Annotated in this window: 59 protein-coding genes, 1 other RNA gene and 2 riboswitches (1 of these 62 only partly in view); of the genes, 58 read left to right on the forward strand and 2 right to left on the reverse strand. The window is 51.1% G+C overall.

All coding sequences use genetic code 11. From position 1 onward, the window contains the following. The 16 genes from C508_RS0110030 to C508_RS0110105 all read left to right on the forward strand — a co-directional run. Window positions 1-196, forward strand: the 3' portion of a protein-coding gene (locus tag C508_RS0110030) for a shikimate kinase (RefSeq protein ID WP_018703431.1). Its footprint begins 353 nt before the window's first position; the window shows 196 of its 549 coding nt (coding positions 354-549); the start codon falls outside the window, past its left edge; its stop codon occupies window positions 194-196. After that, complete coding sequence (aroB, locus tag C508_RS18275; protein ID WP_039797233.1) at window positions 168-1,259, forward strand: 3-dehydroquinate synthase; 1,092 nt, start codon at window positions 168-170, stop codon at window positions 1,257-1,259. The genes C508_RS0110030 and aroB overlap by 29 nt, the downstream gene beginning before the upstream one ends. Window positions 1,260-1,414: 155 nt before the next feature. Then, window positions 1,415-2,548 (forward strand): efflux RND transporter periplasmic adaptor subunit, encoded by a 1,134-nt coding sequence (locus C508_RS0110040; RefSeq protein WP_018703433.1) that lies wholly within the window; start codon window positions 1,415-1,417, stop codon window positions 2,546-2,548. Continuing rightward, a complete protein-coding gene (locus C508_RS0110045) occupies window positions 2,545-5,607 on the forward strand; it encodes an efflux RND transporter permease subunit (protein WP_018703434.1) in 3,063 nt (1,020 codons plus the stop codon). The genes C508_RS0110040 and C508_RS0110045 overlap by 4 nt, the downstream gene beginning before the upstream one ends. 148 nt (window positions 5,608-5,755) lie before the next feature. Next, complete coding sequence (locus C508_RS0110050) at window positions 5,756-6,811, forward strand: HD-GYP domain-containing protein (RefSeq protein WP_018703435.1); 1,056 nt, start codon at window positions 5,756-5,758, stop codon at window positions 6,809-6,811. A gap of 164 nt (window positions 6,812-6,975) precedes the next feature. Then, window positions 6,976-7,731, forward strand: coding sequence for a nickel pincer cofactor biosynthesis protein LarB (gene larB / locus C508_RS0110055; RefSeq protein WP_018703436.1), 756 nt, complete (start codon window positions 6,976-6,978; stop codon window positions 7,729-7,731). A gap of 38 nt (window positions 7,732-7,769) precedes the next feature. Then, entirely contained in the window at window positions 7,770-9,035 is a 1,266-nt protein-coding gene (larC, locus tag C508_RS0110060) for a nickel pincer cofactor biosynthesis protein LarC (protein ID WP_018703437.1), read from the forward strand. A gap of 155 nt (window positions 9,036-9,190) precedes the next feature. After that, window positions 9,191-10,267 (forward strand): HD-GYP domain-containing protein, encoded by a 1,077-nt coding sequence (locus tag C508_RS0110065; protein WP_018703438.1) that lies wholly within the window; start codon window positions 9,191-9,193, stop codon window positions 10,265-10,267. A gap of 69 nt (window positions 10,268-10,336) precedes the next feature. Then, window positions 10,337-11,326, forward strand: a complete 990-nt coding sequence (locus tag C508_RS0110070; RefSeq protein WP_018703439.1) for a lysylphosphatidylglycerol synthase transmembrane domain-containing protein — start codon at window positions 10,337-10,339, stop codon at window positions 11,324-11,326. A gap of 41 nt (window positions 11,327-11,367) precedes the next feature. Further along, window positions 11,368-12,288: an NAD-dependent epimerase/dehydratase family protein gene (locus tag C508_RS0110075; RefSeq protein WP_018703440.1), complete on the forward strand. Its 921-nt coding sequence runs from the start codon at window positions 11,368-11,370 to the stop codon at window positions 12,286-12,288. Window positions 12,289-12,325: 37 nt separating this feature from the next. After that, window positions 12,326-13,885, forward strand: coding sequence for an ArnT family glycosyltransferase (locus C508_RS0110080; RefSeq protein ID WP_018703441.1), 1,560 nt, complete (start codon window positions 12,326-12,328; stop codon window positions 13,883-13,885). Further along, window positions 13,882-15,486, forward strand: coding sequence for an ArnT family glycosyltransferase (locus C508_RS18280; RefSeq protein WP_018703442.1), 1,605 nt, complete (start codon window positions 13,882-13,884; stop codon window positions 15,484-15,486). The genes C508_RS0110080 and C508_RS18280 overlap by 4 nt, the downstream gene beginning before the upstream one ends. 121 nt (window positions 15,487-15,607) lie before the next feature. Continuing rightward, window positions 15,608-15,805 carry a 4Fe-4S dicluster domain-containing protein gene (locus tag C508_RS0110090; RefSeq protein ID WP_018703443.1) on the forward strand — a complete coding sequence of 66 codons (198 nt, stop codon included), beginning with the start codon at window positions 15,608-15,610 and terminating at the stop codon, window positions 15,803-15,805. Window position 15,806: 1 nt separating this feature from the next. After that, window positions 15,807-16,946, forward strand: a complete 1,140-nt coding sequence (locus tag C508_RS0110095) for a 2-oxoacid:acceptor oxidoreductase subunit alpha (RefSeq protein WP_018703444.1) — start codon at window positions 15,807-15,809, stop codon at window positions 16,944-16,946. Next, window positions 16,946-17,764: a 2-oxoacid:ferredoxin oxidoreductase subunit beta gene (locus C508_RS0110100; RefSeq protein WP_018703445.1), complete on the forward strand. Its 819-nt coding sequence runs from the start codon at window positions 16,946-16,948 to the stop codon at window positions 17,762-17,764. Before C508_RS0110095 ends, C508_RS0110100 begins: the two co-directional genes overlap by 1 nt. Beyond that, window positions 17,764-18,300, forward strand: coding sequence for a 2-oxoacid:acceptor oxidoreductase family protein (locus tag C508_RS0110105; RefSeq protein ID WP_018703446.1), 537 nt, complete (start codon window positions 17,764-17,766; stop codon window positions 18,298-18,300). Before C508_RS0110100 ends, C508_RS0110105 begins: the two co-directional genes overlap by 1 nt. Window positions 18,301-18,568: 268 nt before the next feature. Here the strand turns inward: C508_RS0110105 and ldhH are convergent, their stop codons facing one another. Both ldhH and C508_RS0110115 read right to left on the reverse strand, forming a co-directional pair. Beyond that, the gene (gene ldhH, locus C508_RS0110110; protein ID WP_018703447.1) at window positions 18,569-20,749 is read right to left on the reverse strand and encodes an L-lactate dehydrogenase (quinone) large subunit LdhH; all 2,181 of its coding nucleotides are present in this window, start codon (window positions 20,747-20,749) and stop codon (window positions 18,569-18,571) included. Further along, window positions 20,749-21,360, reverse strand: coding sequence for a LutC/YkgG family protein (locus tag C508_RS0110115; RefSeq protein WP_018703448.1), 612 nt, complete (start codon window positions 21,358-21,360; stop codon window positions 20,749-20,751). The genes ldhH and C508_RS0110115 overlap by 1 nt, the downstream gene beginning before the upstream one ends. Window positions 21,361-21,633: 273 nt before the next feature. Next, window positions 21,634-21,818: riboswitch (cobalamin riboswitch) on the forward strand. Window positions 21,819-21,921: 103 nt separating this feature from the next. Here C508_RS0110115 and cbiD point away from each other — a divergent pair. The 42 genes from cbiD to C508_RS0110320 all read left to right on the forward strand — a co-directional run. Next, the gene (gene cbiD / locus C508_RS0110120; protein WP_026319472.1) at window positions 21,922-23,031 is read left to right on the forward strand and encodes a cobalt-precorrin-5B (C(1))-methyltransferase CbiD; all 1,110 of its coding nucleotides are present in this window, start codon (window positions 21,922-21,924) and stop codon (window positions 23,029-23,031) included. Next, window positions 23,010-23,663 carry a precorrin-6y C5,15-methyltransferase (decarboxylating) subunit CbiE gene (gene cbiE / locus C508_RS0110125; protein WP_018703450.1) on the forward strand — a complete coding sequence of 218 codons (654 nt, stop codon included), beginning with the start codon at window positions 23,010-23,012 and terminating at the stop codon, window positions 23,661-23,663. The genes cbiD and cbiE overlap by 22 nt, the downstream gene beginning before the upstream one ends. Next, window positions 23,660-24,247, forward strand: a complete 588-nt coding sequence (gene cbiT / locus C508_RS0110130; protein WP_018703451.1) for a precorrin-6Y C5,15-methyltransferase (decarboxylating) subunit CbiT — start codon at window positions 23,660-23,662, stop codon at window positions 24,245-24,247. Before cbiE ends, cbiT begins: the two co-directional genes overlap by 4 nt. A gap of 2 nt (window positions 24,248-24,249) precedes the next feature. After that, complete coding sequence (gene cobI, locus C508_RS0110135) at window positions 24,250-24,987, forward strand: precorrin-2 C(20)-methyltransferase (RefSeq protein WP_018703452.1); 738 nt, start codon at window positions 24,250-24,252, stop codon at window positions 24,985-24,987. Next, window positions 24,975-25,739 carry a precorrin-4 C(11)-methyltransferase gene (gene cobM, locus C508_RS0110140; protein ID WP_018703453.1) on the forward strand — a complete coding sequence of 255 codons (765 nt, stop codon included), beginning with the start codon at window positions 24,975-24,977 and terminating at the stop codon, window positions 25,737-25,739. The genes cobI and cobM overlap by 13 nt, the downstream gene beginning before the upstream one ends. Further along, window positions 25,736-26,821, forward strand: coding sequence for a cobalt-precorrin 5A hydrolase (locus tag C508_RS0110145; RefSeq protein WP_018703454.1), 1,086 nt, complete (start codon window positions 25,736-25,738; stop codon window positions 26,819-26,821). Before cobM ends, C508_RS0110145 begins: the two co-directional genes overlap by 4 nt. A 26-nt stretch (window positions 26,822-26,847) precedes the next feature. Next, window positions 26,848-27,537, forward strand: a complete 690-nt coding sequence (gene cobJ / locus C508_RS0110150) for a precorrin-3B C(17)-methyltransferase (RefSeq protein WP_018703455.1) — start codon at window positions 26,848-26,850, stop codon at window positions 27,535-27,537. Continuing rightward, on the forward strand, window positions 27,534-28,307 hold the full coding sequence (gene cobK / locus C508_RS0110155; RefSeq protein WP_018703456.1) for a precorrin-6A reductase: 774 nt from the start codon (window positions 27,534-27,536) through the stop codon (window positions 28,305-28,307). Before cobJ ends, cobK begins: the two co-directional genes overlap by 4 nt. Window positions 28,308-28,309: 2 nt before the next feature. Next, complete coding sequence (locus C508_RS0110160; RefSeq protein ID WP_018703457.1) at window positions 28,310-28,936, forward strand: precorrin-8X methylmutase; 627 nt, start codon at window positions 28,310-28,312, stop codon at window positions 28,934-28,936. Between the two features lie 30 nt (window positions 28,937-28,966). After that, window positions 28,967-30,364 (forward strand): cobyrinic acid a,c-diamide synthase CobB, encoded by a 1,398-nt coding sequence (locus tag C508_RS0110165; protein WP_018703458.1) that lies wholly within the window; start codon window positions 28,967-28,969, stop codon window positions 30,362-30,364. Continuing rightward, the gene (cobU, locus tag C508_RS0110170) at window positions 30,351-30,914 is read left to right on the forward strand and encodes a bifunctional adenosylcobinamide kinase/adenosylcobinamide-phosphate guanylyltransferase (RefSeq protein ID WP_422664643.1); all 564 of its coding nucleotides are present in this window, start codon (window positions 30,351-30,353) and stop codon (window positions 30,912-30,914) included. Before C508_RS0110165 ends, cobU begins: the two co-directional genes overlap by 14 nt. A gap of 39 nt (window positions 30,915-30,953) precedes the next feature. Next, window positions 30,954-32,474, forward strand: coding sequence for a cobyric acid synthase (locus C508_RS0110175; RefSeq protein WP_018703460.1), 1,521 nt, complete (start codon window positions 30,954-30,956; stop codon window positions 32,472-32,474). Continuing rightward, the gene (cbiB, locus tag C508_RS0110180; RefSeq protein WP_018703461.1) at window positions 32,475-33,440 is read left to right on the forward strand and encodes an adenosylcobinamide-phosphate synthase CbiB; all 966 of its coding nucleotides are present in this window, start codon (window positions 32,475-32,477) and stop codon (window positions 33,438-33,440) included. 33 nt (window positions 33,441-33,473) lie between these two features. Beyond that, complete coding sequence (gene cobS, locus C508_RS0110185; RefSeq protein ID WP_018703462.1) at window positions 33,474-34,223, forward strand: adenosylcobinamide-GDP ribazoletransferase; 750 nt, start codon at window positions 33,474-33,476, stop codon at window positions 34,221-34,223. Window positions 34,224-34,247: 24 nt separating this feature from the next. Next, a complete protein-coding gene (locus C508_RS0110190) occupies window positions 34,248-35,213 on the forward strand; it encodes a GHMP family kinase ATP-binding protein (RefSeq protein WP_018703463.1) in 966 nt (321 codons plus the stop codon). Continuing rightward, entirely contained in the window at window positions 35,191-36,285 is a 1,095-nt protein-coding gene (gene cobD / locus C508_RS0110195; protein ID WP_018703464.1) for a threonine-phosphate decarboxylase CobD, read from the forward strand. The genes C508_RS0110190 and cobD overlap by 23 nt, the downstream gene beginning before the upstream one ends. Window positions 36,286-36,326: 41 nt before the next feature. Continuing rightward, on the forward strand, window positions 36,327-36,932 hold the full coding sequence (locus tag C508_RS0110200) for a histidine phosphatase family protein (RefSeq protein WP_018703465.1): 606 nt from the start codon (window positions 36,327-36,329) through the stop codon (window positions 36,930-36,932). A 58-nt stretch (window positions 36,933-36,990) separates the two neighbouring features. Continuing rightward, window positions 36,991-38,739: a TIGR03960 family B12-binding radical SAM protein gene (locus C508_RS0110205; protein WP_018703466.1), complete on the forward strand. Its 1,749-nt coding sequence runs from the start codon at window positions 36,991-36,993 to the stop codon at window positions 38,737-38,739. Further along, a complete protein-coding gene (pgeF, locus tag C508_RS0110210) occupies window positions 38,733-39,548 on the forward strand; it encodes a peptidoglycan editing factor PgeF (protein ID WP_018703467.1) in 816 nt (271 codons plus the stop codon). Before C508_RS0110205 ends, pgeF begins: the two co-directional genes overlap by 7 nt. Window positions 39,549-39,581: 33 nt before the next feature. After that, window positions 39,582-39,770 carry a hypothetical protein gene (locus tag C508_RS0110215; RefSeq protein WP_018703468.1) on the forward strand — a complete coding sequence of 63 codons (189 nt, stop codon included), beginning with the start codon at window positions 39,582-39,584 and terminating at the stop codon, window positions 39,768-39,770. Window positions 39,771-40,213: 443 nt separating this feature from the next. Further along, window positions 40,214-40,795, forward strand: a complete 582-nt coding sequence (locus C508_RS0110220) for a hypothetical protein (protein WP_018703469.1) — start codon at window positions 40,214-40,216, stop codon at window positions 40,793-40,795. Window positions 40,796-40,838: 43 nt separating this feature from the next. Then, window positions 40,839-42,083, forward strand: coding sequence for a DNA recombination protein RmuC (locus tag C508_RS0110225; protein WP_018703470.1), 1,245 nt, complete (start codon window positions 40,839-40,841; stop codon window positions 42,081-42,083). A gap of 20 nt (window positions 42,084-42,103) precedes the next feature. Then, window positions 42,104-42,456, forward strand: an RNA gene (gene rnpB, locus C508_RS19465) — RNase P RNA component class A. A 336-nt stretch (window positions 42,457-42,792) separates the two neighbouring features. Next, complete coding sequence (locus C508_RS0110230; RefSeq protein WP_018703471.1) at window positions 42,793-43,464, forward strand: TMEM165/GDT1 family protein; 672 nt, start codon at window positions 42,793-42,795, stop codon at window positions 43,462-43,464. Window positions 43,465-43,551: 87 nt separating this feature from the next. After that, window positions 43,552-43,875, forward strand: coding sequence for a thioredoxin (trxA, locus tag C508_RS0110235; RefSeq protein ID WP_018703472.1), 324 nt, complete (start codon window positions 43,552-43,554; stop codon window positions 43,873-43,875). A 115-nt stretch (window positions 43,876-43,990) separates the two neighbouring features. Continuing rightward, the gene (locus C508_RS0110240) at window positions 43,991-44,680 is read left to right on the forward strand and encodes a response regulator transcription factor (protein WP_018703473.1); all 690 of its coding nucleotides are present in this window, start codon (window positions 43,991-43,993) and stop codon (window positions 44,678-44,680) included. 2 nt (window positions 44,681-44,682) lie between these two features. Then, the gene (locus C508_RS0110245; protein WP_018703474.1) at window positions 44,683-46,239 is read left to right on the forward strand and encodes a sensor histidine kinase; all 1,557 of its coding nucleotides are present in this window, start codon (window positions 44,683-44,685) and stop codon (window positions 46,237-46,239) included. 82 nt (window positions 46,240-46,321) lie between these two features. Next, window positions 46,322-46,519 (forward strand): twin-arginine translocase TatA/TatE family subunit, encoded by a 198-nt coding sequence (locus C508_RS0110250; protein WP_018703475.1) that lies wholly within the window; start codon window positions 46,322-46,324, stop codon window positions 46,517-46,519. A gap of 86 nt (window positions 46,520-46,605) precedes the next feature. Further along, window positions 46,606-47,781 (forward strand): radical SAM/SPASM domain-containing protein, encoded by a 1,176-nt coding sequence (locus tag C508_RS0110255; RefSeq protein WP_018703476.1) that lies wholly within the window; start codon window positions 46,606-46,608, stop codon window positions 47,779-47,781. A gap of 4 nt (window positions 47,782-47,785) precedes the next feature. Then, window positions 47,786-48,769, forward strand: coding sequence for a putative heme d1 biosynthesis radical SAM protein NirJ2 (nirJ2, locus tag C508_RS0110260; protein WP_018703477.1), 984 nt, complete (start codon window positions 47,786-47,788; stop codon window positions 48,767-48,769). A gap of 33 nt (window positions 48,770-48,802) precedes the next feature. Then, complete coding sequence (cybH, locus tag C508_RS0110265) at window positions 48,803-49,510, forward strand: Ni/Fe-hydrogenase, b-type cytochrome subunit (protein ID WP_018703478.1); 708 nt, start codon at window positions 48,803-48,805, stop codon at window positions 49,508-49,510. Beyond that, window positions 49,488-50,000 (forward strand): HyaD/HybD family hydrogenase maturation endopeptidase, encoded by a 513-nt coding sequence (locus C508_RS0110270; RefSeq protein WP_018703479.1) that lies wholly within the window; start codon window positions 49,488-49,490, stop codon window positions 49,998-50,000. The genes cybH and C508_RS0110270 overlap by 23 nt, the downstream gene beginning before the upstream one ends. Beyond that, a complete protein-coding gene (locus C508_RS0110275) occupies window positions 49,993-50,391 on the forward strand; it encodes a hydrogenase expression/formation C-terminal domain-containing protein (protein WP_018703480.1) in 399 nt (132 codons plus the stop codon). The genes C508_RS0110270 and C508_RS0110275 overlap by 8 nt, the downstream gene beginning before the upstream one ends. A gap of 38 nt (window positions 50,392-50,429) precedes the next feature. After that, window positions 50,430-50,804, forward strand: a complete 375-nt coding sequence (gene aroH, locus C508_RS0110280; RefSeq protein ID WP_018703481.1) for a chorismate mutase — start codon at window positions 50,430-50,432, stop codon at window positions 50,802-50,804. Further along, complete coding sequence (locus C508_RS0110285; protein WP_018703482.1) at window positions 50,801-51,739, forward strand: glycosyltransferase family 2 protein; 939 nt, start codon at window positions 50,801-50,803, stop codon at window positions 51,737-51,739. The genes aroH and C508_RS0110285 overlap by 4 nt, the downstream gene beginning before the upstream one ends. A gap of 63 nt (window positions 51,740-51,802) precedes the next feature. Then, window positions 51,803-51,932, forward strand: a riboswitch (cyclic di-AMP (ydaO/yuaA leader). A gap of 1 nt (window position 51,933) precedes the next feature. Then, on the forward strand, window positions 51,934-52,602 hold the full coding sequence (locus C508_RS0110290; RefSeq protein WP_018703483.1) for a C40 family peptidase: 669 nt from the start codon (window positions 51,934-51,936) through the stop codon (window positions 52,600-52,602). 131 nt (window positions 52,603-52,733) lie between these two features. Further along, window positions 52,734-53,681: a metal ABC transporter substrate-binding protein gene (locus C508_RS18285; protein WP_018703484.1), complete on the forward strand. Its 948-nt coding sequence runs from the start codon at window positions 52,734-52,736 to the stop codon at window positions 53,679-53,681. A gap of 33 nt (window positions 53,682-53,714) precedes the next feature. Continuing rightward, window positions 53,715-54,167, forward strand: a complete 453-nt coding sequence (locus tag C508_RS18290; protein WP_018703485.1) for a Fur family transcriptional regulator — start codon at window positions 53,715-53,717, stop codon at window positions 54,165-54,167. Continuing rightward, a complete protein-coding gene (locus C508_RS0110305; protein ID WP_018703486.1) occupies window positions 54,164-54,847 on the forward strand; it encodes a metal ABC transporter ATP-binding protein in 684 nt (227 codons plus the stop codon). Before C508_RS18290 ends, C508_RS0110305 begins: the two co-directional genes overlap by 4 nt. Before the next feature lie 14 nt (window positions 54,848-54,861). Beyond that, window positions 54,862-55,668, forward strand: a complete 807-nt coding sequence (locus tag C508_RS0110310) for a metal ABC transporter permease (protein ID WP_083928077.1) — start codon at window positions 54,862-54,864, stop codon at window positions 55,666-55,668. 107 nt (window positions 55,669-55,775) lie between these two features. After that, window positions 55,776-56,615 carry a methyl-accepting chemotaxis protein gene (locus C508_RS20835; protein ID WP_018703488.1) on the forward strand — a complete coding sequence of 280 codons (840 nt, stop codon included), beginning with the start codon at window positions 55,776-55,778 and terminating at the stop codon, window positions 56,613-56,615. A 97-nt stretch (window positions 56,616-56,712) separates the two neighbouring features. Next, window positions 56,713-56,900 (forward strand): helix-turn-helix domain-containing protein (locus tag C508_RS0110320; protein WP_018703489.1); only part of this gene is annotated, 188 nt, incomplete at its 3' end.

Genomic DNA, 56,900 nt, shown 5'->3' on the forward strand with positions numbered 1-56,900 from the left:
TCCGCTGCTGGCGGTGGAGGAACGGGAAGAGCGAGTGAGGTCTCTTTTGTCTCAGCGTGAAGAGGTATATACGCAAGCAGCAGACGTAGTTATTGATACAAGCGAATGCGGACCGCAGGAAATTGCGGAAAAAATAGTGGAATTTGTAAGGCAAGGAGGCTGGTTGCGTGGACATCGTCGAAGTAGCCACCGGTGAACGCACCTACGAGATTCATATTGCAGCTGACGTATTGGGACAATTACCGGCCTTGTGTTCGCAGGCCGCTTTAAAAGCAGGAAATACGCTAGTGGTGACTGACGAAAATGTGCGGCCTTTATATGGGGGAGCTGTGAAAAATGCATTAGAGGCGGCGGGCTGGCAAGTACGAATGGCTGTGGTTCCGGCCGGTGAAAGCGCTAAAACCTTTAACTGGGCGCAGCGGCTGTATGATGAAGCGCTGCTAGCGGGGATTGATCGAAAGAGACCTATCATTGCTTTAGGCGGCGGGGTTGTAGGGGATTTGGCTGGATTTGTGGCGGCTACCTTTTTGCGGGGCGTTCCTTTTGTGCAACTGCCTACGACCTTGTTGGCGCAGGTGGATTCCAGCGTGGGCGGCAAAGTAGCGGTGAACCATCCGCAGGGAAAAAATCTAATCGGCGCCTTTTATCAGCCTCATTTAGTAGCGGCGGATGTGACGACACTGGACACTTTACCAGAGCGCGAATGGGCTGGCGGGCTGGCGGAGGTTGTGAAATACGGAGCGATTTTTGACGCGTCTTTTCTAGCATGGCTGGAGAAGCATGCAGTGGCTTTGCGTCAAAAGAGCCGGGCAGAAATAGAGTATGTTATTGGCGTTTGTTGTCGCCATAAAGCGGCGATCGTAGCGGAAGACGAGAAGGAAACAGGACGGAGAGCGCTTTTGAATTTTGGTCATACGATGGGACACGCTTTAGAAAGCGCTACTTCCTTTGCGCATTATATTCACGGGGAAGCAGTGGCTATTGGCATGGTCGGAGCGGCTTATCTGGGAGAACTTTGCGGCGTGACGGCTCCAGGAACTTGTGAGAGACTGGAGCGTATTTTAAAAACATTTGGGCTTCCCATACGGAGCACGGTATGTTCTGCTGGACAATTGGAGCCGCTTTTAATGCATGATAAAAAAGTGGCTGAAGGCGCACTGCATTGGGTGTTGTTACAGGAAGCCGGGGCGGCTTTTGTAACTAAGGAAGCGACGAATACGGATATAAGGGCGGCATTATGTTATATTTGCGGTAATTAAAACACAAAAGTACTCTTGATTGGAGAATTTTTCAATCAAGAGTATTTTTTATTGCAATTATGGGAGGAATTTTTCTTTATTAGTGGAATCATTCTAAATGTTTGCATTTATAGTTGTATAAACAACGTAAATTAGAGGTAGGAGTTGAAGCAAGGGTGACACGGAAGAAAAAAATACTCACAGTTACGGTTCTTGTTGTAGTTGTACTGTCTGCGATTATTGGCTTTCGCATCTACAGCAATATTTCAGCGAATAAAGAGCGGGCGGCCCGTATGGCGCAGGGAAAGATACCCAATGTTACGACCGCAGTAGTTGGACGTCAGAATTTGCAGCCGGTACTGATTTTTTCAGGTAGTCTGGAGCCTGTTTGGAATGCTGATGTATCCGCAAAGGTGGATGGCCGCCTTGATCGCGTGCTTGTAGAAGAAGGCGACCAGGTAGCTGCGGGAACGTTGCTGGCGCAAATGGATACGGCGGAACTGGAAGCGCAGGTTATTCAGGCGGAGGGAAACTTGTTGTCGAAAAAAGCCGATTTAGAACAGGCGCAGTTAGATTTGCAGCGCATGGAATCTTTATCTGAACAAGGCGCTGTTTCGGTCGCCTCTTTGGATACGGCTAGGACGAAGAGAGATCTTGCTATCGGCCAGGTACGTTCGTATGAGGGCAGTTTGGCTTTGGCCAAAGCTAAACTGGATTATACCCAGGTGCGGTCTCCGAAAGCGGGTGTAATTACCAAGCGCTTTTTGCAGTCTGGGGGCTACACTAAATTGGGAACCGCTATTGTAACGGTGGCTGATTTAACCTCGTTGCTGGCGAAAGTAACGGTCGGTGAAGCGCAGGTGAGCGATGTAGCTGTGGGTAAGAAAGTGTCTGTGCGCATAGAAGCCTTGGGGAATCAAATTTTCGAGGGCGTTATTGTGCGTGTGTCTCCGTCTGCGGCGACGGCTTCTCGCGCCTTTATGGCGGAAATTGAAATTTCCAATCCGACAGGGATATTGAAACCGGGCATGTTTGCTAAAGCGGAAGTGACTGGTGCGGCGCACCACAATGCCTTGGTAGTGCCTGAAAGCGCCTTAGTAATGAGGGAAGACCAAAAAACTGTCTACGTGGTCAATGCCGAAAGAAGGGTGCAGCAACGTTTGCTGAAAACCGGTTATATCGGCGGCGGTTGGGCTGAGATTTTGGAAGGATTGCAAGAAGGAGAGCAAATTGTAACTTCCGGTCAAAACAAACTGCGTGACGGAGCAAAAATTGACGCAGGCGACAGTGAAGCGGAGGCCGCAAAATGATCGAAACATTTATCAGGCGGCCGGTTTTTACCACTATGTTGGTGTTGTTGCTGGTGGTATTTGGCCTGAGTTCCTATTCCGGCATTGGCTTGGATTTGTATCCGGATGTGGAATTTCCTATTGTTAATGTAACGGTGACCTACACGGGCGCTTCACCGGAGGAAATGGAAACACTGGTCACTAAACCGATTGAGGATGCGGTCAGTTCGGTATCCGGCATAAAGACCTTGTCTTCTATTTCTAAAACAGGCACCTCGCAAATTACCTTGGAATTTGAATTTGGCACCGACCCCAAAATGGCGGCCAATGAAGTGCGTGAAAAAGTTGCAGGGGTGCGCAAAAAGCTGCCGGATCAGATTGACGAGCCGGTAGTGCAGCGCTTTGATATCAGTGCGCAATCTATTATTTATTTCAGTTTGGCATCGGATGAACGGCCGCGTCAAGAAATCCGCAAATTGGCTGTAGATATTGTTAAAGATGAGCTGCAGCGGCTGGATGGAGTAGGCGATGTCAATGTATTTGGTTCGACGCTGCGGGAAATTCAACTGCGCATCGATCCGGCCAAAATGGAAGCCTACAATATTACCTATCAGCAATTGGAAGACGCAGTAAATGCGCAAAATATAGATACTCCGGGCGGGCAGGTCAGCGCTAAAAGTTTGGAACTGACGGTGCGTACCTTGGGGAAATATACGTCGGTAGAGGAATTGCGCAACCTGGTGCTGGCTAACCGCGACGGGCGTCTTATACGTGTTGGCGACGTTGTCGAAGTTGTGGACAGCTATGCTGAGGAACGGGGATTTGCTCATACCAACGGTAAACCCAGCGTCATGGTGGCGGTGCAAAAGCAGTCAGGCTCTAATACGGTTGATGTAGCCGAGCGTGCGAAAAAAGCGATGAAGAGCATGCAGGAAAGGGTGCTTCCGAAGGACATTAACGTCACCATTGTGCGAGACAGTTCTACCTACATTAGAGACAATGTGGAAGACGTCATGGTCTCGCTCCTTTTCGGCGGCTTTTTGGCGGTTGTTATTACCTTTTTGTTTTTGCAGAATGTGCGGGCTACGCTTATTTCTGCTATTGCCATTCCAACATCCATTATTGCTACCTTCTTTTTGATGAAGGTGATGAACTTTACCCTTAACAATATGTCTTTGATGGGGTTGAGTTTGGCCGTGGGCATTTTGATAGATGATGCCATTGTGGTTATTGAAAATATCTTCCGCCATATGGAAGAGGGGAAGCCGCCCTTACAGGCGGCTAAAGAAGGAACGCAGGAAATTTCCTTGGCGGTGCTGGCAACGACGCTGTCCATTTTAGCTGTGTTTGTGCCTGTAGGCAGTATGGGCGAAGTGGTTGGACAGTTTTTCAAGCAATTTGGTCTGACTGTTGCTTTTGCGGTTACTTTTTCTCTCTTTGTGGCGTTTACGCTGACGCCGATGCTTTCTGCTTACTGGCTGAAAGGTCATGGAGGCAGAGAGTCGCTGCCTTTTATTCAGAAGGTGTTAGATGTTTGGGAGCAGTCTTTTTTATGGCTGCGCGACATTTATCGGGAAGTGCTGCGCTGGGCGCTGCGGCGTCCCAAAAAATTGGTGGCAATCGCCTTTTTATCTTTGTTTATTAACGGTTTGCTGTTGCCTTTTGTAGGGGTTGAGTTTCAGCCCAGCTATGACTCAGGCGAGTTTTCTATTAATTTTTCCGCTCCCGCCGGTACGTCTCAGGATCAAATGATTGAGCTGGCGCAGCCTTTGGAGAAAATGGTGCTGGAGCTGCCAGAATTGAAATCAGCGTTTGTTGTGACGGCGGCTAGGCGTGATCCCATTTATAAAGGCACAATTGGAGTTCGCTTGACCCCTGGCTCAGAGCGTAATCGCACGATGGACGATATTATGAACGAGCTGCGGGTTAAAACCAGGAAGATCAAGGGACTCAAAGTAGCTGTAGTGACCAATCAGGGGATTGGCCGCGGCGACAGCCGCCCGGTACAGCTGGGGTTGCGCGGTCCCGAGCTGGAGGTGCTGAATCAAAAGGCGCAGGAACTGGCTGATATGATTCGGCAACTGCCGGGAACGGCGGACGTTGATATTTCCAGTGAGCAGTACGAGCCTCAGATCCATGTGAAGCTGGACCCAGCTAAGGCAGGAAGCGTAGGAATTACCGCTGCTACAGCCGGTGATATTATTCAAACCGCTTTTTTGGGGGTTGTGACCAAAAATCAATATAATGTAGGCGGCAATGATTATGACATCCGTTTGCGGTTGCAGGAAAAGCGGCGCGTCAGTTATGACGATGTAGCGAACTTGCGAGTTAGCACAGCCGCTAATGGATCCTTTGTGCGGTTAGCGGATATTGCCACCGTAAAAGTCAGCGCAGGGCCCACCCAGATTGACCGCGAATCAAGGCAACGGCAGGTTATTGTCTATGCGAACGCAGTCGGGGTTTCCGCCGGTGAGATTCTCAATCAGGTTAAGGCGTTGATTCCGGATTTGAATCTGCCTTTAGGTTATAGTTATAAATTTGTTGGTCAGGCTGACAGCATGAATAGCGCGTTTGGACAAATCAGTAAAGCCATTCTCTTAGCGGTTATTTTGATCTACATGGTGCTGGCGGCTGAGTTTGAAAGTTTTGTACATCCCATGACCATCATGTTGTCGCTGCCATTTTCGCTGGTAGGCGCTATTTTGTCCTTAATGATGACAGGCAAAACCATCAATATGATTTCCTTGATTGGCGCAATCATGCTTATGGGCTTGGTGACGAAAAATGCTATTTTGCTCATTGACTATACCAATCAACTGCGCCGGGAAGGCTGGGAGATTCGGGAAGCATTGGTTGAGGCGGGCTCAGTGCGTTTGCGTCCGATTCTGATGACAACCATGGCTATGATTTTTGGCATGCTTCCCGTAGCCATGGGAATAGGGGCCGGGGCGGAGATGCGCTCCTCTATGGGGGTTGTTCTTGTTGGCGGCTTGATTACTTCAACGGTGCTTACGTTAGTAGTAGTCCCATTGGTATATATGCTGTTGGAAGGCCTTCGTTCCAAGAAAAATCAAATGTGACTTTGGGAATTCTTTGTAAAATTTCGGCGTCCTTGGCAGGAATGTCTCCAAGGGCGTCGAATTTTTTCTCAACAATGTTATAAGACTATAGCATTTTTAATTTCTCCATACGCCCGAAGAATAATCGTAGAACGTAGGAGATGTGATTGTGAGAATCAAAGAAATTGCGGTTGAATCCTTGCAGTCTTCCATGGTGGCGGCAAAGGATGTGTTGGATCCCAACGGAAGGGTGCTTTTGGCGGCTGGTCGCCTGATCACGCCGGATTTGCGTTTGGCGTTGCAGCGGTATGGCGTTTCCAAGGTGTATGTGCAGCACCAAGGTCGGGAGAACCAGCGATTGGCTAGAGTGGAGCCGTTGATCTCTGGGGCGGCGCGCATACGGCTAATGCGCAAAGTGCGCAGAGTGTTCCGGGCGTTTGCTGCGGAGAGCTCTGAGCTTGACATGGAACAGTTGCAAGAGTTGTCGTATGCCGTGGCGGATGAACTGGCCAGACGGTCTCACTTGCTTTTGGCCTTGAATGACTTGTCTTATGTGACAAATTATCTGTATGCTCATAGTGTGCAGGTGGGCTTGATTTCCATCGCCCTGGGGATGACGATGGGCCTTTCGCGGCAGGAAATGGCTATTTTGGGCATGGGCGGATTTTTACATGATTTGGGAAAGTTGACGGTTCCCGTTCACATTTTGAACAAAGAAGGAAAGTTCAACCGAGAAGAATTTATTCAAATACAAGGACATGCTGCAGCAGGCTATCGATTGTTGCGTAAGGAACCGAACTTGGATGCTCGTGTGATGCTAATCGCGCTGCAGCATCATGAACGTTATGACGGCAGTGGTTATCCTTGGGCAATTACCGGAGGAAATATGCATCGTTTGGCTGCCATTGTTGCTGTGGCTGATGTTTATGATGCGTTAACTACTGACAGGATTTATCGGAAACGTCTAAGCGTTCGTGATGCTATGGCGATTATTGGCAGTGGTGAAGGCAGGCTCTTTGCTCCAGAGGCGGTGCAGGCCCTGAAGAAGCTGGTTGTTCCCTATGGATTGGGAGAAATTGTGAATTTGAGTGATGGTCGTAGGGGAGTAGTGGCTATGCTCAATAGCACGAACTGGGCGTTGCCTGTAGTTCGCTTGGCGGATGGCTGGTTGGATTTGCTGGAGGAAACGCAGGTGCGCATTGTACATACAGAGCAGGGGTGTTAAAAGAGATTCTCCTTAGAACGCAGAGCTAGAACGTAAGCTCTGCGTTTTTTAACTATATGCAGACAGGATTTTATCAGTATGTGTACAATATAATACATAATAACCTTTTTCGGAAACTATCGGTTTCAGTGAAAGGCCGACTAGCGGGATATAGGAGAAGGAACATGGATAAGCAGCAAAATTTGGAAGAAACATTGCAGGCGTTTCGCCAAGGAGACGTGTCCCTAGAAGAAATGTTGACGGTGTGTCGTCAACTTCCGTATGAAGATTTGGGATTTGCTAAGCTGGATCATCATCGCTCGGTTCGGCAAGGATTTCCAGAAGTTGTTTTTTGCGAAGGGAAAACGGTGGCGCAGGTGCGTCGCATCATGGAGCGCTTGGCCGCTAAAAATGCTAATATTCTCGGAACTAGGGCTAATTGGGAGATGTATGAGGCTGTCAGGGAACTTTTGCCGCAAGCGGTTTATTACGAAGAGCCTCGACTGATTTGCTTGGAACGGGCGGCTCTGCCGAAAGATGAGAAGCGGCGCATTGCAGTTCTCAGCGCCGGTACCAGCGATATTCCCGTAGCGGAAGAAGCCGCTTTGACTGCGGAAATCATGGGGAATCGCGTAGAACGTGTTTTTGATGTCGGCGTGGCTGGAATACATCGACTTTTGGCGCAGCAACAGATATTGCAGGACGCTAATGTGCTGGTAGTCGTAGCCGGGATGGAAGGGGCCTTAGCCAGTGTGGTGGGAGGCTTAGTAAACAAGCCGGTTGTTGCTGTGCCTACAAGCGTAGGATATGGCGCCAATTTTGGCGGCTTATCGGCGTTGTTATGCATGCTGAACAGCTGTGCTGCCGGTGTGGCTGTCGTCAATATTGATAATGGTTTTGGAGCGGGTCGTTTGGCCAGTATGATTAATCACATGCGATGAATACATATAGAAGCGTATGCAGTGCGGGAGGAATAGGAATGAAAGTTTTATATTTGGATTGTTTTTCCGGGATTAGCGGGAATATGTTTCTAGGAGGCTTGGTGGCATTGGGGCTGCCGGAAGCAGAGCTGCGCAGCATGCTGGCTTCTTTGAAGGTAGAAGGATTTAACCTGGAGGTAGAAGCGGTCCAAAAAAAGGGAATTGCAGCAACTCATTTAGACGTACGGCTTCATCATCATGAGCATGAGCACCATCATCACCAGCAGGAGCAGAGCGCCCATGGACATGCTGGCGGACATAACCATCATGGTCATGCTGCTTCGGAGCCACAACACCATCATCACCATCATGAACATCGCCATTTGCCGGAAATTGCGGCATTGCTGCAAGCTGCGCCTCTGCCGGAGGTAGTGAGAGAACGCAGTTTGGCGGTGTTTCATAGGTTAGCCGAGGCGGAAGCCAAGGTGCATGGGACAACGCCGGACAAGGTGCATTTTCATGAAGTAGGGGCTGTGGATGCCATTGTAGACATTGTAGGTACGGTATATGGCTTACATTATTTGGGGATTGAAAAAATATATGCATCCAAAGTTTATACAGGAAGTGGCTTTGTAGACTGCGCCCATGGCCGTATGCCGGTGCCAGCGCCGGCGACGGCGGAGCTGCTTTGCGGTATTCCTCAGGCGCAAGGAGTTATAGAACGAGAGCTGACAACCCCTACAGGCGCTGCGTTGTTGGCGGCCTTAAGTGATGGCTTTGGCGCACAGCCGGAGGACTTTCTTTGTGAACGTATAGCTTATGGCGCGGGAGGTTGGGATTTGCCGCAGCCCAATGTACTGCGTCTTTGCCTTGGGACGCTGGACGAGAAACCGGAGAGAGAAGCCGTTGTTTTGCTGGAAGCCAATCTTGATGATTTAAGCCCGCAAATTACGGCTTACAGTGCAGAAAGACTGCTGAAAAGCGGCGCTTTAGATGTATGGACGACTCCGGTCTTTATGAAAAAAGGCCGCAGCGGCGTGGTTTTATCGGCTCTATGCTTGCCTGACAAGCAAGGCGACTTGGAAGAGGTTTTCTTTCAAGAAACTTCTACACTAGGAGTACGGGCGACTCCCCTGAAACGGCGCATTCAGGAAAGAGCGTTTCAAGAAGTGGAAACTCCTTGGGGCAAGGTGCGCATGAAATTAGGCGAAGATAATGCCATGCCTGAGTACGAAGACTGCAAAAAATTGGCGCAAGAGCAGGGGATCCCTTTGAAAAAAGTGCAAATGGCGGCTTGGCGGGCTTTTGGTTTGCTGGAACGTTGAAAAAAATGCTTTTGCGGCCTGGTGAGACCCGGGGAGCAGGATTGTAAGGAAGGTGCAACGAATTTTAATATAAAGCGTAGTGCTAAGGAAAGCGCAAGGCGCACAATTATGATACGCAACACTTTGGATGAGTGTTTTGCAGAAGGGGAAGAAAGATGGCTTCGAAAAATAGCCGGTATTATGTGCTGGAAGATTTACGGCCAGGAATGGTTGTCGCCAAAGAGGTGCTGAGTCCGACGGATCAGATTATTTTATCGGAAGGAACGGAACTGACGGATAAATTGATTGCGGGCCTGCGTTTTTGGGAGATAAAGATGGTAGCGATTCGGACAGCCTCTGACTCGCTTTCTCATGAAAAAACAGTTCAGCCTAAGGGTGCAGTGCAGAAACAATTTTTTGGCGAATATGAGGCTGTGTCAGAAGAAATAGCGCAGCAATTTGATCAGATTCGGCAGACACAGGAAGTACCGTTGCCAGAATTAAAGGCGTTTGTGCAAAACCATTTGTTACAGATGGTCAATGCGGTTGGCGTTGTTAACCATCTACATATGTTGCAGCAAGCAGGGGGACCTCTTTTTCAGCATGCTATGAATGTAGCTATGATCTGCGGCGTGATTGGACGCTGGCTTGATTTAGGATACAAGGAGCTGCAGGAATTGGTGTTGGCGGGGTTGTTGCATGATATCGGCAAGGTGCAACTGCCGGAAGAATATCAAGATATGGCGGAACCGAGCGACCCGGCTCAGGCGGCATTATACCGGCGACATACTTTTTATGGCTACCAATTATTAAAGAAATGTCCGGGGATTCCTGAAAACGTGAAGTTTGCTGTTTTTCAACATCATGAGAAAATGGATGGCTCCGGTTATCCTTTAGGTTTATACGGCCCGCAAATTCATCCGGTGGCGCGTATTGTGTCTGTGGCCAATCTTTATGATCGGCGTACGGCTGGACAAGATGAAAAAAGCCGAATGTCGCCGTTTGCGGTGGCGGAAATGATGTTGGAGGAAATGTTTGGAACCTTGGATCCGGCAACTTGTTTGGTTTTTTTGAATAATGTTAGAGACTATTTTACAGGCAATGTCGTAGAACTGAGCGATGGCAGAGTGGCGGAGGTAGTTCATCCCGGACGTTTTATGGCGACAAGGCCTATGGTGAGAACTATGGATGGGCTGTTCATCGATCTGGAGAAGGAACGCGGCTTGCGCATTTTGAATTTCGTACAAGCCTAGAAAGCAATCTTGTCAGTATTTGCCGATGATGGTAAGATTAGATGACATTAATCATTGGAGAGTTAGAGTATGCGAACTATGTATCGGCGCGTTGGGCTGCTACTGTTTTTGGTAGCAGCCATATCTGCGTTTGTGCTCTATTGGACCGTAGACGCCAATACGCTGCAGTCTTTGGGGCAATTTCGTCCAGCTTCGCTTTTGTTGGTGGTAGTTCTTTCCGTCGGCGGACTTTATTTTGATGCAGCCAGATTGGTACGGCTGACGGCTATTGCTGGCGGCAGAACCGTGACCTTACGCGAAGCCTATCAAGTCGTTTTCGGCAATTATTTTCTGGCTATGCTGACGCCGGGAGCTGCAGGCGGTGCGTTTGCTCAGGTGCTGTTTTTGAGACGCGCCGGGGTGCCGACAGGCAAGGCCACTATTTTGGTTTTAGTAAGGACATTGCTGTCGATTTTAGTACTGTTTTTATTTGCGCCCCTTGTTTTTTTGTTTGACGGTGATGTGTTGCCGGGACTTTCACAAGAAGTGATGTTGGCCGGTTCTCTCGCTTTACTGTTAAGTATGCTGGCGATGCCTGTTTTTTTTCGCACATCCCTGCCAGATGCGTTGGTATTGATTTTGGTCCGACGCTTGCGCCGCGCCAGACGCCGGCGTCTGGTGAATTTGTATAAGGATGTGCGTAATGCTGTGCAGCTATTAGGGGCGGCTCCCGGGCAGATGGCGCTGGTGTTGCTGCAGTCGGCGGCCAGCTTGTTTTTACTATACGCTTTAGTTCCGGCTTTGCTTTGGGGCCTAGGAGGAAACGGCGATTTTTTAACGATTATGGGGCGTATGGTTTTGCTTAATATTTTACTTTACGTGGCGCCCACTCCGGGAGGCGCCGGTATTGCTGAAGGCGGTTTCGTGTTGCTGCTCCAGTCCCTAGCTGCGCCGGGAACGGTAGGAGTGGCGGCTTTGGTTTGGCGTGTGGCGGCTGAATATATACCTTTTGGCTTAGGTGCTATAGCCGTAGTTCAAACATTTGGACGCGATTTTATGAGGAAAATCCAATCTGCTTGAAAAAGAAAGCTTGCTTGGCATTAGACACAGGGGGGTTGAAGATGAAACATGTATTGGTAACCGGCGGAGCTGGTTTTATTGGTTCCCATTTAACGCCACAGCTGCTGGCCGCTGGCTGGAAGGTTACGGTGCTGGATGACTTATCTAGCGGCAATCGTGAGTATGTGCCGCAGGAGGCTGCATTTATAGAGCAAGATGTTCGCGATGCAGATTCGTTGGTTCAAGTCTTTGCAACGAATCAATTTGATGCGGTGGTTCATTTTGCCGCGCAGACGATGGTGCCTGTTTCTTTGGCCAAACCTGTGTATGACTGTGAATTAAATGTGGTGGCAACGGTGGAATTATTGGAACAGTGTCGCATACATGGCGTGCGTAAGGTGGTATTTGCTTCGTCTGCAGCAGTATATGGAGATAATCAGACGCTGCCCTTACGCGAAACGGAACCGACGGCGCCCATGTCTTTCTATGGTCTTAGTAAGCATACGGTGGAACGCTATTTGAATTTGTATCAACAGTTGCATGGTTTGGAATATGCGGCGCTGCGTTTTGCGAATGTGTATGGCGAGCGCCAGGGAGACGGCGGCGAAGGCGGTGTAGTTAGCATTTTTACCCGGTTGTTGCGTCAGGGGAGTTCGTTGCAGCTATTCGGCGATGGCAATCAAACGCGGGATTTTGTTTACGCCGGAGATGTGGCGGCGGCAGTAGTGGCTTCGCTAGATTCGCAAGTGCCTTACGGCACATACAATGTAAGCACCGGCAAACAAACGTCACTATTGAATTTGATTGAAACACTGAGTCGTATCTCAGGCGAAAAACCTCAAGTAGTGCGGGCTCAACCTAGAGCGGGGGATATCTTGCATTCGGCGCTGGATTCAAACCGCTTGCAACAATGCTCTGACTGGCGGCCGCGAATGCTGCTGGAGGAAGGTTTGAGACGTACCTACGGAGCTTTGACTGAATAAAGGTAAATTAGGGAATTGCAGTAGGAGGATGAAATAGTTGCAACAGCGTTGGATGATAGTTACGTTGCTGTGTTTGATTTTATTCTTTTTCCAGCTAGGTTCGTTGCCTTTGCTGGATCCAGATGAGCCAGTGTATGCGCAAACAGCGAAGGAAATGCTGGCGGCGGGGGATTGGCTTTCTCCGCGTATTTTTGGCGAAGTATGGTTCGATAAGCCGCCTATGTACTATTGGCTGGTTGCGTGCGCTACCATGTTACTGGGGCCCACGGAATGGGCGGCGCGCTTGCCAGCGGCCGTTATGGCATTGGGGACGGTTTGGCTTGTTTACTCTTTTATGAAGAACCGTTTTGGAAGCGCTAGTGCGGCAGCTTCTGCGGTGGTGCTGGCTACCAGCTTGGAATTTTTCTATTTGGCGAAAGGCGCTGTAACCGATAGTACACTGACCTTTTTTTTGACGGCGTGCTTATTGGCGTATTGGGAAAAACGAATCGTACTTGCCTATGTTCTGGCGGCGCTGGCCACTTTAACCAAGGGACCGGTTGGATTGTTGTTTCCTGGTACGATTTTGTTGTTGGAGTTACTAAGCCGCGGCGATTGGAGAGGTTTTGTCAAACTGCAACTGCCTAAGGGCTTGCTGGTGTATGCAGCAGTTGCTTTGCCTTGGTATATTGCCATGTATGCAGTTCATGGACAAGTATTTGTTGATACTTTCTTCGGCATGCATAACATGACTCGCTTTACCTCTGCGGAACATGACGTGTCTAATGTATGGACCTATTTCATACCGGTTTTGTTGCTGGGTTTTTTTCCTTGGGTTACCTTGTTACCGCAAACGGCGTGGCTTGCATGGAAGGAAGCGCAGTATGAGCGGCGGACGCTTCGATTTCTGCTCATTTGGGCCGCTTTCATTTTCATTTTTTTTACGATTGCCAAAACGAAATTAGTTTCCTATATTTTGCCTATGTTCCCGCCGTTGGCCATGCTGGTAGGGTGGCGTTTAAGCCGCCTAGGGGTGCAGCCAGTGAGGCAGCGAGCCTGGGCTGTTGCTTGCGCCATTTTGCATGGATTATTGGCGGCAGGATTAATCTACGGTCAGACATTAATGCCGGAATTGGCTTTGGGCGCATTTCTTGCAGCCGGCATCTTACTTGTTAGCGGGGCCGGATCTTGCTGGTTGATTTGGCAACAGAGATATCAAAGAGCTTGGGTGACGCTAGCTGCAGGAGCCAGCGCTTTTTTACTGACATTGGTATTGGTGTTGTTGCCCTTAGCGGCACCGCAGTTTACCGCTAAGGAAATCGCCGAAGATTTTAAGGCAAACTATGACGGCGCATCTGCTGTATATGTCATTAAGTTTTTGCGGCCTGGTTTTGTGTACTATACCGATGTCCTTACGGAGGAAGTCGGCACTACTTTATTCCACAACAAGGTGGATACGCGGGCTGTTTTGCAGCAAATGGTGTCTAGGCAGGAGAGAGCCTATTTTGTATTGCGTCTTTCTGACTATCGCTTGTTATCGGAAGCGGAGCAAAAAAAATTAACTGTTTTGTCGACTCGTTATGAAGTGCTGTTGCTGTTGAAAGAGGGACCGCTATGATGAATCGGAACTGGATGTCCATTTTTGCAGCTGTGTTGGCATTTGGTTTCTTTTTGTTGTACAATCATGTGCTGCCTGTGACGGATCCAGTGGAGGCCAATTATGCGCTGACAGCACGTGAAATGCTGGAAAGCGGTGATTGGCTTTCGCCGCGTATTTATGGAGCTTTTTGGTTTGATAAGCCTGTCATGACGTACTGGCTATTGGCTTCTTCTTTTGCTGTTTTTGGATTAAATGAATGGGCGGCTCGACTGCCGGGGGCTGTTTTCGCGGCTATGGGAGTTGGTTATGCCTGCTGGTTTTCTTTAGAGACGGGGGCGAATAAGAAGAGGGCTCTTTTGACGGCCTTGGTGCTGGCAACTTCTTTGGAATATTGGATCTTGGCGCGACTCGTTTTGACGGATGCTATTCTTTTTTTCTTTTCCGCCGTTACTATGGGACAAGCGTATTTAGGCTTAAGTCGTGACCGTCGCTACTATTGGTTGACGGCGTATGCCGCTTCCGCCGTGGCGGTGTTGACAAAAGGACCTGTAGGACTTGTGCTTCCCGGACTGCTGCTGCTGGCCTATGTGTTGGCATCCAGGGATTGGCGGCTTTTGAAACGTTTTCGTTGGGGTTGGGGGTTGGCTGTTTTCTTGTTGCTTGTCGGTCCCTGGTATGTCTGGATGTTGCAGCAGCATGGAGAACAGTTTGTTAACACCTTCTTGGGCTTGCACAACGTAACGAGAGCGACTGTGTCAGAGCATCCGGACGATAATGTGTTTTATTATTATTTGATTTTGTATCCTGCGAGTTTGCTGCCATGGAGCGGCCTGCTGCTGGCAGCTTTATGGAAGCGGAGAGCAGCGGTGATACTCCATGGAGGGCTGTCTCGGTATTTATGGGTCTGGCTGGGAGGGACCTTGCTGTTTTACACCTTGATGGCTACGAAGTATCCGACCTATGTGTTTCCTGCCTTGTTTCCAGGAGCGATGCTGGCGGCGGGGCAGTTGGAGCAGATGTTACAGGGGCGTTGTTCCTTATGGTGGCTGACGGTCCCGGCGGGACTTTTGTGGCTGCTTTTGGGAGAAACGCTGCGAAGTATTCCTGATGCTGCGCCAACAGCTGTTATTGGACCAGCCGTGGCGATGCTATTGTTAGTCTTGGCATTTTTACAATGGAAACGGCGGCGGCAATGGCTTGTGGCTTGGGTTGTAGCTGGCGTTTTTGCGGGAGCTTGCGGCTTGTTGTCGCAAGGGGCTTCGCTGATTTGCGAACGACGTTCTTTTGTTGATTTGGCAGATGCCATTCCTCAGGCGCCGGCTTTGGTAGGGGCTTATGGAGATTATCCGACTTCTGCTGTTTTTTATAGCGGCCATATCGCTTATCGGCTAGAAGATGGTGAAATAGGGCAGGAACCCTGGCAAGGGAAGTATACCATGCCGCGGCTGAAGACTGAGGAATTTTTGCGGGCAGGTGAAACAGAAGCTATTTATCTCCTTGTAAAACAGAAACATCAGGAAGATATGGCAAAAGATAGTAGATTCAAGGGGTTTCAAATGCTTAAATCCGCTCCGGCGGGAGCTGTATACATGAAGAAACCAGAAAAAGATCCCCGATAATGTTGATTTTTTGTTATAATAAAGAAGATGTGCCTGTGAGAATTTCTGCTGCGCCGAAGGGGAAAGCAGTAGGTCTAAGAGGGCGGGTGGCATCCAAAGAGACTGTTTGGAGGGAAAATTCATGGCGTTACAGATCAACAAACGATACTGCAAAGGCTGTGGTATCTGCGTGGCGTTCTGTCCCAAGCAAGTGCTGGAACTGGACGAACTAGGCAAAGTATACGCAAAGCAGCCGGAAGCTTGTATCAGCTGCGGCCAGTGCGAGCTGCGCTGTCCGGACTATGCCATATTTGTGGTGAAAGAGGAGGCGGGAAAATAAGATGGCCAAAGCAAGACTGATTCAAGGCAACCAGGCCTGCGCCGAAGGCGCTCTCGCCGCCGGCGTCACTTTTTTTGCGGGATATCCCATTACGCCCAGCACGGAAGTAATGGAAATCCTCGCCGAAGAGCTGCCCAAACGGGGCGGTAAATTTCTGCAGATGGAAGACGAAATCGCCAGCATGGGCGCTGTTTGCGGCGCATCCTTGACCGGCGTTAAAGCCATTACCGCGACCAGCGGCCCCGGCTTTTCCTTGAAGCAAGAACTCATCGGCTACGCCGCCATGGCGGAACTGCCGGTAGTGATCGTGAACGTGCAGCGTTCCGGTCCCAGTACCGGTCTGCCCACCTCGCCGGCGCAAGGCGATGTCATGCAGTCCCGCTGGGGCACTCATGGGGATCATGGCATTCTCGTGCTTTCTCCGGCATCGGTTAAAGAATCCTATGAAGTGATGATTAAAGCCGTTAACTTTGCCGAGAAATTCCGCACCCCTGTTATCTTCCTTCTCGACGAAGTCATCGGCCATATGCGCGAGCGCGTCGAATTGCCGGAAGAAGGCAGCTGCGAAATCATTGACCGCAAAGTGCCTACCGGCGCTCCTGCGGACTACCTGGCCTATAAACCGGAAGCCGACGGCGTACCGCCCATGGCTCCCTTTGGCAGCGGCTACCGCTACCATGTAACTGGCTTGATGCATGGCTACAACGGCCTGCCTAACAGCACGGCCGCGATGACGACCGAAGTCATTGATCGCATGCATACCAAGCTGGAACAGGCTAAAGAAGAAATCACCCTTTATGAAGAATACGAAATGGCGGACGCTGAACACGTTATCGTCGCTTACGGCGGTACCGCTAGATCGGCTATCGCTGCAGTGAAAGCGGCCCGCGCCAAAGGCATCAAGGCTGGTCTCTTAAAGCTCATCACCATTTGGCCTTTCCCGGGCGACGTTGTGCAAAAAGCCGCCGCTAAGGCCAAAACCGTGATCGTACCGGAAATGAACTATGGCCAGCTCGTTGGCGAAGTTGAACGCTACGTTGGTCGGGATAAAGTCCGCGGCGTCAATCGCTTCGACGGCACCATCCTGACGCCGGATGATATTCTTACCGCTCTTGAAGAGGCAACTGGAGGTGCGAACTAATGGCAGACATTCAAAAATACTTGCGCCAAACCGCGCTGCCGCACATCTGGTGCCCCGGTTGCGGCCACGGTATTCTGTTAGCATCCATTCTGCGGGCTATTGACGCCCAGGGACTGGATCAGGATAAAACCGTCATCGTTTCCGGTATCGGCTGCTCCTCCCGGGCCTCCGGCTATATGGACTTCAACACCGTCCATACTGCTCACGGCCGAGCATTGCCTTTTGCCACCGGCATCAAGATGGCTAACCCGGAGCTCAACGTCATCGTCATTACCGGCGACGGCGATGCGACCGCCATCGGCGGCAACCACTTCATTCACGCTGCTCGCCGCAATATTGACCTTACCACCATCATTTTCGACAACAACATTTACGGCATGACCGGCGGTCAGTCTTCGCCGCTTACGCCGCAAAGCTGTCGCTCTACGACCGCGCCGTTCGGACACATTGAGCGTTCCTTTGACATTGCCAAGTTGTCCATCGCCGCTGGCGCTACTTATGTGGCGCGAGGCACCTCGTTCCATGCGAAAATGCTCACAGACCTTATTGCCAAAGGCATTGCCAATAAAGGCTTCTCGGTCATTGACGCCATTTCCGGCTGTCCTACCAGCTTCGGACGGAAAAACAAAATGGCGCAGCCTGCGAAAATGCTCGAATGGCAACGCGATCATGCCGTTACCGTGCAGGCGGCGGCCAAGCTTTCGGCGGAACAACTGGCCGATAAATTCCTCATTGGCGAACTGCATCAGGAAGTGGCACCGGAATTTACCGACGAATACGCTAAAGTAGTGGAACGCCTGAAAGGAGGCCGTGCATAATGTGGCAGATTAGCTTAAGCGGCACCGGCGGACAGGGCCTCATCCTCGCCGGCATCATTCTGGCGGAAGCCGCTATTATCGACGGCAAAGAAGCCGTGCAGACCCAGTCCTACGGACCGGAAGCCCGCGGCGGCTCCAGCAAAGCGGAAGTTATCATTGCGGACGCTCCGATTGACTATCCGAAAGTCACCAAGGCGGACCTGATGCTCTCCATGAGCCAGGCAGCCTGCGACAAATACATCTCCGTCCTCAAAGACGGCGGCATGCTCATGCTGGACAGCACCTTTGTGCAGGACGTGCCGAAAGTAGACGCTAAGATTCTTTCGCTGCCCATTACTAAAACAGCGAAAGAAGAGCTGGGCCACGCCATGTTCGCAAACATCATCGCATTAGGGGCGCTGGTGGGCGCAACCAACATGGTTACCGAAGCGGCTTTAACAGAAGCCGTTTTGGATCGCATCCCCAAAGGCACCGAAGAGAAGAACCAGAAGGCTCTTTCTTTGGGCTTGGCCTTGGGCAAAGCGCATCACCAATAAACCGAACTAAAGAAGGAGTCGCTAGAAACAGGCTGAGGCCCGTTTCCGGCGGCTCCTTTTAAATTTCATACTTTAGCGGTTGCACAATAAAGGGGACGTTGTGAACGAACCGCGAAACACACGAAAGACGCGAAACGGTTTATGGGTTCCGTTTCCTCTTGCGTACCCTCCCTTTACTCTTGTTCAAAATTAGTTTTCTTTGCGTTCTCGTCTTCATAAGAAAACAGCCAGGGAGCCCATTAGGGCTTCCTGGCTGTTGAGCGAGGCTTTACTTGCGGTCAATTTCGTCGGCAAGGATTTCCGCTACATGCTTGACTCGAATGTTCGGAGCTTGCTTGTCGAGGCCGCCTTGAATCTGCATCATGCAGGCGGGGCAGCCAACAGCGACAATTTCAGCGCCGCTGTTTTTGATGTTTTCCACTTTGTTTTTGAGGATGGGCATGGAAATTTCCGTGTATTTGACGCCAAAAGCGCCGGCCATGCCGCAACACTTATCGCAGTCTTTCATTTCTACAAAGTCATAATCTTTGGCGGCGTCCAGAAGCTGGCGCTGCTCTTTGTAGATACCCAAACCGCGGCGCATATGGCAAGAATCATGGTAAGTGATCTTGGTAGCGCCGGTTTTCTTGTCGAGGCGGCCTTGGGCGGCATAGAGAGGAGCGACAAACTGAGCAAATTCCTGAACCTTATGAGCTAATTTTTCCGCCCGAGCCAGCCAAGCAGGTTCGTCGGCAAAAATGCTGAGATAGGTTTCGTGCCAGGTTTCGGCGCAAGTGGGGCAGCCGAAGATTAGTACATCGGCATCCACTTTTTCAAAGGCTTCGATATTGCGCTTGGCAATATTTTTGCCTGTGTCGCGGTCGCCCATGCCAAGGACCGGTTTGCCGCAGCAGCTTTGGTCCATGGGGAAGACGACTTCCATATTCAGATCCTGGAGTACTTTGACTATGGCTTCGCCAGTTTCGGGGAAGACAAAGTCAATATTGCAACCAGCGAAGAAGGCAATGCGCTTGACAGGGTTGTCGATTTTCTTGGTGACCTTCGCTACGCGGTCACGGAACGGCGCATCAGCGATAGCTGGCAGGCTGCGATCTTTGGCCATGCCAGAGAGGAAGAGCGGCAAATGCCGGATGACGCGGCCGCTTTGGAACGGTTTTTGACCGATGGAAGCCATGCGCAACATGGTGTGGAACACCTTACGATTGGAAAGAACGTTTTCAAAGACGACTTTAGCGGCGAAGGGAAGACCATGTTCTTTGACCGCCCGCGCGCGCAGTTCGTCAATCAATCCAGGGATGTTGATTTTACCAGGGCAGATTTCTACGCATTTGCGGCAGCCGATGCACATTTCGTTAATGTGTTCGAAATCCTTCATGCCATGCAGGAACGCTGTCAAAATGGCGCCAATGCCGCCGGCGTAAATGTGGCCGAAGACGTGGCCGCCTACGACGGTGTAAACCGGGCAGACATTGAGGCAGGAGGCGCAGCGCAGACAGTTGAAGCTTTCTTTGAGAACCGGATCTTTGGCGGCTTTCAGGCGGCCGTTATCCAGCAGGATGTAGTGTACTTCGCGCTCTTCTTCCACCCATTTGCCATCGGGACCTTTGACCATCAGAGGGGTCACGCCGTCCACCATGGTCATGTAGCTGGTCATCAGCTGGCCAGTGGCGTTACGAGGCAGCATGCGCATAATATAGGATGCATCCTGAATAGAGGGGATCAGCTTTTCATAGCCGATAACAACCACATGGATTTTAGGCAAAGTCGTAACAATGCGGGCATTGCCTTCGTTCGTTACGAGGCCGATAGCGCCGTTTTCGGCAATACCGAAGTTAGCGCCGGAAATACCCATGTCAGCCAGAACGAATTCTTGACGCAGATTTTGCCGAGCTTCCTGTACCATGTAAGGGATATCAACAGGAATTTCCTTGTGCAGCTCTTGGCTGAAATACTCAGCGCATTGTTGGCGGCTTAAATGAATCGCAGGCATAACCATGTGCGAAGGACGGTGTCCGGCAATGCCGATGATCCATTCGCCAAGGTCGGTTTCCTTGACATGCAGGCCCGCTTCTTCCAGGGCATGGTTCAGATGAATTTCTTCAGTAGCCATGGATTTGGACTTGGCGATGCGCTTGACGCCTTTTTTCTGACACAGATCGATCAGATATTTTTTCAGGTCGTCGCCGTCTTTGGCCCGATAAACTTTGACGCCGCGCTTAGTGGCTTCGGCTTCAAATTTGTCGGTAATGGCTTCCAAATTGGCTACGGTGTTGATTTTCATTTGACGGAAGCTTTCACGTAGGGAGTCTAAATCCTCTACGTTTTCATACGCTTTCGCGCGGGCGGTCGGATACGCTTCGGCAAAACGGCCCAAGGCGCCGCGCAGTACTTCGTCATTAAGTTTTTCTTCAATCTCTTTGCGCAGGTTACGATCTTGTGTTGATTCCATTAGTTTGCACCTCCGGGCATTTCATCTACTGCGATGACGACAAAGCGGCTGGGGCCATGGACGCCGATGGTCAAGACGCGTTCAATATCCGATGTACGGCTGGGGCCGGTGATGAAGCCGGTGAAGCCGTGATGGAATACTTTAGAGAGGATTTCAAAAGCTTCCGAAATACCAGGCACTACATGGCTGGCAGGTAAAAATACTACATGCAAAGGAGGGAGCATGGTAACGACGCGGCTTTCGTAAGCATAGCCGTCGTAACAGACGCTGCCGCTTTCGGCAATAGCGAATTCTACCGTGGAAATGCCAAGGTCAGCGGTTTCTACGTGCTCGGCAATGTCGGCAGCTTCTGTGTACACAGTGACATTCTGCTGTTGCAGTTTTTCCAAGGCGCCAGAAGCGTCTACATAGGCGCTAGGAATGGCAACGACTTTTTTAGCATTTACGTCAGCAGCCAGCTTGGCGATGATTTCTTGGGCCTCGGCGACTGTTTTGACGTGAAACATTTCGGTGCCTACATTTTTAGCGCGGGTTTCAAATTCGGCAAAATGTTCTTGGCCCACTTTGCCTGCTGGAAAATGTTCTTTCCAGTTTTCGCATACTCGTTTCATTGTGTCACTCCCTCATAAAATAAATAAAATAAATAAACTACTATGACATGTTTCGCAATAAATACGAAAAATCCTGCTGGTCGTGTAAGAAAAATCTTACAAGATTTTAAAAAAAGCCTGACATGTTAGGAAAAATAACTCTTTATAAAGGAAAATTTAGAATTCCTATCCTGCAAGAGCGCAAAAAAATCCTGTGTATTATAAAGAAAGAGGCAGGATTTTTTTGCGAAACAGGGAATTAATTATAAATATATTTTTTTAGCGGTAAAAGAACATACGGATTTGGGAATAGGTGCGCTTATGCTTAATAGGGAAGTTTGGTGCAATGCCAACGCGGTCCCGCCACTGTAACGGGGAGTTTCTTTTCTGAGCGTGTATACGCGGCCACTGGGAAACCGGGAAGGCGAAGAGAAGCGAAGAACCGGAGTCAGGAGACCTGCCTGTTCTAACACACGCCGTTATGACCTACGGAAGATAGGCAGGTGGGTGAGCTCATTGTTTTTGGTTTTGGGAAAATCAATTAGGATGCTGCAAAACCCCCTGTGCAAGGGGGTTTTCTTGTTGCAAAAACGCATGCGAAGCGGCAGGACTACAGGTACATGTGCTGCAGCAGCTTTAAAAGCGGCTCTTTTGGCCTGGCGAGGAGAAATGCCGGCGCAAGTGAATGTACAGACGCCTCAAGGAAAGTGGCTGCAGGTTCCAGTGGAGGAAACGTCGGCCATAGAGCAAGGCGGACGGGCCGTTGTGCGCAAGGATGCTGGAGACGATCCTGATATTACCCACGGCGCGCTTCTTGTGGCGGAGGTAGTCTTGCAACCGGGAGAGGGATGGACTTTATTTGCTGGAACAGGGGTAGGAACGGTAACCAAGCCAGGCCTAGCTATGGATCCGGGAGAACCGGCCATTAACCCGGGACCGCGGCGCATGCTGGCGTTGGTATTGGAGGAACTGCTGCCGGAAGGCCTGAGAGCGGAAGTCACACTGTCCATTCCCGGCGGCGAGGAGCTGGCGAAACGAACGTTGAATCCGTCTCTGGGCATTTGCGGGGGGCTTTCCATTATTGGAACTACCGGCGTTGTCGAGCCTATGTCGGAAGAAGCCTTTAAAAACTCGCTGGCGCCGCAACTGCGCGTGGCTCAGGCTCAGGGATTTGACAGCGTGGTGCTGGTGCCAGGAAGGATTGGACAGGATGCGGCGATCTTAAAATACGGGCTGCCTGAAGAGAGTGTCGTACAGATGAGTAATTTTGTAGGATTCATGCTTACAAAAGCATCGGAATTCGGGTTAAAGAAAGTGTTGCTTTTCGGTCACCTGGGGAAATTGGCTAAAGTGGCTGCTGGTATTTTTCATACGCATAACCGCATGGCGGACGGACGAATGGAGACGCTGGCAGCTTATGCGGCTTTATTGGGAGCTTCTCAGGAGACGATTAAGGATATTTTGGACGCGACGACAACAGAAGGCGCTATGCCTCATATTGCAGCTGCTGGACTGGGAGAGACGCTGTATCCGCTGCTGGCGGCGAAAGCCAGCGAGCGGGCGCGGCGTCATGTGTTTGGCGATCTGGAGGTGGGCACAGTGATTGTGACGCTGCAAGGAGAGCTTTTGGGTATGGATGAGGATGCAAAGAAGATAGGAGACGCGATGGGATGGAACATCAGATCCTTGTAGTGGGAATTGGTCCAGGAAGCCGCGAGTATATGCTGCCGGTCGCCTGGGAGGCTATTGCTAAGGCTAAGACGCTTGTGGGCGGTAGGCGAGCGCTCCTTACGCTGGCGCCGCCGGGAGCGAAGCAGCGGGTGGTTGATGCCGATATTGAAGGGCTATTGAATTATATTGAAGAAGAAAGCCGCCAAGGGGAAGTGGTGGTCATGGTATCGGGAGATCCTGGCTTTTATAGCTTGCTGCCTGCTTTGCGGCGTCGATTTCCCAGAAAGCGCTTGCAGGTTATTCCGGGGATCAGCTCGGTGCAACTGGCTTTTGCCAGAGTGGCGGAACCTTGGCAGGAGGCAAGCCTGCTTAGCTTTCACGGCAGGGAAGTCGAGGATGAAGCGCTGCAGTATCGCTCCGGTCGGACTCTTTCTTTTCTCACGGATCGTTTGCATCGGCCTAAAGAAATTGCAGCGCGGCTTTTGCAGTTGGGATGGCCGGAAGAGACCTTGTGCTGGCAATGCGAATCCCTGTCGTATACTGCAGAACGTGTGGAACAGTCAACATTAGCGAAAGCGGCGCAGCAAGAAGGCTTTGAACATGCCATTTTTATCGTTAAGGCGGAGACGGGATTCGAGGAGGACTTGATATGAAACGGCATCATTACGGCTTGCCTGATGAAGCGTTTGTGCGCGGCGATATTCCCATGACTAAGAAAGAAGTGCGTATGTTGGCGCTCTTGCAGGCGCGCATTGAAACGAATAGCTGTATTATAGATATTGGCGCAGGTACCGGTTCCTTTGCAGTGGAGGCGGCGTTGGCGGCTCCGGAGGGAGAGGTGTTTGCCATTGAGCGCGTGCCCGAAGGAGTGGCTCTCATTAAGGCAAACCGTCAACGACATGGCCTGCGCAATTTGCAGGTTCTCCAAGGGGAAGCGCCGGAAGCGCTGCAGGAGGTTCCTCCTTGCGACGTGGCATTTATCGGCGGCTCGGGGGGGCGCTTGGCGGAGATTTTGCAAGGCTGCGACAGGCTGCTAAAGCCTGGTGGCAGGCTGGTGCTGACCGCGGTAACAGCGGAAACTCTCCAAGAAGCCCTGGCTTTGTGCGAAGGGCGTCCAGGCTATGGTACGTTGGAAGCCTTTGGCGTACAAACAACAAGATTGCGTAAGGCAGGGCGCAGCCACTTGTTTCAAGCCTTGAACCAAGTGTTTATCATCGCCTGTCAGAAGGAGGAGTAATCTTGCAATCACCGTTAGTGGGAACTTTCTACGGTATCGGCGTCGGTCCCGGCGATCCGGAACTGTTAACATTGAAAGCGGCTCGACTGCTGCGGGAAGCGGATATTATCTGCTTGCCTAAATCCAAAGAAGGTGCAGACAGCGTGGCCAAACAGGTAGCAGGGCCGCATTTGAGCGCGAAAGCGCGTCTGGTTGAAATTTCCATGCCCATGGTTCGCGATGCAGCCCTATTGGAAGAACAGTGGCAAAAAGGAGCCGCAGAGATTGCCGGTTTTTTGCGGCAGGGCTTGTCGGTGGCCTTTATTACCATTGGCGATTCTATGCTGTACAGCACCTATACGTATTTGCTGGCTCGCGTAAGGCGTTTGGTGCCGGAAGCTTCCATTGAATGTGTGCCTGGAGTTACTTCCTTTTCAGCAGCGGCGGCCTATTTGCAGGAAGCGCTGGCAGAAGGCGCGGAAAAGCTGGCCATTGTGCCTGCCATTGAGGATCCGGAGGAAATTCGCGCGGTCCTGGGGCGTTTTCCTAATGCTGTTTTGATGAAAGTAGCCGGAAAATACGATGCTATAGTAACTGTTCTGGAAGAATTACAGCTTTTGGACAAGGCGGTGTTGATCAGCCGCCTAGGGTATCCGGAACAGCGAATTTGTCATAATTTAGCTTCCTTGCGAGGGGTAAAATTGGATTATTTATCTTTGATATTAGTAAAACAGGAGGGCTTTCAAACATGGCCAGTGTGATTCAATTTGTCGGAGCCGGACCGGGAGATCCGGAATTAATTACGGTGAAGGGAAAACGTCTTTTGGAAACGGCGGACGTTATTGTTTATGCCGGTTCTTTGGTTAATCCGGCGCTTCTTAATTATGCTAAGGAAGGCGCGGAGATTTTTAACAGCGCCTCTATGACGCTGCAGGAAGTATTGGATGTCATGGTGCCTGCGGCGCAAGTCGGAAGAGCAGTAGTACGCCTGCACACGGGGGATCCCAGTATTTATGGAGCCATTCAAGAGCAGATGGACGCATTGGATGGCGTAGGCGTATCCTATGAAGTGGTGCCAGGGGTCAGCTCCTTTTTGGCAACCGCGGCGGCGCTGAAACAAGAATATACGCTCCCTGACGTGTCTCAGACCGTTATTGTCACCCGTATGGAGGGGCGCACTCCGGTGCCGGCCAAAGAGAAACTGGCCAGCCTGGCCAGTCATCAGGCGACCATGTGTATTTTCCTCAGCGTCCATATGATCCAAGATGTGGTAGATGAGCTGCTGGCAGGAGGCTATACTCCGGAAACTCCGATTGCTGTTGTACAACGCGCGTCTTGGCCGGATCAGCGCATTCTGCGAGGCCGTCTGAAGGACATTGCCGCCAAGGCGGCGGAAGAAGGCGTGGATCGTACGGCCATGATCGTGGTAGGGCATTGCCTGGATAAGGAGTACGAATTGTCGCGGCTGTATGCGCCGGAATTTGGACATATGTTCCGCGAGGCGAAAAAATGAAACTGGCCTTTTTTGCCGTAACCGCCAAAGGGGCGAAGTTGGCGGTAAAACTGGCGCAAGCCCTGCCAGCGGCACAGGTGGAGGTTTATGCTAAACATGCTGCGCCGGAGGATCGAAAGGCCTGTTTGCCGTTAGATTCTTTGGGGGAGACAGTGAAAATGCGCTTTGCCGACTGCGATGGGCTGGTGTTCTTTATGGCTCTGGGCATTGTAGTGCGCATGGTAGGACCGCTGCTTGCAGATAAGCGGCAAGATCCGGCAGTGGTGGCCGTCGATGACGGCGGCAACTTTGCCATCAGCGTTCTTTCCGGCCATATTGGCGGCGCTAACGAGTTGACTCAGCAGGTAGCTGCGGTTCTTAAAGCGGCGCCGGTCATTACCACGGCTACTGATGTGGCCGGCGCAGTGGCGGCGGATGTGCTGGCGGTGAAGCTGGGCTTGAAGCTGGAGCCGTTTGAGCAAATGAAATATATCAATGCCGCTTTAGCGGCGGGAAAAGATGTATCTTTTTTATTGGACGAGACGCTGCCTCAGGCCGAAATATGGCGCGAGCGGGCGGCGAAATTTGGCGTAGCGTTTCAGCCGCTGAGCGCCTGGCAAGGCGGCGAAGAATGCCTGGTGATTCTCAGTGATCGTTGGCTGCCGGAGTTAGCGGCACATACGGCCCCTGTGCTCTATTTGCGTCCGCCCAGTCTGTTGGTAGGCATGGGGTGCCGCAAGGGAACCTCAAAAGACTTAATTGCGCAGGCGGCGCAAGAGACGCTGGAGGCTAAGGGGTATTCTACCGCTAGTGTAGCAGCTTTGGGCAGTGCCTGGCTGAAAGCGGAAGAACCAGGCTTGCTGGCTTTAGCCGCAGCTTGGCAGATCCCCTTTGTTTGTTATGAACAAGAGTTCTTAGCCCAAGCGGTTAAGGAGTATCAATTGGAGCAATCAAATTTTGTATCTCAACAGATTGGAGTTGGAAATGTATGCGAAGCAGCCGCATGGCTACAGAATCAGTACAAACAGGGGAAACTAATCATCTCAAAAACCAAGCGAGGACCGGTAACGGTGGCGGTGGTGCGGGGCGGGTTATCGTCGTAGGGATTGGCCCCGGCAGCCTCGAGGATATGACGCCGCGAGCGCGGACCGCTATTGAAACAGCGCAAGTGGTAGCAGGCTATGATACGTATATTGAGTTAATTGAACCGCTTTTGGCGGGGAAACCGGTGATTGGCACCGGCATGATGCAGGAAGTGGAGCGCTGCCAGGCGGCGGTGGATGAAGCGAAGGCAGGCAAAGTGGTAGCCGTGGTATCCAGCGGCGATCCCGGCGTATACGGAATGGCTGGCTTGGTGCTGGAGCTGGCTCAAAAGCTGGAGCCAGAACAGCGGCCGGAGGTGGAGATTATTCCGGGCATCAGTGCCGTAAGCGCTGCTGCTGCCGTGTTGGGCGCGCCGTTGATGCACGATTTTGCGGTCATCAGTCTTAGTGACTTGTTGACTCCCTGGGAACTGATTGTGCGGCGCGTTAAAGCCGCGGTGGAAGCCGATTTTGTGATTGCTCTCTACAATCCCAAAAGCAGCCGACGTACCATGCAGATTGAAGAAGTGCGTCGCTTGGCCCTGGAAGTTCGGCCTGGCGCAACGCCTGTAGGTATTGTGCGCCATGCTACGCGCAGCAAGGAAGAATACACGTTGTCTGATTTAGAAAATTTCACCAATGAATTTATCGATATGTTTTCGTTGGTCATTATCGGCAACAGCCAGTCTTATGTGCAAGACGGACGCATGATTACGCCGCGGGGGTATAAGCTGTGATTTTCTGCATTGCCGGCACCGGAGACGGCCGCGCGCTGGCGCTTCGTCTGCGCCAGGAAAACTGGCCGGTGCTGGTGAGCGTTGTCAGTGAATATGGCGAGCGTTTGGTGCAGGAGGCGGATCTTTCTGTGGTGCAGACGGCGCTTGATCAAGCGGGTATGGAAGCGTTTTTGCAAGAACGAGGCATTCGCCTGGTGGTGGATGCCAGCCATCCCTATGCGGTCAATGTGTCGCGCAATGCCATGGCGGCCTGTGAAAAAGTAAAAATTCCTTATGTGCGCTACGAGCGCCCTGCCAGCGACTTGCCTGAGTACAAAAAATTGCATGTGGCTGCAGATTATGAGGAAGCGGCCAGGCTGGCCGCCGGTTTGGGCGAGACCATTTTTTTGACCACAGGGAGTCGCCAGCTTGGCATCTTCCGGGCGGAGCCGCTGCTGCAGGGCAAGCGTCTTGTAGCCAGGGTGCTGCCGGAGGCGTCAGTGCTGGAGCAGTGCCGCAGCCTTGGCTTTTTACCTAAAGATATTGTTGCTATGCAGGGGCCTTTTTCGTTGGAACTCAACCAGGCCTTGTATCGGGCTTTTCAGGCGGAGGTTGTTGTCTTGAAAAACAGCGGCCATGTCGGCGGTTGCGCAGAGAAAATTGCCGCTGCCGCGGCGTTGGGGCTGGAAGTAGTACTGGTTGATAGGCCGCGCCTAGCTTATCCGGTTTGCTGCGCAACAGAGCAGCAGGTATTGGCGCAGGTTGCTAAATTGGTAACAGGAGGAAAGTAATTATGGAATTTATGACCGATCCTCAGGGGATTGAGCGCAAGAGTATGGAAATTATCGCCCCTCACGTAGCGGGTCTATCATTGACGCCGGAAGCAGTAAAGGTATATTCCCGCATGATTCATGCTTCGGGAGATCCGCAGTATGCAGAAGTGATTGAGGTGCATGCCGACGCCGTAGCGGCCGGGCAGAAAGCCATTCGCGAGGGCAAGAATATTTACTGTGATGTGGAAATGGTCCGTACTGGCATTAATAAGAAACGCCTGGCAGAGTTCGGCTGCCAGGTGGAATGTTTGATCGCCGATGAAACGGTGGCGGCTCAGGCTAAAGCGGCAGGAATTACGCGATCCATGGCTGCCATGCGGACTTTTGGAGCTAAACTGGACGGCGCTATTGTGGCTATTGGCAATGCGCCGACCGCTCTTTTTGAAGTGATTCGTCTGATGCAGGAAGAAGGCGTTCGACCTGCGCTGATTATTGGCGTACCTGTTGGTTTTGTGGGCGCTGCCGAATCCAAGGATTTTTTGGCGGAAGTATCGCCAGTTCCTTATATTACCGTACGCGGCAATAAAGGCGGCAGTCCGATCGCGGCTTCGGCGCTGAATGCGATTTTGTACCAAATCGAGGCATAGAACAGGGCTGCCGGGAGGAGGAATTTGCCGATGGAAGAAAAGGAAATCCTTGTGCATCGTCCACGGCTGGTTATTGCCGGCACCCAAAGCGGCGTGGGCAAAACGACCCTTGTAACAGGCTTGTTGGCGGCGCTGCGAAATCAAGGCAAGACAGTGCAATCTTTTAAGATCGGTCCGGATTACATTGATCCCGGGTTTCACGCACTGGCCAGCGGTCGGGCGGCGCATAACCTGGACAGCTGGCTGGTGCCCCAGGAAAAATTGCCGCCTTTATTCGTCAAGGCGGCGGCAGAAGCTGATATTTCCATTATTGAAGGCGTAATGGGGCTCTATGACGGCGGTCGCCAGGGGATTAGTAGTACGGCGTCGTTGGCCAAATTGCTCCAAACGCCGGTAGTATTGGTGCTGGACGTCAAATCCATGGGGGAGAGCGCTGCGGCGATGGCTCTGGGGTTTCGTCAATACGATCCAGAGGTCTGGTTTGCCGGGGTGATCTTAAATCGCGTCGGTTCAGCGTCCCATGAACATATGGTGCGTGAAGCGCTAGCACGGCAAAATATTCCGGTGCTGGGTTGTTTGCATCGGCAAGAAGATTTGCGCCTGCCTGAACGTCACTTAGGGCTGACGCCTGTAACGGAGCAGTCCTTAAATTCGGTTGTGGCGGCGATGGGCCGGTCTGTTGGTCAGGCTTTGGACTTAGATGCTTTATACGCATTGGCTCAACAAGCGCCGGATTTACCGGCTCCTGCGACGATGGGCGATTTACCTGTACGGCGGGCGCGCTTGGGCGTGGCTCAGGATGAAGCGTTTTCCTTTTATTACCCCGAAAGCATGGATGTTTTAACGCGCTGCGGCGCGGAATTGATTCCTTTCAGTCCGCTGGAGGATGCAACCTTGCCTGCGGTGGACGGATTATTTTTCGGCGGCGGTTTTCCAGAAATGTTTGCGCCGCAATTAGCGGCAAAGGCTTCCATGCGTGAGGCTGTAAGAAGTGCGGCGGCAAAGGGCATGCCTATTTACGCCGAGTGCGGCGGCCTGATGTATCTGACGGAAGGTTTAGAGGACTTTTCCGGGAAGCGTTATGAGATGGCGCAAGTGGTGCCGGCGCAGTGCCGGATGGAGAAGAAACTGCAGACCGTCGGCTATGTGACGGCGACATTGCAGCAAAATAGTCTATTGGGGAACGGCGGCGTCCGTTTTCAAGGTCATGAGTTCCATTTTTCCAGCATGGAGCCGTTAGCAGAACCGTTTCCGTGGGCCTTTTCTTTCGAAAAAATGCGTACTGGCGCTGTCTATCCAGGGGGGTATGCTTCGCCAAACGTGCTGGCGTCCTATCTGCATCTGCATTTTGCAGGCAATGAAGAGGCTGCGGAAGCGCTGGTAACGGCCTGCGCAGCGTATGCGGCAAGGAGGGATGGACGTGGCTGAGATTATTTTGGTAACCGGCGGCGCTCGCAGCGGCAAGAGCGCTTTTGCCGAGCGGCGCGTAGCGGCTATGGCGGAGCAAGTGGGTTATATTGCGACAGCGCAAGCCTGGGACGAAGAAATGCGTCTGCGTATTGAGATACATCAACAGCGGCGTCCTGCAGGTTGGCAGACTTATGAAGCGCCGCGTCAGGCGGCGTCGGTGCTGACGAAAGCGGCCTTTGAAACCAAGGCGATTCTGTTTGACTGCCTGACCATGTTTGTTACGAATTGCATGTGCCAAAAGGATTTTCCTTTAGACCCTGAGGATGGGCAACGGTATATTGCCAAGGAGACGGAAGCGTTATTGCGTGCAGCGCAGCAAGCGCCTTGTCCGGTAGTATTTGTTACCAATGAAGTGGGACTGGGGATTGTGCCGGATAATGCGATGTCCCGCGCTTTTCGGGACTATGCGGGCTGGGTGAATCAGCAAGTAGCCTCCCAGGCGCAGCAGGTTTTTTTGGTTGTCAGCGGCTTGGCGGTGGATGTGCGCCGCTTGGCGGAAGCGGAATAAAATAAAGAGAAGCGATAGCAAACAGAGGAGGCGTTGGGCATGGCTAAGACCATCATGCTTCAAGGAACCAGTTCGCATGTGGGCAAGAGCATTTTAACAACCGCGCTTTGCCGGATTTTTTTGCAGGACGGTCTGCGTGTCGTTCCTTTTAAAGCGCAGAATATGGCGCTGAATTCCTATGTAACTAAATATGGCGAGGAAATGGGGCGGGCCCAGGTAGCGCAAGCGGAGGCCGCCGGATTAGAGCCTATGGTGGAGATGAATCCGGTGCTTTTAAAGCCTACTGGGGATTCCCGCTCCCAGGTAGTGCTAATGGGACGCCCCATTGGCAATATGACGGCCAAAGAGTATCATCAGGGTTATAGTCTGCAGGCGCTCGATACGGTGAAAGCTTGTCTTCAGAAGCTGCATGATAAATTTGACCGTATTGTTATTGAAGGCGCCGGCAGCCCGGCGGAAGTGAATCTCAGAGCTAATGACATCGTTAATATGCGCGTCGCTAAACTAGCGCCGGCGCCGGTACTGCTGGTAGCGGACATTGACCGAGGCGGGGCATTGGCTTCGGTAGTGGGAACGCTGGAGTTGCTGGAACCGGATGAACGGGAACTGGTGAAAGGCATTATTATCAATAAGTTTCGCGGCGATATTCGTCTTTTACAGCCAGCTCTGGAATTTTTGGAAACGAAGACAGGCAAGCCGGTATTGGGGGTTATTCCGCATCTGGCCGATTTAGGCATTGACGACGAGGACTCTGTTTCTTTGGAAGATAAGCAGACCGTTCAAAGCAAAGAAATTGACGTGGCGGTGCTGCGCACGCCGAAGATCAGCAATTTTACGGATTTTGACGCTCTCGGGGCCGAACCGGATGTGGCTGTGCGCTATGTGCGTCAAGGCGAAGCGCTGGGCAAGCCGGATCTTATCATTTTGCCGGGCAGTAAAAATACAGTAGAGGATTTGCTGTACCTGCGAGAGCATGGGTATGAAAAAGCCATTAAGGAGCTGCATGAACAAGGCGTACCGGTCATCGGTATTTGCGGCGGCTATCAGATGCTGGGGCAAAGGGTTTTGGATCCGGAGCATACCGAATCCGACCATGATGAAACACCGGGATTGGGGCTTTTGGATACAACAACGACCTTTGTGGCGGAAAAAATGACCCAGCAAGTCAGCGCTCGCGGGTTGTCCGACTGCTTTTTAGGTATCAAAGCCAGCGGTCTGGAGCTGAAAGGCTATGAAATTCATATGGGGCGTACGGAATTTGCTGCAGGTACAGAAGCTGCTTTTCAGATTGAAGAACGTTCTTGTCAAAAGGTATCCAGCCCAGATGGAGCGGTGGCTTCCTCCGGGTTAGTCCTCGGTACGTATCTGCACGGTATTTTTGATAATGACTCCTATCGGGGACTCCTTGCCAACGCGTTGCGGCAGCGCAAAGGCTTAGCTCTTCTTGATCGTTCAGGAGATACGCAGGCGCGCAAGGAAGCGGCTTATAATCGGTTGGCTGCGGTTGTGCGGGAAAACATGGATATGCCTCGTCTGTATGCCATCGTGGAGGGCAAGTAGATGCAGCCAAGCATATGGCCCGATGAATTATGGATGCTTCTGGGAGCGGTGCTTTTGGACCAACTTCTGGGAGACCCTAACAGCCGCTGGCATCCAGTAGTGCTCATTGGCCGGGTCATTTCCTGGGGAGAGGCGTCTTTGCTGCGTATAACGCAGAGTTCTTGGCGGCAGCAGGTGTCAGGCGCTGTGCTGGTGGCAGTAGTACTGGCTGTTGCTTATAGCAGCGCTTGGTGCTGGATGCAACTGTTGGCGTTAGGGGGAAACGCAGCACAATGGCTGGGGGGAGCTCTGCTTTTGAGTTTCACTATTTCGCCGCGCAGCCTGGCGGCTGCGGGCGGTGAAATTCGCGATTTTCTGGCTACTGGAAATATGGCGGAAGCGCGACGCAAGGTAGGCTGGATTGTTGGTCGGGACACCGCTGAACTTGATGAAGGAGAAGTCACAAGGGCTACGGTGGAAACGGTAGCGGAAAATATAGTTGACGGCATTATTTCGCCGCTTTGCTATTTTCTGATTGGTGGCGTGCCGCTGGCTTTTTTGTATCGCGCCGTTAATACGCTGGATTCCATGGTGGGCTATCATAATGAACGCTATGAGCATTTCGGCAAGGCGGCTGCCAGGGTTGATGACGTTTTTAATTGGCTTCCCGCGAGATTGACAGCGTTGTTGCTTTTAGGAGCTGCGTGGATTTTGCGTATGGACTGGCGCAACGCCTGGCGGATGATGCGCCGCGATGCGGCGGCGCATCCCAGCCCGAACAGCGGCTATGCAGAGGCGACAGTGGCTGGCGCTTTAGGGGTGCAATTGGGCGGGCTAAATTATTACGGCGGTGTGGCTTCGCTGCGGGCGAAAATGGGAGAGCCCAAAGAAGCGCTGCAAGGGCGACATATTACGAAAACGATCCGCCTGATGCAAGTCGCGGTGGCTCTATTTCTTTTGCTTGCCAGCCTGCTGTTGGGATGGTAGTCTAAAGAAGAATGGAGATGCCGGAGGGGAACTATGTTCAATGATTTTTTGCTGGGATTGCAGTTTTTGACACGTCTGCGTTTATCGGGAGAGTTGTTTTGGGATGAAAAGGGCTGCGGTCGCAGTGTGCGCTATTTTCCGCTGGTTGGAGCCGTACTAGGCTTGTGCTTTGTAGCTGCTTGGCAAGTGTTGTATGTATGGCTGCCAACTTGGGTTAGTACGTACCCGCCGACAGTCGTTGTTACCATTCTGACAGCGTTGCCCATTCTCTTGACAGGCGGCTTGCATTGCGACGGCTTTATGGACACCATGGACGGTCTTTTTTCCGGCCGTCATCGGCCACGGATGCTGGAAATCATGAAGGACAGCCGTGTGGGCGCCCATGGGGTGACCACTTTTTTAATGCTCTTTGCTTTGAAATGGTCTCTGATTGCCGATTTGGCGTCGCTGACTTTGCCGGCGGCGCTTTTTGCCATGCCTATACTAGGGCGTTTAGCAATGGTGGTAGGAATTACCTGTTTTCCTTATGCCCGGGAAAACGGCATGGGACGCGCTTTTTCCGCTTATGCCGGTGAGGGCGCTTTATGGGTTGCTTTGTTGATTTCGTTTGTGCTGGTGCTGCCTTTGGGCGGTCAAGGGTTGATTGCGTTGGTAGCGGCGTTAGTGTGCGCTTTTGGCGGCGGTTTTTTGATTAGCCGCAAGTTGGGCGGACTTACAGGGGATGTATATGGAGCCTTGACGGAAATTACGGAAGTTGTCGTCTTGCTGGCTTTTTTGTATTAGAACAGGATGGAGGAATCAAGACGCATGGACGAAAAAACGTCCCCGCAGTACTCAAATATACCTGAACAATTGGCGGCAGGATGCATTCTGGAGGTGCGTGTTCCTGGGTCTTGCGGTGAATTGACGCAGGGCCTGGTGGATGAAGATTACTTCTTAATCACCTGTCCAATCGGCAATTATTCCCGGGCTATTTTGCGGCCAACTAAAGCTCCGGCTGTTTTGGGCGGACCTAAAACTCAAAAAGCGGTGATGAAGACGCTGCTTCTTTTGGGAGAAAAGCAGATTCCTGGAGAACTGGAAATTTCTTCGCAGTTGCCAGTCGGCAAGGGTATGTCGTCTAGCAGCGCCGATATCGGCGCTGCTTGCCAAGCGGCGGCTCTTGCTTTTGGAAAGACTCTTGCACCGCAAGAAATTTTAACGCTAGCTACTGAGGTGGAGCCTACGGATGGCGTGTTCTGTCCTGGTGTTGCGCAGATCGCCCATGTAACAGGCAGCAAGTTTTGCAGCTTAGGGGAACCGCCGGCGATTATGGTTTCCGTTTGGGACCAAGGCGGCCAAGTAGATACGCAGCGGTTTAATGAGCGTCAGGAATTGCAATGCTTTAACCGGGCCAAGGAACGAGTGGTTCGCCAGGCAGTGCAATGCATCAAGCGGGGACTCGAGGAACAGGAAGCCTTTTGGTTGGGCCATGGCGCTATGCTTAGCGCGCGGGCTAATCAAATTTTGTTGCCTAAGTTGGAGCTGGAGCTGCTTTGGTCGTTGGCGCTGCAGCATGGGGCAATCGGCGTCAATGTGGCTCATAGCGGGACGGTGCTGGGGGTATTGTGGAAAGGCGATGTAGCTGCAGAAACAATAACAATCTTGCAGGCTCGAGTGCGGCAGGAGCTGCCTCAGCTTTCCTTCTTGGGAAATTGGCCGCTGGTATCCGGCGGCAGTTGGTATCGCTGTGGCAAGGAGGGGGAAATGCATGACTGGATTCGCTGCTTTTGAGCATGGCGGCAATATTTACGCTGCTGCCGGTGAATTGGGTTTAGCTCTGGAAACGGTGCTGGATTTTAGCGCCAATATCAATCCCTTGGGGTTGGCGCCTGGCTTGAAGGAGCAGTTGGCGTCTCTTTTAGATGGGGTTGTGCATTATCCGGAACCGGAGGCGGCGGAGCTGCGACAGGCTTTGGCGGCAAGCCATGGCTGCGTTCCGGAAAGTCTGATTGTGGGCAATGGTGCAGCGGAATTGCTGTATTTGCTTTGCTATGCGTGTAAACCAAGGCGCGTACTGGTGACGGCGCCAACCTTCAGCGAATATGAAAAGGCGGCTCGCGCAGCCGGGGCGGAAGTTGCATATTTGCCGCTAGCGGCGGCAGACGATTTTGCGCTGCCTTGGGATAAAGTGAAGGCAGCCTTGGCTGCAGCGGATATGTTTTTTCTTTGCAATCCTAACAATCCGACAGGGACGCTGCTCAAGCGTGAGACGGTGCTGCGCTTAGCGGACGAAGCGGCTAAAGAGCAGTGCTTTTTACTTGTGGATGAATCTTTTCAGGATTTTTTGCCGGAACAAGAAAAATACAGCATTTTGCCAGATTTATCGAGACTGGGGGAACGGGTAGCGATTCTGCGTTCTTTGACTAAATTTTACGCTATTCCGGGGCTGCGTTTGGGCTTTATGGCGGGCTCTTCTGCGCTGATTCAAGAGTTGACGACGAAAAAGGATACGTGGAATGTGAATTTTTTGGCGCAACAGGCAGGCTTATGGGCTCTGCGCTGCGGCGATTATCAGCAGGAAAGCCGCGCCTATGTAGCACAGGCGAAGCAGGCCTTATACGCAGCGTTGACGGCGCTGCCGGGAGTGCATGCTTACGAGCCGACGGTAAATTATATTCTTTTGGATATGAAAAAAACCGGTCTGACGTCCAGCCAATGGCGGGAACGTTTGAAACGCCGGGGAATTTTGGTGCGGGACTGCGCCAATTATGTAGGCCTTGGCAATTTTCATATTCGCGTGGCTGTGCGCCGGCAAGACGAAAATCAGCGACTAATATCGGCTTTGAAGGCTGAATTAAAATAGTAAGATATGAATTGTGGTTTTTTTGAGAAAGGAACTGGAGCATGAGTAAATTAATTTTGGTGCGTCATGGTGAAACAACCTGGAACCTCGAGATGCGTTATCAGGGGCAAACTGATATTTCATTGACGGCAAACGGCATTGAGCAGGCAGGAAAAGTGGCGCAGCGGCTGGCGGAGGAAAAAGTAGCTGCTGTATACAGCAGCGATTTGAGCCGGGCTTTTGTAACAGCCGCTCAAATTGCCGCCGTACACGGCCTAGATGTGTTGACTCGCCAGGATTTGCGGGAAATTTCCTTTGGCGAATGGGAAGGAATGACCTATGATTCCCTTGATTTGGATGGAGGCGGTACGGGCAATCGCTTGTTTTCGCATCCGGGGGAAGTTGAAATTCCCGGCGGTGAGACTTTTTTAGAAGTGCAGCAGCGGATGATGGAGGCCTTGTGCGAACTAGCTCAACGGCATGAAGGGCAGACTGTGGTTATTGTATCTCACGGTGCAGCCATACGTACGGTGCTTTGCGATGTATTAGGCATGGATTTGAATCGCCTTTGGGCCATACGGCAGAGCAATACGGCGGTGAATATTTTGGAAGTGCTGCCGCAAAAAATCCTGGTTTCCCTTGTCAATGATGTGCATCATCTCCGCTGACATTAGAGGGATTCTCTGCTATGATGAAAGAAACAGAGACAGGAAGTGAGTGAACCGTATGTCTTGGAGCTTAAAAGAAGCCTTGCGGCAGCGCCGCGAGCAGGAGGAAAACACCTGTGCGCCGCCGCAGGCAGGCGGCAGGGGCTTTGCCTTGGTCTATCCCAATAATTATCAAGTGGGCATGTCTAATTTAGGCCTGCACATTTTATATCGCCTGCTCAATGAACGGGGAGACCTGTGCTGCGAGCGGGCTTTTTTGCCGGAAAAAAAAGCCTGGGACGAGCATGTCCGCACGCAGACGCCGTTGATGACCCTGGAGAGTCAGCGGCCGTTAAGCGCTTTTGCGCTAGTAGGCTTTGCTCTTTCCTTTGAAATGGATTATTTTCATTTTTTGGATATGCTGCAAATGGGGCGAATTCCGCAATTGGCGGAAGAACGGGGCGAGCAGGATCCCTTTGTGCTGATTGGCGGACCTTGCGCTACATTCAACCCGGAACCGTTGGCGCCATTTGTTGACGCGGCCATTATCGGCGAAGGCGAAGAGGTGCTGCAAGAGCTGGTGGATGTTTACCTGGAGTGCCGCGCCCAAGGGAAAACGCGCCAAGACGTCCTGCTGGCGTGGGCGCACATTCCCGGCGTTTATGTGCCTGCCTTTTACGAAGCGGATTATGAGGCGGACGGACGAGTGACAGCATGGCGAAAGTTGGGGGAGGTTCCAGAGATCATTTCGCGGCGCAGAGTGGAACGTTTAGACGACTATCCGGGAGAAACGGCTGTTTTTTCGGAAGACGCCGAGTTCGGCAAGCTGTTTCTCCTGGAAGTGGCCCGCGGCTGCGGACGGCACTGCCGTTTTTGCATGGCCGGGTATTGCTTTCGCCAGCCGCGGCCGCGTTCACTGCCTGTATTGCGTGAGGCGCTTTTGCGGGCGCAGCAGCAAGGCATGAAAGTGGGCCTTATGGGGGCGGCAGTTTCCGATTATCCGGAGATTCAAGCCTTATGCCATGAGTTCGAAGCCAAAGGAATGCGCTTTTCCGTAGCTTCCTTGCGGGCGGATTCGCTGGATGCGGTGCTGGTGGCTGGTTTGGCCGCCAGCGGACACCGGACGCTGACCTTGGCGCCGGAAGCAGGCAGCCAACGCTTACGGGACGTCATTAACAAAGGAATTCGCGAAGAGCATCTTTTAGAGGGCGTGCGTTTGGCGGCGCAGGCAGGCATTCCTAATTTGCGTCTGTATATTATGATTGGCTTGCCGACGGAAGTCGATGAAGATATCGACGCTATTGCCGAGATGGCCTTGCGGGTGCTGGCCTGTATGGAAGAAGCAGGATCTAAGGGCAAACTGACCCTTAGCGTCAATCCCTTTGTCCCCAAGCCTTTCACGCCTTTTCAGTGGCTCCCTATGGCGGATAAAAAGGTGATTCAGCAAAGGCTGCGCCGATTGGAAGGCTTGCTCAAATCGCAACGACGTATAGAAATTCTTAGCGAACCGCCGCGAGAGGCTTATGTACAAGCTGTGTTGGCGCGGGGAGACCGTCGCTTGGCGCCAGTTTTGGCTGCTGCCGCAGCGAAGGGAGGCTGGCGGCGCTTTACTGCTTGTCTAAAAGACGCCGGCTTGGCTGAAGAAAGTTATTTATATCGCAAGCGTGCTCTGGACGAGCGTCTGCCTTGGGCGCACTTGGATATGGGCTTTAATGAAGATTATTTGTGGCAGGAATGGCAGCGCGCCGCAAAGGAAGCGTCTACTAAGGGGTGCTTTGCAGGCTGCAGGCGCTGCGGAATCTGTAAGGAAGGCAGGGAGGCATGGTGAAAGATAAAGAACCGTTTTATCTAGAAAAGGCGGGAGATTTGACGGTAGGACGCTTTTCCCTGCTTCAAAGAGCCGGCTTGCAGCATGCCATGTCTACTCGTTTGGGCGGCGTAAGCAAGGCTCCTTGGCGGTCTTTGAATTTAGGATATCATGTTGACGATTGTCCGGAGGATGTTACAGCTAACAGGAAGATTTTTTGTGAAGCCGTTGGCGTTGAGGCGGCCAAGGTAGTGGCGTTGCAGCAGGTTCATGGAGATGTAGTTGCTGTGGTGGATGAAGGACAATGCGGCCAAGGCGCTTTTGCCTGGGAAGGGGCCCTGGCTGGAACCGATGCGGTGGTGACGGCGGCCAAGGGCGTGCCGCTGCTCCTTTTAGTAGCAGATTGCGTGCCTGTGCTGCTTTTTGATCCGGTGCGCCGCGTATTAGCGCTGGCGCATGCCGGCTGGAAAGGGACGGTAGCCGGTATTGCGGCGGCCTCATTGCAGGTGATGAGGGAGCGTTTTGGCACCAAAGCGGAAGACTGTTTGGCTGCTTTAGGACCGTCTATCGGGCAGTGCTGCTATCCTGTGGGTGAGAATGTGCTGCAGAAGCTGCCGGCGAACCTTCCCGCAGGGCTGCTGCGCAGCGAAAAAGGCGAGCAGAGGCTTGATTTGCGAGGCCTTAACGCCTGGCTTCTTTCTGAAGCCGGCATACCGCAGCAGCAGATTTCTGACTCCGGCGTATGCACTTGCTGTCAGAAGGAGTTGTTTTTTTCTCATCGCGGCGACAATGGACAAAGCGGCCGTTTAGGCCTGTTGGCTTGGTTGTAGAGGAACTGGTTTTTCCAAGGGGAGGCGGAAATCATGGAGACGCAGGGAACCAATAAAATCAACTGCAATAAATGCAAGTATTTCTATATCACTTGGGAAAAAGAATTTCCCTATGGCTGCAAGGCTATGGGCTTTAAGAGCAAGAATATGCCGAATCGGGTGACGAGGGAAGTTTCCCAGCGGCAGTGCCTTTCCTTTGAGCCGAAAGACGAGCCGCGCTGAGACCCAGAGGGAAATTGAACAAGAGTCGCGGGAGTCACGTGAGGTTACGTCTGAGGGTACAAGATTTACACAGAGGAACAGAGGAAGCAGAGAGAATATATAAATATAAAAGCTGACCCTGTCGCGCGGACAAGGTCAGCTTGCTTTTTAATATACTAGCATATATAAAACGAACCGCGAAATACACGGAAAACGCGAAAATGTTTTTAGAGAAAAATCACGCACAACGGAGCACGCCCCCGGCTCTGCCGCTTCCCCACCAGAACGGCAGAGCACTCATGCTCCGTTGCTCCTGTTTATACTAACATAAATCGGTAGACAATTCCAGAGTAAGGTGATGATTTATTCTCGTCCTGGTTACGTCGCTGCATTTGCGGTATAATATACCTGTTTTCATAAAAGCAATAAGGCCGAAAATACGGTTTTTTAGAGGAGGAGAGCAGATGTCCTTACAGGAAGAAAAAGAGCGGTTTATTTCATTGGCCAAGACGATCGATCGTCCAGGCCTGATTCAACTGCTGGATTATTTAGAAACGGAAACTGATTTTTATACAGCTCCTGCGAGCGCTTCCTTTCACGGTGCGGAGGAAGGGGGGCTTTTGGCGCATTCTCTGGCTGTATATGACAGTTTGATGACCTTGATGCAGGCTTTTTCCCAGGAGTTGGAACAGGAATCTGCCTGCCTTTGCGCTTTGTTTCATGATTTATGCAAGGCGAATTTTTATCGTAAAGGCTTTCGGAATCGGAAAAACGAAACAACTGGTCAATGGGAAAAAGTAGAAGTGTACGAAATTGATGATCAACTGCCTTTGGGTCATGGGGAAAAATCGGTTATGCTGCTGCAGAAATTTATTCCTTTGACAGAGGAGGAAATGCTTGCTATTCGCTGGCATATGGGCGGTTTTGACGATACAGCGCGCTCCTATGCTGGCGGGCAGAGCCTGTCCGGAGCTATGAAGCGTTACTCGTTGGTACCGGCTTTACATATGGCAGATATGGCTACGTGTTATTTTGCCGGGAAATGATAAAACGCAATAGGGTAATCGGAATGCCTTACAGGAGGTTGTCATGGATACTGCGACCATAACGTTGCTGGCGGCGGCCCTTTTGCAATTGCTATTAATACTGTGGCTGCTCCAAAAAATCAGCCGGTTAAGCAACGCCAAAGAAGAGTCGGAATCAGAAAAAGAAAAGCTGCGTCAGGAACTGCAGGAAAGCCGCCGGGAATTGCGGGAAACACTGCAGGATTTTAATGATTCCGTGTTGCGTCGTCTGGCGGAACACATGGGCATGCAATTGCAGCAGACAGAAAGCATGTCCAGCCATCTGCAGAATTTGACTCAGGCGCAGGAACGGCGCCAAGAGCATCTGCGGCAGAGCTTAGAGGCCCAAATGGAATCGCTGCGTTTGGAAAACGGACGTCGCCTGGAAGAAATCCGCGCTATGGTGGATGAACGGCTGCAACAGACGTTGGAACGAAAATTAGGGGAAAGCTTTCAATGGGTGAGCGAGCGTTTAGAAATGGTGCATAAGGGCTTGGGGGAAATGCAAAACCTTGCCGCCAGCGTGGGGGATTTGAAAAAAGTGCTGACAAATGTTAAGACCCGCGGCACCTGGGGAGAAATTCAATTAGCCGCCTTGTTGTCAGATGTACTGGCCCCGGAGCAGTATGCGGCGAATGTGGCGGTAGTTCCCGGGCGCAATGAGCGGGTGGAATTTGCTTTGCGCCTGCCTGGGCAGGGAGAAACGGGCTGTATTTGGCTGCCAGTGGATGCGAAGTTTCCCCAGGAAGACTTTTTGCGCCTCCAAGAGGCGCGAGAAGCCGGCGATGCGGAGGGACAGGAAAGCGCAGCGAAAAAGCTGGAGCAGCGGCTGCGTTTAGAAGCCAAGAGCATTGCGGAAAAATATGTGGCTCCGCCGCATACGACTGATTTTGCTTTGTTGTTCTTGCCTACGGAAGGCTTATATGCCGAAGTGCTGCAGCGTCCTGGCTTAGCTGAGGAACTGCTGCGACGCCACCGGGTTGTCGTGACGGGGCCGATGACGCTGGCGGCGCTCTTGAACAGCTTGCAGCTAGGATTCCGAACGCTGGCCATTGAGCAGCGCAGTGCGGAAGTATGGGAGCTGTTGGGGGCGGTGCGAGGAGAATTTGCCCGCTTCGGTCTGATGTTGGAAAAAACGCAGAAAAAGCTGCAAGAAGCCTCCTTTTCTATCGAAAGCGCGGCCAAGACCTCCCGGAGCATGGAACAGCGCTTATCTTCGCTGCAGCAATGGCGTAGTGAAGGAGTTCTTGACGAGCCGGACAATTTGTGATATTTTCATACATGTTGCGGCGAGCTTGAAAGATGGCCGCGGCCGTTTTAGAACGGTCGAGGAAAGTCCGGGCTCCGTAGGGCAGAGTGCTGGATAACGTCCAGCGGAGGAAACTCTAGGGATAGTGCCACAGAAATGTGTACCGCCGGCTTTATGCCGGTAAGGGTGGAACGGTGCGGTAAGAGCGCACCAGCAGTCAGGTGACTGGCTGGCTAGGTAAACCCCACTCGGAGCAAGACCAAATAGGGAAGGGATGAAGCGGCCCGCTGAGCCTTCCGGGTTGGTTGCTAGAGCCATTCGGCAACGGATGGCCCAGATAGATGGTCATCACCGCGCAAGCGGAACAGAACCCGGCTTAATGATGGCTTGCCGCACACCTTCTTGACAAAAGAAGCATTTTTCGTTACCATATATCAAGAATCCAAAGGGGAGTAGCTTCACGGTGCAAAGTCAACAGTCTGATAGTACATACTATCTGGCTTTGCCGTTAACGGACGAAAACGTTGACAAGCGAGACCTTTGGGCAGGAAATCCTGCCCAAAGTGTCTCGCTTTTTTAATATGTAAACAAGCAAAGAAGACGTTCACACAGTGAGGTATCAGCGTTTAGCAGAGAGTACAGAGGAGAATTTTAAAAAATACTAAGGAGCTACTGTCTTTTGCGTAAGAGGCGCGCGAGTCAGTGACTTCGCAATCAGGAGGCTAGATCAATGACAGCTTTTTTAGCGGCTATGATTTTTGTGGTACTGGCGGAAATGGGCGACAAGACACAGCTTTTGGCCTTGGCGTTGGCAGGCAGGTATTCCTGGAAAACCGTAATGAGCGGCATTCTCGTGGCGACACTGCTCAATCATTTGTTGGCGGTGCTGGCCGGACATTATTTGCAGTATGTGATGCCGATGATGTACGTACAAATTGCCGCTGCAGTATCCTTTATCTTTTTCGGTATTTGGACCATTCGCGGCGATGAACTTGGGGATGCGGACAAGGCCACCTGTTATACGCCGTTTTGTACGGTGGTGGTGGCGTTCTTCTTGGCGGAAATGGGAGATAAGACGCAGTTGGCCACAGTCGCCTTAGCGGCGCAGTATCAAGAAATTATACCGGTTTGGATGGGGACGACTACAGGTATGATGATTGCCGACGGCATGGCGATTGTTGTGGGCGGCATGCTGCTTAAGCGCCTGCCGGAGCAGGCGGTCAAGTGGACAGCGGCGGTTATCTTTGTGCTTTTTGGTATCTACGGGCTGCATGAATCGTTGCCAGCTCCCTGGAATGCGCCAGTATTTTTAGGGGCAGTGGCTGTGGTGAGCGCTGTTTTGATGGGCTTGGTGCATCGCTGGCAATGCAGAGTCTCGCAAGAGAGCAATAGCAATAGTTGACTTCAAGAAATAAAAACTTTACAATAAAAATAGAATAATCTCGGTGAAAGCGTTGAGTTCATAGAGGAAAAACAGGGAGGCATGGATATGGCTTTGCATACCATTGCAACAGAAGAAGAATTTCAAACCCTGGTGATTGAAGCGGGTAAGCCGGTATTGGTTGATTTTTGGGCGCCTTGGTGCGGGCCTTGCAAAATGATTGCTCCGGAACTGGAGTCACTGGCCCCTGAATACGCGGATAAAGCGGCTATTATCAAAGTGAATGTTGACGACTTTCCTGCGGTAGCGCAGCGTTATAAGGTCATGGGCATTCCGACGTTGCTCATCTTCAAGGAAGGCAAAGAAGTCTCTCGCCTAGTAGGCTTTCGGCCTAAGAAAGAGTTGGCTGCGGCGTTGGATGCAGTGCTGTAAAGTAAATGGAGTTAAGCTGGTGAAGGCATTCTGCGTTGAGTAGAATGCCTTTTATTCCTATATAGGAAACTTTATGTGCCGCTTTTTTAAAACAGTCCTGTCAGGAGGTTCGAAGATGGAAAAAACAAAGATTTTAATTGCTGATGACGACAAGCAGATTCGTCAGCTCTTGGCGCTTTATTTTGAAAAAGAAGGCTTTGCCGTAGTGGAGGCGGCTGACGGAACGGAAGCTCTGCGCTTTTACGAAGAACAAAAGCCGCAACTGCTGCTGCTGGATGTTATGATGCCGGGACAGGATGGACTGGAGGTATGCCGCCGTGTGCGGCGGGTGTCTGAAGTGCCTGTTATTTTGCTGACCGCTAAAGGAGAGGATGAAGATCGCATTAATGGCCTGGACTTAGGAGCGGATGATTATATAACAAAACCTTTTAATCCTAGGGAGGTCGTAGCTCGAGTTAAAGCCGTTCTGCGGCGCTCTCAGCATAACTGGCGCGAAGAAGAGTCACTACAATATGATGAGCTGGATGTCAACTTGGCGGAGCGCAGCGTACGTGTGGCGGGCGTAGAGGTGGAATTGACCGCTAAAGAGATGGAATTATTGTGGTACTTGGCGAAACATCCTGGACGGGTTTTTTCCAGGGAGCAATTGCTGGAAGCTATTTGGGGATATGAGTATTTCGGAGATACCCGTACGGTTGATACGCACATTAAGCGTCTGCGCCAAAAAATAGCTGCAGGCCAAACCGGAGCCTGGGATATTCGTACGGTTTGGGGCGTAGGTTATAAGTTTGAAGTAGGGGTGTAATTGTGGCCAGACCATTGCGTTATCAAATTTGGTCCCGTCATATCGGTATTATTATTTTGGCCTTGCTTTTGGCCTTTGTCGGTTCATTCATGCTGATCCGTCAGTATGTATTAGAGCAGCGTACGGCGGATTTAGTGCGGAAGGGGACGGAACTGAGTCTTTTAGTGGCGGCTTCGCGGCAGCAAGAAGACGGTTATCGGGAACTGCGGCAGTTGGTAGAGGTAGTGGATCCGTTTTTGGATGCCCGTATTTGGGTAGTGGATCGTCAGGGCGGAATTTTGGCTTTGTCTGGCGACATGATGCCTCCGGCTGCAGGAGGGGGCATGCATTTGAATCATAGCGACGCTATGCCTCATGGTCGAGGTATGATGCAGGGCGGCCAGGGACCAGGACAGGGACCAGGTCAGGGATTAGGGCGCGGTCTGATGAGGCAAGGCGGCGCGCGGTTGGCTGGGCCGTTGCAGGAGGTGTTGCAGGGGAAAATTGTCCAGCGCACTTTTTTTCATGACTTCTATCAAGAACAAATGCTGGTGGTTGCGGTGCCGGTGCCTGGAGCGGAAGCTGGAAGTACAGACGGCGCTGTTATTTTGCATGTACCCTTGCAGGGCGTAGAGGAGTGGCTGCAGCGGGTGCGGTGGCATTTGGGGGTTGTAGCGGTTATCTGCTTGCTGGCGTCGTTGCTGGTTGGACAGCGCTTAAGCCGGCAGATTGCGCGTCCTTTGGAAAGCTTGCGCCAAGCGACGCAACATATTGCTGGCGGCGAGTACCATCGCCGAGTTCCGGTAGAAGGCCCGGCGGAGTTGGCGGATGTGGCGCAAAGCTTCAACGCCATGGCGGCCAGCCTAGAGCAATCCGCCTTGGAAATGGAAAAGCAGGAAGGGCTGAGAAGGGATTTTGTGGCGAATGTGTCCCATGAACTGCGTACGCCGTTGACTATTATCCGAGGCTACAATGAGGCGCTGGCGGATGGTACGGCGGCAGAGCAGCAGCGCCAGCAATACCATGCCTTGATTCGTGACGAGGCGTTGCGCCTAGAGCGTTTGATTGCCGACTTGCTTGATATAAGCCGCTTGCGAGCCGGTGTGGTGGAAATGGAAAAGGAACGTATTTTATTGGAAAATTTGGTAGATGGCGTGGTGCAGTTAGTGCAGAAATTGGCGCAAGAAAAAGGCTTGCTGTTGGAGACCAAACTTTCCGAGGGACTCTTTGTGTATGGCGATGGAGATCGGCTGACGCAGCTGTTGTTGATTCTTCTGGATAATGCTTTGCGTCATACAGAACAAGGGGCCGTTCGTATTGAATCTGGCTATGGCGCAGATGGACGTGCTTTTTTGCGTGTCAGCGATACTGGTCATGGCATTCCGGCAGAAGCGCTGCCTTATATTTGGGAACGCTTTTATAAGGTGGACAAGGCGCACAGCCGCGACGGCGGCGGCACGGGCCTAGGATTGGCAGTAGCCAAAGAAATTATGAATTTGCACGGCATTGATGTGGAAGCGGCCAGTACTGTGGGGGAGGGAACCTCTTTTACTCTGCGGTTTCCTTCGTTGCAGGATTGAATGTTGTATACTCAACGAAAAAATTTGTTGTTTCTATACAGCGAATTTGCGATAATAGAAGCTGGAAGGGGAGGTATGGCTAATGTTTAACATAGGGCTACCGGAGCTTTTCGTCGTGCTGGTAATCGTACTGATTACTTTTGGACCCGCCAAGCTGCCGGAAATTTCCCGGGCTTTGGGGAAAAGTGTTCGGGATTTTAAAGCCGCCTCGGATCAGGTGAAAGAGGAAGTGCGTCACACTGCTTCCCTGACAACGCCAACAGAAAAAGAAAAACTGTAAAATGGCAGGTAGAGGCCTACTCTCCAAAGATTCTTTGAGAGTTGGCCTTTTTTGCGTATAGCAGTTCAAGGAGGTTTCATTTTAGAATGATTGGATGTACAAAATTATTATGTGGTACGGCAACGGTGTCGGATATTGTTAAATACGGTCGCAAGACAGAGCAGTTGCCGCCGCAGATGCTGCAGTTTTCTTCGGATGCTACGCCGATAGTTGTCTGGAACAGCACAAACCGTTGTAATTTATCTTGCCAGCATTGCTATATCAATGCAGAAGACAAGGAATACGCCGGTGAATTTTCAACCGAGGAGGCCAAAGCCTTTATTGATGACTTGGCTTCCATGAAAGTGCCTGTGCTGCTTTTCTCCGGCGGCGAACCGCTGGTGCGTCACGATCTGTTTGAATTGGGACCCTATGCCGCTTCGAAAGGCATTCGTCCCGTTATTTCGACCAATGGTACGCTAATTACGCCGGATATGGCCCGGCGTATTCATGAGGCTGGTTTTCAATATGTCGGCATTAGCGTAGACGGCAATGAAGAAGTTCACGATAATTTCCGAGGCAAAAAAGGCGCTTTTCAGGAAACGCTTCAGGGCATTCGCAATTCACTGGCCGCAGGAAATAAGACAGGTATCCGCTTTACTGTAAATCGCTTAAATTTCCATACTCTTCCAGATGTACTGGATATTGTGGAACGCGAAGGCGTGCCGCGCTTTTGCATGTATCATTTAGTGTATGCAGGTCGGGGCAAGGAAATGGCGGAACTCGATACTACGCCCGAACAAAAACGGCAGACGATTGAGCTTTTGATGGAACGGACGATGGATTTCCATAAGCGCGGTATAGAAGTGGAAATTTTAACGACCGATAACCATGCCGACGGCATTTATTTACTGCAGTACTTAGAAAAGCACCAGCCAGAGCGGGTGGAAGAAGTTTTGCAACTGCTTGAGATGCATGGCGGCTGTTCAGCCGGGCAGAAAACTTCTAATGTAGACCCTCAGGGGAATGTGCATGCTTGCCAATTCTGGGGGCATAAGTCGCTGGGCAATGTGAGGGAAAAGAAATTCAGCGAGATTTGGCGGGACAGCCAGGACAAATTCCTGTGTTCTATGCGCGAGAAGCATTTGCATTTGGAAGGACGTTGTGGTGAGTGTCGTTATAAGATGTTTTGCGGTGGCTGCCGCATTCGGGCGGAAGCCGTGACCGGCGGCAATATTTGGGCGGAGGATCCGGCCTGTTATTTGACGGACTGGAAGGAGTGATCCTATGATCATTTCATGGAATACGACCCAAGAATGCAATATTCGCTGCGTGCATTGTTACCGAGACGCCGGATCTAAGCACGCGGAAGAGCTGGATACGACGGAAGGAAAAAAGCTTATTGAGCAAATTGCCAAAGCTGGTTTTAAAATTTTGATTCTTAGCGGCGGCGAACCTTTAATGCGCGCCGATATTTATGAGCTTATCCGTCATGCCAAAGAGCAGGGATTGCGCCCGGTTTTGGGAACAAACGGCATATTGATTACGCCGGAAGTGGCGGTGAAGCTCAAAGAGGCAGGCCTTGCACGGGCGGGAATTAGCTTGGATAGCGTTGATGCCGGACGACATGATGAATTTCGCAAATGGCCCGGCGCCTGGCAGGGCGCGGTTGACGGCATGGCCGCCTGTCGCTCTGCGGGCTTGCCGTTCCAAATTCATACTACTGCTATGAATTGGAACGAGCCGGAAATTACGGAACTCACCGATTTCGCAGTAAGCGCCGGTGCGGCAGGACATCATATTTTCTTCCTGGTGCCTGTAGGCCGGGGCAAGGATATTGAAGATACCTCCTTACACACGGAACAATACGAGTCGCTTCTGGGACGGATTTTGGACAAGCAGCAGCAGGTGGAGATTGAGTTAAAGCCGACTTGTGCGCCGCAGTTCATGCGTATTGCCAAAGAACGGGGCATGAAGATGCGTTTTACCAGGGGATGCCTAGCTGGTACGGCTTACTGCGTCATTATTCCTAACGGGGATGTGCATCCGTGTCCGTATTTGCCGATGAAGGTAGGCAATGTACGGCAGACTCCTTTTGATGAAATGTGGGCTAAAAGTGAAATCTTCCAGGATTTACGCCATCAGCCGCTGAAAGGGGCTTGCGGGCGTTGCGGTTATGACGACATTTGCGGAGGCTGCCGCGCTAGAGCTTATTATTATTCCGACGGTGACTATCTGGCGGAAGAACCTTGGTGCGCCTGCGGGAGATAAAACAGCAAGTGGATGATGAGAGGGGGATGTGCCATGACACCCATGACGCATGGAACGATGAAGCCTTATTATCTGTTCAGTCCTTTTTTGCGGTTTTTTCACTGGATTATGGTGCTGGCAATTTTGGTGCTTTTTGTGACTGGCCTTTACATTGGCGATCCTGGTTATGTGGGAACCCAAGGGATGGAACCGACCTTTGCCGTAGCGACATGGTTTTCAATGGAAACCATTCGCTTCATCCATTTTGCTGCGGCATTTTTATTTATCGGCAGCTTTGTTTTTCGTATTTATGGTTTTGCAATCAATAAAGGGGACCGGTTATTTCCGCGTCCTTGGAAACTGGAGTATTGGTTGGGGATGCTGGACGTGGGATTGCATTATTTACTGCTCTCGCCTCATCATCGGCCATACTTGCGAAACCACATGGCGAGAGCTGGTTATGCAACGGCCTATTTAATGATTTTTATCGAAATCATTACAGGTTTGGCTATGTATTTTATGATTCATCCCAATGGTTGGGGGGCTGCTTTGTTTAGTCCCTTTGTATACTGGTTGGGAGGAGAGTATTGGCTGCACCTGTTGCATCATTATGCCGCTTGGGCGATTATGTTGTTTTCCATTGTACATGTGTATATGGCCGTCCGTGCTGATATTATTGAAGGCGGCGGCGAAATTTCAAGTATGATTTCCGGTGTGAAGTATTTTCACGAGGATCCTGATGATTTGGGGGATATCCGCTGAGATGAATGTTGCGGAGATAACGGTTTTAGGGGTTGGGAACATTTTGCTTGGCGACGAGGGCGTCGGCGTGCGCGCGGTGGAACAACTCCAGTTGTCAGGAGAGTTTTCTGACACGGTGCAATTGATTGACGGCGGTACTCTGGGTATGGAGTTGTTGCGCTTTTTAAAAGGAACGCAGCGCCTGCTGTTGCTGGATGCTGTCCAAGGAGATCAAGCGCCGGGAACATTGTATTGTTTGCGGAATTCTGAGGTAGAGGCGCATCTTTGCGGCGCCTTGTCTGTGCACGATCTGGGACTTAAGGATGTACTGGCGGTGTTGAAACTCTTGGAGGCTCCGGTGCAGGAAATTGTCCTTCTTGGCTTGCAGCCGCAAACGCTAGCTGTGGGTATGGAATTATCGGCGCCTGTGGCGACGGCGCTGCCGAACCTGGTGCAAGCTGCCTGTGTTCAAGTAAAGCAGTGGCAAACAGAGGTGGCGCGGCATGACTGAGAAGGGTCAAACAGAATTGTTTTCCTTGACGAAGGCGGTACTGGAGGAAGTGCGCCAAGCCTATGCCGCGTTACAAGAACACGGACGGGGGCATACTTTATTTTTGGATAAAATTCCCTTGACAGCAGAAGAACGTCAAAGTATTTTGGATTTTCTGGGACAGGGGAAAGTATCCATTAAACTAGAAGATTCCATGGAACCTGTGCAATGGAAAGAAACGGGTTTTTGCGGTATTTGGCATGGGGTATACTGCAATTTGCAAGATACGCCTGTGTTGGAGACAATAGAGATCGCTTGGTATCCGGAGCTTGCAGCCGCACAGCGGGAAGATGTAGCTAAGGATGGCCAGAGGCTTAATACTTGGTTGAATGAGCAAGGATCACCGGCATAACAACGGTGATCCTTGCCTTGCAAAGGGGGACTCGGCAGATGTTGCGAGGAGTGCGTGGCGCCACTACGGTGGAGGCTAATACTAAAGAAGAAATTTTTGAAGCAGTGCTGCAATTACTGGATGCTTTAACAGAGGCTAATGGCTGGCAAGAAGAAGAGCTAGGCGCGGTTATTTTCAGTTCTACCCCAGAGGTGAATGCTGCATTTCCAGCGGCTGCGGCGCGGCGGTTTGGCTGGAATGATGTGGCGCTTTTCGGTGCTCAAGAAATCGAGGCTGAAGATGGTGTGCCTCAATGCATTCGTGTACTGGTGTTGTGGAATACCGACAAGGAAATGAAGGAACTGCGCCATGTGTATCTGCGCAGAGCTGTTGCCTTACGGCAAGATCGCAAAGCGGAGGCGAAAGAGCAATGATTTCCATCGTAGTTCCGGTTTTCAATGAAGAAGAAAACATGGAAGCTTTTTATCAGGCGGTATGCTCGGTTATGGAGAAATTACCGCATTCTTTTGAACTGATTTTTGTTGATGACGGATCCAAAGATGCCACGCCCTTGGTCATTGATCGCTTGTCGCAGCAAGATTCCCGGGTGCGGGGGTTGATTCTAGCTCGTAATTTCGGACATCAAATAGCCTTGAGTTGCGGTTTAGATCATGCCGAAGGAGACGCTGTTGTTACGATGGATGGTGATCTGCAGCATCCGCCGGAATTATTGCCGCAGTTGATTGAACAATGGCAGGACGGTTACGAGGTAGTACAGACCATTCGCCTGACGACGGAAGGTGTTTCTTGGGTTAAGAAACTGACATCTTCATGTTTTTACCGATTGATGAATGCAGTGTCCAAGGTGCGCGTGCGTGAAGGGGGATCAGATTTTCGACTGTTGGATCGCAAAGTAGTGCAAACTTTTCGTCGCTTTCCGGAACGAGCTCGGTTTATACGCGGCATGATGGGAGCGATTGGTTATCGGCAGACAACGTTGAATTTTGTAGCGCCGCCGCGTTATGCGGGGGTGTCGAAATTTTCACCTACTAAAATGCTGCATTTTGCCTTAGATGGCATTACCGCTTATTCTAAGCTGCCTTTGCGTATTGCTTTTTACGCTGGCTTGGTTTTTGGCGTGGTTAGCTTTGCGTTGGCGCTGCATGTTGTTTATATTAAGTTTTTGACAGACGAGGCTGTACCTGGCTGGGCCACTATTGCGGCGAGTATTTCGCTTTTGAGCGGCGTGCAACTGATGGGACTAGGTATTATCGGCGAGTATGTAGGGCGTATTTTTGAAGAAGTAAAGCAACGCCCGTTATATTGGCTGCGTCAAGAAATAGGGCAAGGCGGAAAAGAACAACAGTAAAGAAAGTTAAAAAAGAAAATAAGGCAGGATTTTTTCATCGAATAGCGAATTGCCTTTAAAGTGAGCTAAATAAAGCCGAATCCGGCTCCGGAGCGGGGGAACCACAGTATAGGGGTGAAGCGCGAAGTCGCTCGCGCAGGGTTGCTCGACCCGAACCCGTCAGCTAACCTCGTAGGCTGTAGAGAGGTGACAGAATGGGGCAATTGAAAAGATTTTTTGTTTTAGGTATGGTTTGCTTTTTGCTCAGCGCACCCGGGGTGGCAGATGCTTCTTCCATTCGTGAAGGAGATATTGGCGATGATGTGACGGCCATTCAGCAACGGCTGCAAGAACTTGGTTTTAGCAGTGGTACTGCTGATGGGGACTTCGGTTCGGCAACAAGAGCCGCCGTTATGGCCTTTCAAAAGGCTAATGGACTGGAGGCCGATGGGATTGTCGGATCTGGTACTTATCGGGCGTTAATGGGCAGAGACATTCCCGTAAGTCGTAGTGACATGGGAACGAGCATGACAAGGCGGATTATTCAAAGCGCAATGTCATTCCGTGGAGTTCCTTACGTTTTCGGCGGAACCACTCCCTATGGATTTGACTGCTCGGGCTTTACGCGTTACGTTTTTGCAAATGCCGGCATTTTCTTGCCGCGCATGGCAGATGAACAATATGATGCAGGATATTCGGTTTCGAATCCGCAACCCGGTGATCTTGTCTTTTTCACGACCTATACTTCCGGTGTATCTCATGTGGGCATCTACATAGGCGATGATCGCTTTATTAGTGCGACATCCAGCCGCGGCGTCCGCGTAGACAGCTTGTATGACGGGTATTGGGGAGCGCGTTATTTAGGCGCTAAACGGGTAATGTGATTTAAAAAGCAAGTGGTTATCTTTAAAGATAACCACTTGCTTTTTTGTGTCTAAATGAGAAAGATTCTTGCGCGAGTTAATGAAGTGTGCTATCCTTTTAATAGGAATATTACTATTAAGAGGTGGATGCGGTGTCTCGTCGAAATGTATTGATAATTATTCTAGTATTTTTGGTAAGCTCCATTGCTGGCTGTGGCATGAGTACAAAACCCCAAGAGAAAAAATTGCAAGTAGTGGCATCTGTATATCCGGTACAAGAGTTTGTCAAAGCCGTAGGGAAAGACCGCGTTGATGTTTCCCTTTTGGTTCCGCCAGGAACAGAGCCTCATGACTGGGAACCGACGGCAAAAGATCTAGCTAAAATTAAAGGCAGTGCGCTCTTGGTTTATCATGGCGCCGGTTTGGAACACTGGGTGGGGGCTGTTGTAAAGCCGGACTTGCTAGGTTCAGCTAAGGCGGTGGAAGCAAGTAAAGGGGTTGCTCTGCTGGACGCAGCCGAAAGCGAGTCGGAAGATGAGCACGGACATAATCATAGCGGTGAAACACATGAAACGAAGGATCCGCATGTTTGGCTGGACCCGGTGCTGGCGCAGCAAGAAGTGAAAACGATTTTAGCGGCATTAATAGAAGTCGATCCGGCTCACGCTAGCGAATATGAAGCTAATGCGGCAGCGTATGTGAAAGAATTGCAACTGCTGCATGACGAATATACTGTCGCGTTGCAGCATACTGCTAAAAGAGAGCTGATTACAAGCCATGCAGCCTTTTCATATTTGGCTAAGCGCTATCAACTACAGCAAGTGCCGGTGATGGGACTGTCTCCTGACGCCGAGCCGACAGCTGACAAAATGGCTGAAATTATCCGCTTCTGCAAAGCGCATCAAGTGAAGTATATTTTCTTTGAAACTTTGGTAAGTCCTAAGTTGGCTGAAGTCTTAAGCCGCGAAGCAGGTGCGTCGACGCTAGTGCTTAATCCCTTGGAAGGCTTAACGGTAGAAGAATACAAGGCGGGAAAATCATCTTATTTGACGCTGATGCGGGAAAATTTGCAACAGCTTAAAAAAGCGCTGGCTCAATAAAGCGCTTCGCTTGTCGAAAGGAGCTTCCTGGTGATGGATAGACTGGAAGAAGCGTTAGCGACGCTGCGGCGGCAGGGCTGCCGGATTACGGAGCAACGTAAAGCGGTGCTGCAAGCGGTTGCTGCAGCGGAACAACCAATGAGGGCGGTAGATATTTGGCAGCAGGTTCGCATTAAAGAAGAGGACATAAGCCTGGATACGGTATATCGCAATCTTACGCTGCTGGTGGAACAGGGCATTTTGCTGCCCATTGGCGCGCTGGGAAAAGATGCGACATCCTACGAATGGAGCCATGACGGTCATCATCACCATATTCGCTGCGTAGATTGTGGACAGGCGGTTTGCCTGGATATTTGTCCTGTAGATGCACGATTGGAAGCGGAGGCGCAGCGCAAGGGGTATGAGCTTCTGCGCCATTCCTTGGATTTATACGGCCGCTGTAAAAATTGTACTCGTAAAAAAACCGGGCAGGAGGATCCCGTATGATTCGAATTGAACATGTTTCTTTTTCCTATGAAGCCGATGCGGTATTGAACGATGTATCTATTGCGGTGGGCAGTGGTGAATTTGTTGCGTTAGTTGGACCTAATGGCGGCGGAAAGACAACCTTAATCCGCTTATTAGCGGGATTATGTCAGCCCAGTGCAGGCGGTATTTATATTGACGGAAAGAATCCATGCGATTTTTTAAAAAACGGTACATTAGCCTATGTGCCGCAACAGTATAGCCAAAATGTTTCCGGCTTTCCGATGACGGTGAAAGAGCTTTTGCAGTTGTTGCCGCAGCGGCGGCGGACAGCCAAAGAAGTTCTGCAGATTGTAGGCTTGGAGGGGCTGGAAGGCAAGCGTTTAGAGGCGTTGTCCGGAGGACAGCTGCAGCGGGTGCTGATTGCAAGGGCTCTTTTGACAGCGCCGAAAGTGCTGTTGTTGGATGAACCTACAAGCGGTGTTGATTATGAGGCAAGTACGCAAATTTATCAATTGTTGCAAAAGCTTTGCCGCCAAGAAGGCATGACGGTTGTGATGGTTTCTCATGATGTTGACAATGCGGCCCGCTGGACCAGCAGGGTAGCTTGTATCAATAAAGGACTGTGCTTTTATGGCACGAACGAGGAATTTGCTTCCACGCATATTCAGGAGCGCCATCTTTGGTATTATACAGGTTGATGGGAGGGGATTTTGTGGAAGCATTTAGCTATGATTTTATGCAGCGCGCTTTAGCGGCAGGACTTGTGATTGCCTTGTTGTGTCCGTTAATTGGCTTTTTTGTGGTGGTCCGCAGGCAATCTCTGATTGGAGACGGCTTGGGGCATCTGGCTTTTGCTGGCGTTACCGGCGCCTCTTTGTTGGGGGTATATCCAGTAGTCGGCGCTTTGGCGGTGACGGTTCTCGGCTCATTGGGCATTGAATGGGTTAGGCAGCGGCATCGAGCGCACAGCGATATGGGTTTAGCGATTGTGTTTTACGCCGGTATGGCGTTGGCGGTACTGTTCAGCACTATGAACCGTATGGGCGGAAACTCTCTTTTAAGCGTTCTTTTTGGCAGTATACTGACGGTGACGCCAGAAGATGTTTGGAGTATGGTTGGCTGTGGACTTGTCGTAGGTTTTTTGTTGTTAAAAATGGCGCCTAAATTATTATGTATGGCTTTTGATGAGGAAATGGCTTATGTATCCGGCATGCCTGTGCGGAAACTGAACTGTCTGTTTAGTATTTTAATGGCCGTAGTAGTTGTTTTAGGCATGCGTATTGTCGGCATTCTGTTGGTCAGCGCGCTGATGATTGTACCAGTAGCCGCGGCTTTGCAATTTCATAAAGGTTTTCGCGTTACCTTGCTATTGGCGGAGCTTTTTGCTCTTGTATCCGTTATTGGCGGCCTAAGCGTATCCTTTTATCTGGATATGGCGCCCGGCGGAACTATTGTTCTTTGCTGCATTTTGTTGTATTTGGCTGCCGGTTTGGCAGCTAAAGCATTTTGCAAAGAATAAAAGGGCAGCGGAGGCGTGATATCGATAAACTAAAGGATTTCAGTTGACTATATTTGTTTTTAAGGTCTATGATTTAAGGAGAGATACTATTTTGTGGAGGGATGGCTATGCATCAGGCTGCAGAAATATTGAACTCCTTTTGCGCGGTTGCGGAATACATACCCCAGCTTGTCAATCATAAAATGGGCATGGTTGTTTGTGACCGAGAATGTTGGATCGCTGTTAACTCTATAGAGGAACTACGTAAGCAGGTCTGCTTGGGAGAACCGATAAAGTCAGGTTCGGCGGTACATCAAGCAATGCAGCTCAAACGTCGGGTTTGCGTACATGTAGATAAAGTAGTTTATGGCATACCTTATGTTGCCGTCAGTATGCCGATTTATGCTGGGGATGTGATTGTAGGAGCCGTAGCCATTCATGAATCTTTGGAGACGGCGTCCATTTTGTTGGACTCAGCGGCGGAACTGCAAGAAGCGGCTGCTATGATGAAAGTGGTTATCGACAAGGTGCATGAAGACGCCCAATCGTTGGCCGGTGTCGGCGGCCTTTTAAAACAGTTGTCGGGGGAAGCGCAGAAACATGTCAAAGGGACGGATCAGGTATTGAATTTTATCAAGAACGTCGCCAGTCAAACTAATTTGCTGGGTTTGAACGCTGCTATTGAAGCGGCGCGCGTTGGCGAATTGGGGCGAGGCTTTGGCGTAGTAGCGGAAGAAGTGCGTAAGTTGGCTGTGGATAGTGCTGGGTCGGCAGGACAAATTGAGACCATTCTGAAGGAAATTGGCAGCAGTATCGGCAAGATCAGCAATGAAATTGTACGGATTGAGTCGCTGGCGGAGCAGCAGGCGCAGGAGCTTTCCGGCGTTACCGATCATGGAAGGCGTCTTATCGAATTGTCAGTACGTTTGAACGAACTAGCCGGGAGTTTGAATTGCTCAGAAAAATAGCAATGCTTATCGTAAAATAAAAAAGGACCCGCATTTTGATATGCTACCCCTAGATAGGACAATGAAAAAACACATTGTCTTGTCTGGGGGTAATTTTATGCCACATAAAGAAAAAGTATCGGCCACTTTGAAGATAGATGCTTGCAAGAGGTATTTGGCCAAAAGCATGCGCATAGCCGATATAGCAAACACTCTGGAAGTTGATCAGAAACTAGTGAGGAGATGGATTTTTCAGTACCAGTCAGAAGGTGAAGCTGGCTTAAAACCGCAGAAAAGTAATCGAGT

Source organism: Anaeromusa acidaminophila DSM 3853, assembly GCF_000374545.1.
Classification (GTDB): Bacteria; Bacillota; Negativicutes; order Anaeromusales; family Anaeromusaceae; genus Anaeromusa; species Anaeromusa acidaminophila.

Bases quoted from the DNA above. Each gene is read 5' to 3' on its own strand.
- C508_RS0110215 (WP_018703468.1), top strand. From the start codon at position 39,582: ATGGAGACGCAGGGAACCAATAAAATCAACTGCAATAAATGCAAGTAT.
- cbiT (WP_018703451.1), top strand. From the start codon at position 23,660: ATGAAACGGCATCATTACGGCTTGCCTGATGAAGCGTTTGTGCGCGGC.
- C508_RS18280 (WP_018703442.1), top strand. From the start codon at position 13,882: ATGATGAATCGGAACTGGATGTCCATTTTTGCAGCTGTGTTGGCATTT.
- C508_RS0110220 (WP_018703469.1), top strand. From the start codon at position 40,214: ATGTCCTTACAGGAAGAAAAAGAGCGGTTTATTTCATTGGCCAAGACG.
- ldhH (WP_018703447.1), bottom strand. From the start codon at position 20,749: ATGGAATCAACACAAGATCGTAACCTGCGCAAAGAGATTGAAGAAAAA.
- C508_RS0110255 (WP_018703476.1), top strand. From the start codon at position 46,606: ATGATTGGATGTACAAAATTATTATGTGGTACGGCAACGGTGTCGGAT.
- C508_RS0110250 (WP_018703475.1), top strand. From the start codon at position 46,322: ATGTTTAACATAGGGCTACCGGAGCTTTTCGTCGTGCTGGTAATCGTA.
- larC (WP_018703437.1), top strand. From the start codon at position 7,770: ATGAAAGTTTTATATTTGGATTGTTTTTCCGGGATTAGCGGGAATATG.
- pgeF (WP_018703467.1), top strand. From the start codon at position 38,733: ATGGTGAAAGATAAAGAACCGTTTTATCTAGAAAAGGCGGGAGATTTG.
- aroH (WP_018703481.1), top strand. From the start codon at position 50,430: ATGTTGCGAGGAGTGCGTGGCGCCACTACGGTGGAGGCTAATACTAAA.
- cybH (WP_018703478.1), top strand. From the start codon at position 48,803: ATGACACCCATGACGCATGGAACGATGAAGCCTTATTATCTGTTCAGT.
- C508_RS20835 (WP_018703488.1), top strand. From the start codon at position 55,776: ATGCATCAGGCTGCAGAAATATTGAACTCCTTTTGCGCGGTTGCGGAA.
- cbiB (WP_018703461.1), top strand. From the start codon at position 32,475: ATGCAGCCAAGCATATGGCCCGATGAATTATGGATGCTTCTGGGAGCG.
- trxA (WP_018703472.1), top strand. From the start codon at position 43,552: ATGGCTTTGCATACCATTGCAACAGAAGAAGAATTTCAAACCCTGGTG.
- C508_RS0110175 (WP_018703460.1), top strand. From the start codon at position 30,954: ATGGCTAAGACCATCATGCTTCAAGGAACCAGTTCGCATGTGGGCAAG.
- C508_RS0110075 (WP_018703440.1), top strand. From the start codon at position 11,368: ATGAAACATGTATTGGTAACCGGCGGAGCTGGTTTTATTGGTTCCCAT.
- C508_RS0110270 (WP_018703479.1), top strand. From the start codon at position 49,488: ATGATTTGGGGGATATCCGCTGAGATGAATGTTGCGGAGATAACGGTT.
- C508_RS0110230 (WP_018703471.1), top strand. From the start codon at position 42,793: ATGACAGCTTTTTTAGCGGCTATGATTTTTGTGGTACTGGCGGAAATG.
- C508_RS0110145 (WP_018703454.1), top strand. From the start codon at position 25,736: ATGAAACTGGCCTTTTTTGCCGTAACCGCCAAAGGGGCGAAGTTGGCG.
- C508_RS0110045 (WP_018703434.1), top strand. From the start codon at position 2,545: ATGATCGAAACATTTATCAGGCGGCCGGTTTTTACCACTATGTTGGTG.
- cobJ (WP_018703455.1), top strand. From the start codon at position 26,848: ATGACGCCGCGAGCGCGGACCGCTATTGAAACAGCGCAAGTGGTAGCA.
- C508_RS0110070 (WP_018703439.1), top strand. From the start codon at position 10,337: ATGCGAACTATGTATCGGCGCGTTGGGCTGCTACTGTTTTTGGTAGCA.
- C508_RS0110100 (WP_018703445.1), top strand. From the start codon at position 16,946: ATGGCAGACATTCAAAAATACTTGCGCCAAACCGCGCTGCCGCACATC.
- C508_RS0110095 (WP_018703444.1), top strand. From the start codon at position 15,807: ATGGCCAAAGCAAGACTGATTCAAGGCAACCAGGCCTGCGCCGAAGGC.
- C508_RS0110065 (WP_018703438.1), top strand. From the start codon at position 9,191: ATGGCTTCGAAAAATAGCCGGTATTATGTGCTGGAAGATTTACGGCCA.
- C508_RS0110090 (WP_018703443.1), top strand. From the start codon at position 15,608: ATGGCGTTACAGATCAACAAACGATACTGCAAAGGCTGTGGTATCTGC.
- C508_RS0110285 (WP_018703482.1), top strand. From the start codon at position 50,801: ATGATTTCCATCGTAGTTCCGGTTTTCAATGAAGAAGAAAACATGGAA.
- C508_RS0110200 (WP_018703465.1), top strand. From the start codon at position 36,327: ATGAGTAAATTAATTTTGGTGCGTCATGGTGAAACAACCTGGAACCTC.
- C508_RS0110290 (WP_018703483.1), top strand. From the start codon at position 51,934: ATGGGGCAATTGAAAAGATTTTTTGTTTTAGGTATGGTTTGCTTTTTG.
- larB (WP_018703436.1), top strand. From the start codon at position 6,976: ATGGATAAGCAGCAAAATTTGGAAGAAACATTGCAGGCGTTTCGCCAA.
- C508_RS0110160 (WP_018703457.1), top strand. From the start codon at position 28,310: ATGGAATTTATGACCGATCCTCAGGGGATTGAGCGCAAGAGTATGGAA.
- C508_RS0110275 (WP_018703480.1), top strand. From the start codon at position 49,993: ATGACTGAGAAGGGTCAAACAGAATTGTTTTCCTTGACGAAGGCGGTA.
- C508_RS0110205 (WP_018703466.1), top strand. From the start codon at position 36,991: ATGTCTTGGAGCTTAAAAGAAGCCTTGCGGCAGCGCCGCGAGCAGGAG.
- C508_RS0110305 (WP_018703486.1), top strand. From the start codon at position 54,164: ATGATTCGAATTGAACATGTTTCTTTTTCCTATGAAGCCGATGCGGTA.
- cobD (WP_018703464.1), top strand. From the start codon at position 35,191: ATGACTGGATTCGCTGCTTTTGAGCATGGCGGCAATATTTACGCTGCT.
- C508_RS0110105 (WP_018703446.1), top strand. From the start codon at position 17,764: ATGTGGCAGATTAGCTTAAGCGGCACCGGCGGACAGGGCCTCATCCTC.
- cobS (WP_018703462.1), top strand. From the start codon at position 33,474: ATGTTCAATGATTTTTTGCTGGGATTGCAGTTTTTGACACGTCTGCGT.
- cobU (WP_422664643.1), top strand. From the start codon at position 30,351: ATGGACGTGGCTGAGATTATTTTGGTAACCGGCGGCGCTCGCAGCGGC.
- C508_RS18290 (WP_018703485.1), top strand. From the start codon at position 53,715: ATGGATAGACTGGAAGAAGCGTTAGCGACGCTGCGGCGGCAGGGCTGC.
- C508_RS0110225 (WP_018703470.1), top strand. From the start codon at position 40,839: ATGGATACTGCGACCATAACGTTGCTGGCGGCGGCCCTTTTGCAATTG.
- C508_RS0110115 (WP_018703448.1), bottom strand. From the start codon at position 21,360: ATGAAACGAGTATGCGAAAACTGGAAAGAACATTTTCCAGCAGGCAAA.
- C508_RS0110190 (WP_018703463.1), top strand. From the start codon at position 34,248: ATGGACGAAAAAACGTCCCCGCAGTACTCAAATATACCTGAACAATTG.
- cobM (WP_018703453.1), top strand. From the start codon at position 24,975: ATGGCCAGTGTGATTCAATTTGTCGGAGCCGGACCGGGAGATCCGGAA.
- C508_RS0110240 (WP_018703473.1), top strand. From the start codon at position 43,991: ATGGAAAAAACAAAGATTTTAATTGCTGATGACGACAAGCAGATTCGT.
- cbiE (WP_018703450.1), top strand. From the start codon at position 23,010: ATGGAACATCAGATCCTTGTAGTGGGAATTGGTCCAGGAAGCCGCGAG.
- C508_RS0110165 (WP_018703458.1), top strand. From the start codon at position 28,967: ATGGAAGAAAAGGAAATCCTTGTGCATCGTCCACGGCTGGTTATTGCC.
- nirJ2 (WP_018703477.1), top strand. From the start codon at position 47,786: ATGATCATTTCATGGAATACGACCCAAGAATGCAATATTCGCTGCGTG.